Here is a 54,369-nt window from a genome sequence, read left to right as displayed (position 1 = left end):
CCCGGTCAAGACCGTCGGCGTCATGGGCGACGGCCGCACCTACGACTACGTCGTGGGCCTGCGCGCCGTCACCTCGACCGACGGCATGACCGCGGACTTCTACCAGTTCGACATGAAATTCCTGGGCGAGACGGCGACGCGCATCATCAACGAGGTGAAGGGCGTGAACCGGGTGGTGTATGATGTGACGAGCAAGCCGCCCGGGACGATCGAGTGGGAATGATTTTTGCCTATCCGATGGTATCCGAAACTACGCTGCAATACGCCATAACCCTCTGACAAATAAATAAAATCATAGCGATACCTATCGCGTGCTATCGGTGTGCAGAGATGGGCGTTGACGGGCCGGGCGACGGGTCTCGCCCATATTGATCAGCTGTGAAAACGAAAGTACCGTCAGGGATGAACAGGCCTCTGACGGTACTTTTTTCGCATTAACTCGTTGAAGTGACGCGGAATTTTTCGCCAAGGCCAGCCAAAAACCGCATGACGGTACTTTTTGGAGGTGGCGCGGAGATGCTAACGGATGCGGCGATCAAGGCTCTGAAGCCTCAGAGCAAAATGTACAAAGTTGCGGATCGGGACGGCATGTATGTGCGCGTCATGCCATCCGGTGCGATATCGTTTCGCCTAGACTATCGGCTGAACGGCCGTCGCGAGACCGTTTACCTCGGGAAGTACGGCCGCGATGGCATCTCACTGGCTCGCGCTCGCGAACTCTGCATTGATGCAAGAAGGGCCGTCACCGAGGGTCGCTCCCCCGCGATCGAAAAGCAGCGTGAGAAGAGACGTCTGAAGGAAGCAAAGAGCTTCGGGGAATTTGGAGAGAAGTGGCTCGTCAACGCGCCGATGGCTGACAGCACGCGTGCAATGCGGCGTTCGATTTTCGAACGGGAGCTGCTTCCGGTTTGGCGCAATCGTCTCCTGACTGAGATCACACCAGACGATCTGCGCGCGCATTGTGGCAAGATCGTCGATCGGGGCGCTCCAGCGACAGCGATCCACGTGCGGGATATCCTCAAGCAGATTTACGGCTTCGCCATCCTGCATGGCGAGAGGGTCGCGAACCCGGCCGACGACGTTGGGCCAGCATCAATCGCGACCTTCGCGCCCAAGGACCGCTCCCTATCTCCAAGCGAGATCCGGATCATGCTCAAGGAGCTGGAGAAGGTGGCTACGCTGCCCACGATTCGGCTCGGGATGAAGCTGTATCTCCTGACGATGGTGCGCAAGAGCGAGTTGCAGGACGCGGTGTGGGACGAGGTAGATTTCGAGAACGCCGTTTGGACAATTCCGAAGGAACGTATGAAGCGATCGAAGGCTCACAACGTCTATCTGTCTCGTCAGGCCCTTGACATCATGATCGCTCTTAAGACCTGCGCGGGCAACTCGCGATATCTGCTGCCATCGCGGTACGATGCCGATGCGCCGATGTCGCGCGCGACGTTCAATCGCGTGACGTATTCCGTTGTGGAGCAGGCGAAAAAAGAAGGGCTGCCGTTGGCGCCGTTCACGGTGCATGACCTTCGGCGGACAGGGTCGACACTGCTCAACGAGCTTGGCTTCAATAGCGACTGGATCGAAAAGTGCTTGGCGCACGAGGATGGCCGGTCGTCTCGTGGAGTTTACAATAAGGCCGAGTACGAAATTCAGCGCCGCCACATGATGCAGGAATGGTCCGACATCGTGGATGCGTGGGTTGAAGGCCGGAAGCACGTGCCTATTTTGCTCCCTCCGGCTATGCCTTTGATGGAGCTTGATCCCGCCCTTTGATTGGCCGCGTCCGTCGCTTCGTCACGTCGGGGTGCTGAGCGCGCCGGATCGGCGCCGCTCGCCGCTCAAGTAGCCACGCTTCAACCTCCGCAAGGTCCCAAACGACGCACCGTGGGGACAGTGCAAAACGCTGCGGGAACTCGCCCCTCTGTTCCATCTCGTAAATAGTGCTGTCAGCGAGCGGTACCATTTCGCGCAGCTGATGACGTCTGATTGTCCGGCGCAAAATTGGATTGGTATTTCCTGGGCTCATTCTATTGGCCTCCTTAAACTATGGATGACAATAGAAAGCGATAGATATTGAGCGTGAGAAGCCTCTGCGGACACGCGTGCGGGAATATCGCACCATAGCGTACAAATCGGATGATTCACATTTCTGAGGAGAATGACTGCGCCCGACATTTGACGCTGCGACCTTTTTCTGCGGCCTGGACGATAAACGCTGCGCCCAGGGTCGTCCGTCGGCCGAGCCACGGGTCAATTGCAGCTAGTCTCGAAGCGGCAGCGCCGGACGGAGGATAGAAGGTGGCGCCTCGCGTTTCGGAAGCAGTAAGGCCTTGGCGGGTAACGAGGCGGCGAAGCTCTGATGCGGTCCGGAAGTGCGCGTGGCGCCAGACGGAATTGCCCATCCAGCCCTGGATTCGTCGCTGTGCCGCCCACACGTTCCAGCGACCAAGTTCCCCTACAATGAGCCGTCCGCCTGGTCTCAAGACCCGCGCCATCTCAGCAACGGACTGCTCGGCGTCTGGGATAAAGCAGAGTACCGTTACTGCAACGACGCGATCAAAGGCGACATCCGGGAACGGCAATGCGCCGGCTTCCCCTTGTTCAAGAGCGAGGGTGATGCCCTCTTTAAGAGCGCGGGCCTGTGCGGCCTTGAGCATGGTGGGATCCGGATCGAGGCCAGTGACGATCCCGCCTCGTTTGGCTAGCTCTACGGCGAGGACGCCGTCGCCGCAGCCGATGTCGAGGACGCGCAGACCATCAACGTCGCCGAGCAACCTGGTCAACGTCTGCTGCTGAAGCCGATCGGTGATCTGTCCCAACGTGCTCGCGCGCCACCGCTCATATGCCTCGGCCAGCGGACTGCTACCTCTCGGGGCTTCAGAAGCCACAGCCGTTACGGGGTGCCGGAGCGCATTTCTGCGAGGCGAGCGATAACGGCATCGATCTCCTCGTCGGTCGTACCGCGGCCGAGGCTGAAGCGGATCGCGCCCATGCCGACCTGCTCGCTTACCCCCATCGCGGCCAACACCGGCGACAGCTCAATGCGTCCGGCATGACAGGCGGAGCCGGTCGAGGCCGCGACCCCTTTCAATTCTGAGAGCACATCTGCGCCGACGCGACCGACGAAGGCCACGTTCAGGGTATTTGGAAGGCACCCATTCTCTGGACCGTTGATCGCAACGCTGTTGCCAAAGATCGTCCTGAGCTGCTGCCAGAATCGATCCCGCAATGCGCGGACACGCTTTTGAGGTTCGAGATCGCTGGCGAGTTCCGCTGCTTTCCCGAGTGCTGCTGCCAGAAGAACGCTCTCGGTGCCGGCGCGGCGACCGTTCTCGTGCCCAGCCCCATGGATCAATGGCTCAATCGGCGTGCCCTGTCGGATATAAAGGGCGCCGATAGCCTTCGGCGCGTAAAGCTTGTGCCCCGCGATTGTGAGGAGATCCACGCCAAGGTCGTCGACGCGTGTAGCGATTTTTCCAACAGACTGGGCCGCATCGGTATGGAATCGAACGCCGTGATCGCGCGCGACGGCGCTTATAGCCTCGATCGGCTGAATCGCTCCCGTCTCATTGTTGGCGTGCATGACGGTAATCAGGATGGTGTGAGGCGTGATTGCCTGCCGCACAGCATCTGGGTCGACCAATCCGTTTCGGTCGACCGGGAGCACGGTCACGTTGGCGCCGAGTCGCTTGAGGAATTGCAGCGGCTTGAGAACCGCCGGATGCTCGGTCGCCTGAGTGATGATGTGATCGCCTTTGTCGCGGAGCGCAAAGAACGTTCCCTTGAGTGCCATGTTGTTGGCTTCGCTGCCGCCGCTCGTGAAGGCGATCTCGTTCGGATCAGCGCCAAGAAGTGCGGCGATCTGGCCGCGCGCCCGTTCGAGTATCGTCTTGGCCGGTACGCTCGCCCAATGGCCGCTCGAAGGATTGCCGAAGGGGCTGTCGAGCAGCGCGCGCATCGTGGCTGCGACCTTGGGGTCCAGCGGTGTGCTTGCGTTATAATCGAGGTAGATGTCGGTCATATTTATTCTCGAGTTCGGACGCTGGAAGGCGTCTGCCGATCAACGGCGTTCACGCATTGTTACCGCGACGATGAGGCCCGACAGGAAAGTCAGTGCGCCGATCGCGAGAATCGCAGCAGTGAAACCGAAGCGATCGGCGATGAGCCCGGCAGCGAGCGCTCCGATCGCGTAACCGAGATCACGCCAGAAGCGATAGACACTAAGGGAGCGCGCTCGCCACGTGGGATGTGAGGCGTCGGATACGGCAGCTATCAAGCTCGGGTAGACCATCGCGGTGCCGAGCCCGAGCAGTACGCTGGCGACGAACCACCATTCGAAGCGGCCAGTCAGGGCGGTCAGAACCAGACCGGCGGCCTGGACCCACATCCCGGCGACGATCAAGCCCTTTCGGCCCCAACGGTCGCTGAGAGGTCCGGTTAGGATCTGTCCGACTCCCCAGACGATCGGATACACCGCCTTGAGAATGCCAATCCGTTCGACGCCGAGGCCAAGCGTAGTGAAGAAGAGCGGGAAAATGCCCCAGCTCATGCCATCATTCAGGTTGTTGACGAGGCCCGCTTGCGATGCGGAGAAGAGGTTGCGATCCTTGAAGGAGGTCAACACAAAAATCTCCCGGAACGAGAGAGGCGAAGCTTCCTTCGTGACGCCGCTTGCTTCGAGCCTAACGTGGTGTCTGGTATCGCGAACCACGAGGATTGAGAGGATCGTGCCAACCACGGCATAGAGCACGCCAAGATAGATCGGCGCCGGCCGCAGACCGTAACGACTCGCCAAGTAGCCGGTCAGGAATGCGGTAAGTCCGACGGCGAGATAGCCGGCGAACTCATTGAGGCCGACGGCTAGGCCTCTGCTTTTGGGCCCAACCAGATCGACCTTCATGATGACCGTCATAGACCACGCAAAGCCTTGACTGAGGCCGAGCAGGACGTTGGCCGCAATCACCCATTCCCAGTTAGGGGCGGCGATAATCATGAAAGGGACGGGCAGACCGATCAGCCAGCCGACAATGAGGACACGCTTGCGGCCCCAACTGTCGGCAAGTTGGCCGGAGATCAGGTTTGCGAATGCTTTCACCACGCCGAAGCTGATGATGAAAGACGTGATGAGCGTCGTGGATTCAATGTGGAAGGTTTCGGAGCCGATCAGCGGCACGACTGTCCGCTCGATGCCCACCATGCCGCCCACGAAAGCATTGATAAGTACGAGAAGAGAGAACTGACGCCAGTTCTCCTTCAAGCCCAGCACTACGGTCTGTGAAGTCGTCGAAGCGGAGTTCATAGGTCAGGCCGCCGCGGCCGGCCGTCCAGAATTTGCGGCGCGTAGCCTCGCCGCCTCCGGAGGCGCTGGCGGAATGTCCGTGAGCATAAAGTCAATGAATTCCGCTTCGTCCTCGATGCCGAAGGCTCTGTTGTGCCGCTTTTCGAATCCGATGGTGGATACGGGGTTCGCGCTGAGGCTGCGTCCGCAGACGGAGCCTGCATAGGCACCCGGCAGAACCTGGACGTAGTCGGGAAGCGCCTTCAGCTTCTGGACGCTGCGGAACAGATCCTTTGCACCCACCTCGGCGCTGACCGCAAGTTCGGTGCGACCGAGATCGCCGACCATGAGGGTATGCCCGGTCACCACGAACCAAGGTTCGTCGGCGCGCGTGCGGTCCGTGACGAGCAGTGCGATGTGCTCGGGTGTATGCCCGGGAATTGACAATATCTTGATGGTGACGTTGCCCAATGCAAGCTCGTCGCCATCGCTCACGCTCTTGAACGGGATGGCCACGTCAGCCCGCTCGGACAGCACGTATTCTGCACCCGCAGCATCGGCGAGCGCGCGCCCTGTGGACACGTGATCTGCATGCACGTGTGTGTCGATCACATAGTCGATCTTCATCCCAGCGGCCTGTGCCGCCGCAAGATAGAAGTCGGGTTCAGCCACCGGATCGACGACGGCCCCGGTCGCCTTTCCCCCGCAACCCAGGAGGTACGAGATGCCAACCGGATCATCGTGTAGGAACTGTCTCAGGATCATCAGCTTGCACTCCACAAAGCGAGGTGATAGATTGATTCAATCATTCTGCTGAATGTTTATCTTAGGAGGACCGATTGTCAAGCGTTGGACCGAAGCAAGCGATCTTCGAAAGCCTCGCGGAGATCGCGCAGGCTATCGGACACGCAAATCGACTGGAGTTGTTGGAGCACATTGCGCAGGGCGCGCGGTCGGTCGAGGATCTTACCGCGCTTTCGGGCATGTCCTTCGCGAACACGTCACGCCACCTGCAGATCCTTCGGCGGGCTCGCATCGTGGAGAGCGAGCGTCAGGGCAAGCGGGTGCTTTACAGTCTTGCCAGCAGCGCTGAAGTCGTCGCCTTAATCAAGGCGCTTGGCCAGGTCGGAGAGCGAAATCTCGCCGAGATTGGCCGCGTGATGAACGACTATTTCCATGCCCGTGATTCCCTGGAGCCGGTTTCGCGGGCGGACTTGGCTGAGCGCGTGGAACAGGGGATTGCCATCGTGCTGGATGTCCGGCCGGAGGACGAGTTCGCGGCGGGCCACGTCCCGGGTGCACGCAATATCCCCCTCGCTGAACTGGAGAAGCGGTTAAGCGAGCTACCGAAAGGTGTTGAGGTCGTCGCTTACTGTCGCGGACCATACTGTGTGCTTGCCTATGAGGCCGTCGCCGCTTTGCGCGCCAAAGGCATTAACGCTCGCCGCCTCGAAGATGGATTTCCGGAATGGCGGGCAGCGGGACTCGCCGTTGAATCTCGCGTCGAGGCGTGAGCAGTCACGACATCCGAAGGGGATAGAACGTGAAGGCCATCCAGGATTTCTATCCCGAAGAGTTCGCGCATTGCTATGGTTGCGGCCCTGCGAACGCGCAAGGGCTTCATCTGAAGAGCTATGTCGACGGGATCGAGACTGTAGCGCGGTTTAAGCCGGCTGAAATCTACAGCGGCGGATATCCGGGGCACGTCTATGGCGGAATGATCGCCTCACTGCTCGACTGTCACGGGACGGCTTCGGCCGCCGCTTTCGCCCACCGTGAGCGGGGTCTCGAGATGGGCCAGGGGGAAGAGCCGATCCGCTTCGTAACGGCCTCGCTGAGGATCGAATATAAACGTCCCACCCCTCTCGGAGTGGAACTGGTCATTCGCGGGTCTCTGTCATCCCTTGACGGGCGTAAAGCGATCGTCGCGCTATCGTTGAGTGCGGACGACGAACTGTGTGCGAGCGCGGAAATGCTTGCGATCGAATATCGTCGGCAAACCCGGGCGCCCTAGGAGTAGAGCGAGCCGGCTTTCTGAGGGCGCGCCGCGGACGAGGACGGCGCAATTTCGACCGCGACCGCGTCTGAGCAGCGCCGTTTCCTAGATGGTCGGCATGAAGGCGTCGTAGCCGCGTTCTTGGGCCACCGCCAAATGCCAGTAATCTGACACCTGCCTTGCAGAGGTGAGAACGGCCTCACGCATGAATTCGAGGCGTGATTGTCCAAACTGTCGTGCTGCCACATCAATGATGGTCAGATCGCTCTCGGAAAATTGCAGCGAATTGATCGGTGTGATGACCGACATTTAGTTCTCCTTCGAAATTGACCTGATGCGAGCCAGGCTCGACCTCGTGGTCTAACCGAGCGCCTGCTTCAGGTCTGCGATGAGGTCTTCCGCGTCTTCGAGGCCGCAGGACAGACGGACCATGCCATCGACGATGCCACGCCGCGATCGTTCCTCGGGCGTCATGCCGTGGTGGGTCGTTGTGATGGGTTGCGTCACCAAGCTTTCGACGCCGCCTAGGCTTGCCGCGATCGTGAAATATCTCAGCTTGTCGACGGCGGCGGCCGTGGCCTGTGCGTCACCGTCATATACAAAGCTGAGAATGCCGCCGAAGCCGGCCATCTGTGCGGCGGCAACATTGTGGCCGGCGAAGTTTGGCAAGCCAGGATAGTTGACTTTCTTGACCTTGGGATGCCGCGCAAGGAATTCAGCGACCGCCTGTGCATTGGCGTTCTGCTGACGCACGCGCACGACAAGAGTGCGCAGGCTGCGCGCGAGCAGGAAAGCGACTTCCGGCGCCATCATCTGCCCGAGGTTCTTGCGCCATGGCCAAATCGGATTGATCAGCGACTTGGCCGCAATCACGACGCCGCCGGTGAGATCACTGTGGCCGCCAAGATACTTGGTGGTGCTGTGAACGACGATGTCGGCGCCGAGTTTGAGCGGCGACTGGTTGACCGGTGAGGCGAAGGTGTTGTCGACGACCACGAGGACGCCGCGTGCTTTGGCGACCCTCGCCGCCTCGGCGATGTCGATCACTTCCATGTTCGGGTTGGTGGGGGTCTCGAAAAAGACGATGCGGGTGCGATCGGTGATGGCGTCGTTGAGCCGGCCGATCTCGCTGCCGAGGAGGAATGTCGTGTTGATGTCGAGGTTGGGCAGATTGCTTTCGAGCAGCTCATAGGTGCCGCCGTAGACGTCACCGATGCAGACGATGTGATCGCCATTGCGGCAGTTGGCCAGGATCGTGGCTGCCTCCGCAGCCATCCCCGAGCTGAAGACCAGTGCTGCTTCTCCGCCCTCCAAAAGAGCTAGCTTGCGCTCGACGGATTTGATCGTCGGGTTGAGACCGTAGCGCGTATAGAGGTTTCCGTCTGCGCGCCCTTCGACGACATCGAGCAGAGCCTTCGTGGATGGGAAGCCGAAGGTGGAATGATTGTAGAGCGGCGTATGGATGCCACCGTTGGCGTCGAGCTGCTCGCCGCCATGGACGCACAATGTTGAAAGTCCGGTTTGAATATCAGCTTCGGTCGCCATTTAAGCGCTCCTCGTCATTGGTCAGTTGGTTGGGGGACGCTGGGCGAGCAAATCTCAACTCCGGCGCGCCGGCTGTGCGACCGATCCCCTAATCGGGAACGGGTTCATCAAAATCGACGATCATGGGCTCGCGACCGCATGAGCGTATGAAGGTCAAAAGGTCGTCGGGCCGAAGGCCGGTGCTTTCGGTATTGATCAGAGGATGGAAGTTGAGCTGATCCGCATTGAGGAGAGACGCGTCGATCACGGCCGTAACCACACCCTCAATATCGTTGATAAGGCCCAAAGGCGTGAGAGCGCCCGGTACGACGCCGAGATATAGTTCTACCTTCTCCCCTGATGCGAAGCCGAGCTGGCCCTTGGCCCCGACCCGCTTGTGCAGTGTCTTCAGATCGATAGTTCGATCCTCGTGGATCGATAGAAGGAAATGCCGGCTCTTCTTGTCTTTCAACAGAAGGTTCTTCGTGAAGGTTCCAGCCATTTGCCCGCGCAGAGCCTTTCCTTCTTCAACTGTCTTGTGCGCGGGGTAAGAGACGGTTGGGGCCGCTATTGCGAGATTGGCGAAACGGTCGAAGAGGCGCGCGCGCGATTCTGCGGCGCAGGGGTCCAGAAGCGTGTCAGTCATGCAGGGCTCTTCATTGTTGGGTGGAACGTCTGACCAGCCAAGCCGTGGATGAGGAGGATTTGAGCGACGATCGTCATCAGCGCCCCGGCGGACATCAGTAAGTGCAGGTAGTGATTGGCGTACAGCGGAGCTGAGAAATCAAAATGCCCTTTGGAGATTTCGTTCCAGGCATTGAAATGCTGGGTTCCAGCCACGACGACGCCGAGTGCTGCTATCGTTGTCGCCAGATATCGAAGGAGCCAGTGGGACGCTGAGGGAAGCAGCATCAGCGCTCCCAAGATGCCGATGACAGACCGGCTGACGCGGCAATAGCCACATGGGTCCACAATCCCGAGGAGGTCTGTTCCCCAGGTCACAAGGCTGACCGTGATCGATAAAATCCCCACTGCTTTCGCGACAGTGGACAGCGAATAGCGGATCATCGAGCACCCTTTCTTATGCTTGCGGGAGAGAGATCCGGCGCAGGCCGCGCGCCACCAGAGGTCCGGAAGCTGAACCAGAGGAGGACGAGCGCAGCTATTGCCAACCAAGGCAGCAGTAGACCGTTCAGGGTTTGCCAGCCGACCGCCTCGAGAAGGCCGCCAGCGCCGAAGGAGCAGGCAAGCCCGACGACGAAGATCGTCATGTCGTTTGTGGCTTGGGCCCGGCTTTTCTCGGCAGGGCTATAGGTGGTGGTCAGCAGCGTAGTGCCGCCGATGTAAAGGAAGTTCCAGCCCACTCCGAGCAGCACCAACGCGCTTGCAAAGGACCCGAAGCCGGTACCTGTCCATGTCATGAAGACATGGGCGCTGAGCAGAGCCACACCGGCGAGCATGATGCGCAGAACACCAAAGCGCGCGATCAATGTTCCGGTGAAGAAGGACGGCAGGAACATGCCGAGGACATGCAATTGGATGACGGTGGCCGCCGTCGTTAGTTCATGATGGTGATGAGTCATCGCGATCGGAGTCGCAGTCATCGCGAGGATCATGATCCCGTAGCCAGTGGCTGCCCCGAATAGAGCGACGAGATAGCCCGGCTGACTGACGATAGTCGCCCACGGACGGCCCTTACCGGTATCGACATGATCGATCGCGATGTTCGGCATGCGAAGCGCGAGCAGAGCGCCGAACGCAGCCAGCGACACGATCGCGAGGATCAGGAACGAGCCAACATATGCGGGCTGCAGCAGAGGGCCGCCCAAGCGTCCCAACATTGGGCCGAGCAAAGCGGCGACGACGCCGCCGGCAAGCACCAGGGAGATGGCACGCGGACGGAAGGCGTCATCCGCAACTTCGCCGGCCGCGAAGCGATAGAACTGGGCGAAGGCTTGGTAAGCGCCAACCAGCAGGGTGCCCAGGGCAAGCAGTCCCAATGAACCAAGCCATATGCCGCCGGCTCCGATAAGGCCGCCGAGCACGCCGAGCGTAGCGCCGAGCAGGAAGCCGGCGCGCCGGCCCACCCTCGCCATCCATGCCGATGCCGGGAAGGTCGTGATAGCGGTGCCGAGAAACATCGCGGCAATCGGCACGGTCGCCAGTTCGGGGCGGCTCGCGATTTGACTTCCCGCCAAACCGCCCACCGTCATCACCAGGACGGAAGCGGTCTGAAACAGCGCTTGGGCCGTGGCAAGGACGAAGACCTGCCTGTGGCTGTGTTTTCCCATTATCGACAGGACCCCCGCAAAGGCATAGGATTGACACTGGTAGATTCATCATTCAATGTATTCCTTGAATGATTCAACGTGAAGGGCGGCTTTGTCAATGGCCGGGGCAAAAAAACAGGTCTTTGCGCAGTTCGCTGAAGTGGCTCGCACCCTCGGCCATGCGAACCGGCTCGAACTGCTTGAGCATGTGTCTCAGGGGGAGCGATCGGTCGAACGCTTGGCGGAGCTGACCGGGATGTCGGTCAACAACACCTCTCAACATCTTCACCAGCTTCGCCGGGCGGGGTTCGTGCAGTCGCGAAGAGCGGGCAAACAGGTCCTCTACGGTCTCGGGGATGGCCCCGTGCTTTCGTTGCTGGGCGCCCTTCGCTGCTACGCCGAGAAAAACTGCGCCGAGGTCAAGGAAATCGTCTCGGACTATTTCGAGAAGCTCGACATGCTGGAGCCGGTGTCGCGGGAGGAGTTGATCCGCCGCCTTTCCGACTCGAGCGTGGTGCTGCTTGACGTTCGGCCCGAGGACGAGTTTTCGCTCGGCCATGTGCCCGGCGCTCTCAATGTGCCGCTCGAAGAGCTGGAGCGGCGCTTGGCCGAGCTTCCGAAAGATCGAGAGATCATCGCCTACTGCCGCGGTCCCTATTGCATCCTTTCATTCGAGGCGGTCGCCGCGCTTCGCGCGAAAGGCTATCAAGTGCGGAGACTGGAGGACGGCTATCCCGAATGGGTTGCTGCCGGCCTCGAGGTAGAGGCGGTCGCATAGGTGGTCGCCCCAGGATGCCCGACCCCGCGCTCAATCTCTGGAGATCAGAAGACGCGGTAGCCGCATTGAGACCGAGCGGCCTAGCGGCTCGGCTCGGCAGCAACTCCAAGTCAGAGAGATGCGTGGGACGCAGAAATTGCCCGCAGAGGCGGCGCGGCAGTGCGACCGTCGTCACTTCTCCTCGTGGGGATGACGCCTTGGCGAGCGCTGGTCCTCCCGCCGCCCACGCCGGGGAGGCCGCGAGCCGGAGCGCCGGCGACGGTGTGTGACGATTGACTTCCGGCAACTCCAATATGTGATCGCCGCTGCTCACGCTGGCAGTTTTCGTCGCGCGGCGCGGGTGCTCGATCTCCCCGAGTCCACAATCAGCCGGCGAATCCGCGATCTCGAAGACGAGTTGGGGGTGGCACTCTTCATCCGTTCGCACAACGGGGTCTATCTGACCCAGGCTGGAAACCAGTTCCTACCCGGCGCGCGCAAGGCGATTGAGCAGATCAAGCACACTGTCACGAACGTCGGCGCCTTTGGTCGCGGCGAAAACGGTTCGGTGCGCATTGGGATCTTCACGTCGCTAGCGTCAGGCTTCCTGTCAGAGCTTGTACGCGCCTATATTTCGGCCCACCCATCGGTTCGGTTGGAGGTCGTCGAAGGCGGCCCGGCGCATCACATCGCATCGCTCCAACGCTTCCAACTGGATGTCGCGTTTCTGACAGGCGAGCCGGTCGCCGACGACTGCGACCGGGCGCATCTCTGGAATGAGGGGGTCTATGTGGCACTGCCGGCAGACGATGAGCTTACGGCGGTACGGGAAATCACCTGGTCGATGCTGAAGGATCGGAAGCTCATCGTGATGGAGGCCGATCCTGGGCCCGAAATCTACGACTACCTGATGAAGCACTTGGCCGAGCTGGGGCATCATCCCGAAGTGGAGCAACATGCCGTCGGACGTGAGAACCTAATGAATCTCGTGGCGATGGGCCGCGGTCTGACGGTGACGAGCGAGGCGACGATCGGCGTCCAGTATCCGAGCGTCGTCTATAGGAAGCTCGCGACCGATTTCCTTCCGTTTTCCGCGATTTGGTCTGCGCGCAACGACAATCCGGCGCTGCGGAGATTGCTTAGCCTGGCCCGTGGACTCTCGCGTCGCTGGCCGCGCGACATCGACCGGGCAGCTCAGGCTTCAAGATCACTGTGATTCACGTCTTTCCTTTGCAAATCCGCGATCGGTGGCGATGAACCGCTCCAGCATGGGGACGATGAGCTTGGTAGGATCGTCGATCTGTTGCCCTTGCTCGCGGCCGAGCGCGCTCGCATAGGCAGCCAAGTCTCTGTGCAGGCTGGCCGGAAGTTCCAAAGTCACTTTTACCGGCTTGTCGCTCACGATTGGGCCGAGCTTGAGTTTCGCCATCACGAACCTCCGTATGGCTCTAGTACGAGATCTCTGGTGACGATCACGCGCACCGGAAAGCCCGGCCGGATCGTCAGGGTCGGGGCAACATTGAGCTGGCGGCGAATGATCTGCTGGCCGGCATCGTTGATCGTGTCTTGTCCGCCGTTTCGGATCGCCTGAAGCAGACGGTCTTCATCATTGACGGCCAATTCCGCGCCCACGCTGAGCAACGTCGAAAGCCCCGCAGCTTTGGCAAGATCCCACCAGTGGTAGTCAACGCCATCCTGCAGGCCGGCGTAGCCCTCCGCGTCGGCCCCAGGCAGGCGCTCGAGCACGATGGAGCGACCATTCGGAAAGATAAGCCGGTTCCAGACAAGTAGTACGCGGCTCTGCCCGAACTGCACGTTGTTGTCGTACTGGCCGATGACGCGCGTGCCCTGCGGTACGAGGAGGATGCGGCCGGTCGGGCTGTCATAGATGTTCTCGGTGACCTGCGCGGTGATCTGGCCTGGAAGATCGGACCGGATGCCGGTGATCAGGGCCGCCGAAATCACGGCTCCGGCCTGAAGGATGTTCGGTGAAGCTGGCGCGGCGACCCTATCGGCCGCAACGGTCCTGCGATCGGCTGCCGCGTTGAGAAAGGCGTTCTGGCGATCCTGCGCCGAAGGTGTCGCCGGAGGTGGCGCGAGTCCGAGGCCGGCCAGGTCCGGCGCTGGCGGCGGCGCGATGGCAGGGGCCGTCCCGGCCGCACCAGCGCGGGTCTCGGTTCCAGAGAATAGCCGACTGGTTCGCGCAGTCTCGATCTCCTGAAGGCGGCGCTGTTCCTCCGGGCTGATGCCGGGATTCGGGGTGGCGACACTTGGAGTCGGGACAGGCTGTCCACGCTCTTGGGCACCGACGATAGGGCGACCGAGGTCGCCCGGCAGCGGGGGACCAAGGCGCGGCACGCCGCTATAATCGCGCGGCAGGCCAGCCAGACCATCAGCAGTGGAGCGGTTCTCGGTCGAATAAAGCTCCTCGTTCGGCCGACCTCCATCGCGGGTCTGGAGGGCGTAGATCAGGGCGCCCCCGAGCCCGACGCTGGCGACCAGACCCACGCCCGCGAGAACTTTGCGCGACAGCCGGGTCACGCGCGGCGGTTCTGCGCGCAGCCGCATCGGCGCGGCGCTGGCCGGCTCGCCGGTCAGTGGCTGCGCCTCGTCGTCCGGCACTTCCTCATTCCGGGGCGGGTTCTCGCTCACGAGGTTGGCCTCCCGTCGGTACGGGTAATGCGGACGCGCCGCTGGCGGTCGCCGGCGCCGAAGCGCAGCTCAGCGGCCGCGAAGAGGCGGTCGACGATCATGTGGTGCCCGCGCACGCGGTAGTTCACCAGCTCGGAGGTGTTGCCCTCGGGGCCTACGACGAAGAGCGGCGGCATCTCGCCCTGGCCGATGCCGCGCGGGAATTCGATGAAGACCTGGCGGCCGTCGTCGAAGGCGCGAAGCGGCCGCCATGGCGCTCGGTCGCCTTCGATTGCATAGCGGAAGTTGACGTTGGCGAGGTCGACGCCGCTCGCCACTGGCTGAGCGGCTTGCGCCTCGGCGTTCTGCCGGCGCAGCGCGATGAGCTGGTCCTGCGGATACTGCCAGGAGACGGAGGCCATATAGGTCCGCTCGGTCGAGCGAAGCTCCATGTGATAGGTGCGCAGGTTGGTGTTGATGACGAGGTTCGTCATCAGGTCCGGGCGGGTCGGCTTCACGAGGATATGAATCTGCCGCGCCGCCCCCGATCCGCTCTCGGTGTCCCCAATGATCCAGCGCACCGTGTCGCCGGCCGCGACGGGGCCGGAGCCGACGAGCTGCTCGCCGGGCTGCAACGCGACGTCTGTGATCTGGCCGACAGCGGTATAGACCTGATAGAGCGCGCCTTGCGTGAAAGGATAGACTTGCATCGAGTTGATGAAGCCGTCGCGCACCGGCTGGATGCGCGCGGCGGCATTGGCTTGGTTCACCCGCGCGGTCGGGTCTGCCGGCTCGGGTGTGCGCCGCGAAGGCTCCACGCGTTGCAACTGGCCGGGCAGCGGCAGCGGCCGTGGCAACTCCACCACGGTGACGGGCGCCGGCGGATCGACGGTCTGCACGGCGGGAGCCGCGTTGTCATAGGAGATCTCGGGCGGCGGGTTGGTGGTGGCGCAGCCGGCGAGCGCAGTCGTCGCCAGCAGGACCATCGGGATTGCGGCTCTCCGCAGAGCCGGGAATGCGAGTGTGTGCGAAGCCGGGTTTCCGGCTTTACGGAAAGACGGCTTCATTGCCCAAGCTCCCGTGACCAGTTGATGGCGTTGACGTAGATGCCGAGCGGATTCGCTCTCAGCCGATCGGCGTTTCGGGGGACCTGCACGACGATGGTCAGGATCGCGGTCCAGCGCGTGGTCTCGGCGAGTTGGCCGTTCTCGTAGCGGCGCTCGACCCAGGCGACGCGGAAACTGTCCGGAGAAGCGCGGATGACGCTGGAGACGTCGACGGCGACCTGCTGGCGACCGACCCGCGTGAACGGATCATTCGCTCGCGCATAGTCGTTCAGCGCCATCGCGCCGCGATCGGTCGTGAAGTCGTAGGCGCGAAGCCAGTTCTGGCGCACGATGATCGCATCGGCTGGAATGCTCCGGACCTGTTCAATGAAGCGCGCCAGGTGGAAGGCGATCTGCGGATCGGTCGGACGGTAATCCGCCTCGGCCGGCGCGACAGCCTGCGCCTGACCGAGCCGGTCGACCTGCACCACCCAGGGGACAATGGTTCCGCGTGCCGACTGCACGACGAGCGCGGTGGCGAAGCCGGCTGATAGGATCAGCGAGCCGAAGGCCATCAGCCTCCAATTCTTGGCCTGAATGCGGGAGGTGCCGATGCGTTCATCCCAGACCTGGGCCGCGCGTTGATACGGCGTCTCCGGCTCGGGTGCTTTGCCGTAGTGGGTGGAAGGTCGTTTGAACATCAGCGATCGCCTTCGGAAAGATTGACGGAAGAGCCGCCGCCGTGGGCGTCGCCGGAGCGGACGGCGTGGGCCGTAGCCTGGACGGCGTGGGTCATGCGTTGGGACCGGCGCATCCTTTGTGCCCAGGCCGGAGGGCCGCCAGCGCTCGCAGGCGCCGCGCCGTCGCCGGCGGCATCACCGCCGATTGAGCCCAAGGTGGACGTTCCGCCCGTGGCTTCGAACGCTGCCTTGCCGCCGGCATTGAAGCTGGACTTCATGCTTTCGGCGGCGCGGGATGCGGCGCGGCGCAAAGGTGAGACGGCGGCGCTGCCGCCTGCACGAGCAACGCCACCGAGACCAGATGCAACGCCGGCCGCGCCGGACTGTCCTGCTGCGCCGAGACTGTAGGCAGTCGATGCGCCGCCCGCGATCGCGGCGCCCCCGCGCGCGGCTGCGGCTGCACCTGCGGTGAGGGCCGCGCCACCGGAGGCGGCGGCACCGACGGCGCCTGCGCCGAGGGCGACCATGCCGCCCGCGGCGAGACCCGTCCCGACCGCTGCGCCGGCGCTGAGCTGCGGGCCACCGGACACGAGGCCGGTGGCGATGCCAGGACCGAAAATGCCGAGGCCGAGGAGAGACAAGGCGGCGAGAACGATCGCCATTGCCTCGTCGATCGAGGGATTCTGACCGCCGAAGCCGGACGTGAACTCGGAAAAGAGCGTTGAACCGATGCCGATGATGACGGCGAGCACTAGCACCTTGATGCCGGACGAAATAACGTTGCCGAGCACGCGCTCCGCCATGAAGGCGGACTTGCCGAAGAGGCCGAAGGGGATCAGCACGAAGCCGGCGAGCGTCGTCAGCTTGAACTCGATGAGCGTGACGAAGAGCTGGATGGCGAGGATGAAGAAGGCGAGCAGCACCAGCGCCCAAGCAAGGAACATACAAGCGATCTGGATGAAGTTCTCGAAGAACGACCAGTAGCCCATCAGGCTGGAGATCGAGTCGAGCAGTGGCCGGCCGGCATCGAGGCCGGTCTGGGCGACCTTCCCGGGACGCATAAGGTCGGCGGTCGAGAAGCCGGTGCCGCTCGCCTTCAGGCCGAGGCCGGCGAAGCTCTCGAAGACGATCCTGGCGAGGTTGTTCCAGTTGCCGATGATGTAGGCGAAGACGCCGACGAACAGCGTCTTCTTCACCAGCCGCGCCATAATGTCGTCGTCGGCGCCCCAGCTCCAGAACAGCGCCGCGAGCGTCACGTCGATGACGATGAGCGAGGTAGCGATGAAGGCGACTTCGCCGCTGAGCAGCCCGAACCCGCTGTCGATGTAGCGGGTGAAGACCTCGAGGAAATGGTCGATGACGCCGGTGCCGCCCATGATGCTATCGCGCCTCGTCGAGCTGCGGCGTGCTTGGCGCGGGGGGCATTGGGGTCGGTGCGTTCGTCCGTTGTGACTGTGGGGTGAGGACATCGCGAGGCGCGGGCGGCATGTCCGGCAACCGCTCGGCGGGACGGGCGCCGGGTGCGAGGAAGCGGTGGCGGTTCTCCGCCCAGGCACGGCGGCATTCCGGATCGCGCGGTCCCTCTTCGCCGAGCGCCTGGCAGCGGATAAGCGCGTCGCGCAGGGGATCGGCCGGAGCTTCGATCGCACGGCCGGACGGCCACCGCTCGGGCGCTTCCTCTTTCCGGGTCATCTCGATCGCTGTCGCCGTGATCGCGACGGCGACGAACCCCACGGCGCCGACCCGGGCGAATACCTTGCCGTCCATCGCGAGGCCCTCAGTTGCCGTTCGGGAACATGCGAGCGTTGCCCGGCTGGTAGCCGCTGCCGGGTGTCAGGAATCGCCTGCGCTGCTCGCGGCCTTGTTCGGCCGCAGCAGCGCGCTCGGCCTCGGAGAGGCTCTGTGCGCGCCCGTTGGCGGCGACGACGGCGGTGAGATCGGCGAGCTGTTGGGCTTGCAGGGCGAGGAGCTGATTGCCGGCCTGCGTCGCCTGCAAGGCGCCGGTCGCGCCCTGGCTCTGGCCGATCAGCGCCGACATCTCGCTGCGGTTGGTGTCGATGTTGCCGACGACGCCAGCCTGGACGCGCATGGCGTCCTGCAAGCCGCCGACGGTGTTCTGCCAGCGCTCCCGCGCCTGCGCGACGAGTGTCTGATCGGAAGCCGACATCGAAGCGTTGCCGTAGGTGGTCTGAAACGCACGGTCGATCTGCTGCACGTTGAGGGCGATGCCCTGCGCCTGTTGCAGGAGCTGCTGTGTGCGCTGGACAGACTGCTGGAGCTGCTGGAGCGACGAGTAAGGCAGGCTCGCGAGGTTGCGCGCCTGGTTGATCAGCATTTGCGCTTCGTTCTGAAGCTGGGTGATCTGCTGATTGACCTGCTGCAGCGTGCGCGCAGCCGTCAGCACGTTCTGCGCGTAGTTGGTTGGATCATAGACGATCCACTGCGCCGAGGCGGGAGTGCTGAGGACCGGTGATAGTGCGAGCGGCGCCGCAAGAATTGCGGCCGCCATGCGCAGGGCGCGCGTGCGGGCGTGAATAGGACGGGTCATGGACGTGCCTCCGGGTCGTTTTGGTGGGTGACGTTGGTGAGGTCCGCGATGAGATCGACAGCCCAATCGAGACGGTTCGCGGCGAGCCATTCGGCGAGGAACCCGTCCGTGCCGCTGCGGGCGTGAACGTCGGCGATCATCGCCTGATGCTGTTTGGATGAGGCCGCGCACAGCGCTAGGGCCACATCAGAAAGGCCCAGCTCAAACAGGCGATTGCCGCGCCGGGACTGGCAGTAATAGTCGCGCTTCGGCATCGCCCGCGCGAGGATCTCGATTTGACGATCGTTGAGACCGAAGCGGCGGTAAATCGCAGTGCTCTGCGGCTCGATCGCGCGCTCGTTCGGTAGGAGGATGCGCGTCTGGCAGCTCTCGATGATCGCCGGCGCGATCGCAGACCCGTCGATGTCGGAGAGCGATTGGGTGGCGAAAATGACGCTCGCATTCTTCTTGCGCAGGGTCTTCAGCCACTCGCGGAGCTGCCCGGCGAACCCTTCGTCGTCGAGAGCGAGCCAGCCTTCATCGACGATCAGAAGCGTCGGCTGGCCGTCGAGGCGGTCCTCGATGCGATGGAACAGATAGGCGAGCACGGCGGCGGCTGCGCCTGTGCCGATCAGGCCCTCGGTCTCGAAGGCCTGGACGTTCGCCTCGCCGAGATGTTCGGCCTCGGCGTCCAAGAGCCGGCCATAGGGGCCGCCAACGCAATAGGGTCGCAGCGCCTGCTTCAGGTCGTTGGACTGGAGCAGGACGGACAAGCCCGTCAGCGTGCGCTCCGCCACCGGCGCCGTCGCCAGCGAGGATAGCGCCGACCAGAGGTGCTCCTTGACCTCGGGGGTGACCGGCACGCTCTCGCGACCCAGGATCGCAATCAGCCAGTCGGAGGCCCAGGCGCGCTCGGCGACGTCGTCGATGCGGGCGAGCGGTTGGAGCGACACACTGTCGTCGGCGCCGTCGGTCAGGCCACCTCCCAGGTCATGCCAGTCGCCCCGCATGGCGAGCGCCGCGGCGCGGATCGATCCGCCGAAGTCGAAGGCGAAGACCTGGGATTGCGGATAGCGCCGGAACTGAAGCGCCATGAGTGCGAGGAGCACCGACTTGCCGGCGCCGGTCGGCCCGACAATCAGCGTATGGCCGACGTCTCCGACATGGATGGAAAGCCGGAACGGGGTCGAACCCTCCGTTCTGCCGTAAAGCAGTGGGGGTGCATCGAAGTGCTCGTCCCGTTCCGGTCCTGCCCACACCGCCGACAGCGGGATCATGTGAGCGAGATTAAGTGTGCTGATGGGTGGCTGGCGGACATTGGCGTAGACGTGGCCGGGCAGCGAGCCCAGCCAGGCGTCGACAGCGTTCAGGGTCTCGGCCATCGCCGTGAAGTCCCGGCCCTGAATGACTTTCTCGACGAGCCTGAGCTTCTCGGCCGCGATGCGGGGATCCTCGTCCCAAACCGTAATCGTCGCGGTCACATAAGCCTGGCCGGCATAGTCGGCGCCCAGCTCCTGTAGCGCCATGTCGGCATCGGCCGCCTTGTTGGCGGCATCGGTGTCAACGAGCGCCGAGGCCTCGTTGGTCATGATTTCCTTGAGGATGGCGGCGATGGACTTGCGTTTGGCGAACCATTGCCGACGGATCTTGGTCAGCAGCTTGGTCGCGTCAGTCTTGTCCAGCAGAATGGCCCGCGTCGACCAGCGATAGGGAAAGGCGAGCCGGTTCAGCTCGTCGAGGATGCCGGGCGTTGTCGCGGACGGGAAACCGACAATGGTGAGGATGCGCAGGTTCGTGTCGCCCAGGCGCGGTTCGAGCCCGCCGGTGAGCGGCTGATCGGCGAGCAGCGCGTCGAGATACATCGGCGTCTCGGGCACGCGGACGCGATGCCGCTTCGTCGAGATGGTCGAATGCAGGTAGGTGAGCGTCTCGGCGTCATCGAGCCAAGCGCACTCCGGCATAAAGGCGTCGATGAGGTTGAGAATGCGGTCGGTGCGATCGACGAAGCCACGCAGAATCTCGTGGGCGTCGACACCGGCGTGATCGCGGCCCTCGTAGAGCCAGGTCTCGGCGCGCGCCGCGTCCTCGGCTGGCGGGAGATAAAGGAAGGTGAGGAAGTAGCTGGACTCAAAATGCGCGCCGGCTTCTTCGAAGTCGGCCTTGCGTTCGGCATCGACCAGCGCGGAAGCACGATCGGCGAACGTGCTGGCCGGATAGGTGGCTGCGCCGTGACGCTGCGCCTCCACGAAGATGGCCCAGCCGGAGCCGAGACGCCGGAAGGCATTGTTGAGGCGGCCGGCGACAGCGACTAGCTCGGCCGGCACGGCGCTGTCGAGGTCTGGGCCCCGAAAGCGTGCGGTGCGCTGCAAGCTGCCATCCTTGTTGAGGACGACGCCTTCGCCGGCGAGCGCGGCCCAGGGCAGGAAATCGGCAAGGCGGGTGTTGCGGTTGCGATACTCAGCAAGGTTCATCATCGCACCGCTCCTCAGACGGACAGGAAAGCCGGGATGCGCAGATGCTTGCGCACGACGTCGACGAACTGGGGGTCGCGCTTGGCTGCCCAGACAGCGGCGAAGTGGCCCACGGCCCACAGCCCCAGGCCGACCAGCCACAGGCGAAGGCCGAGGCCGAGCGCGGCCGCCAGCGTGCCGTTGAGAATGGCGAGCGAGCGCGGCGCGCCGCCGAGCAGGATGTGCTCGGTCAGCGCCCGGTGAACCGGAACGGAGAAGCCCGGCACCTCGCCGCCATGATCCCCGCCATCGGCCATCACACGAGCGCCCCGCCGCCGAAGGAGAAGAATGACAGGAAGAAGCTCGATGCCGCGAAGGCGATGGACAGGCCGAACACGATCTGGATCAGGCGCCGTGCGCCGCCTGACGTGTCCCCGAATGCGAGCGTCAGGCCGGTGATGATGATGATCATCACCGCGATAATCTTGGCGACCGGTCCTTCGATCGATTCCAAGATCGACTGGAGCGGGGCTTCCCATGGCATGGACGAACCCGACGCATGGGCGGCCGGCGCCAGCGCGAGCGTGAAGAAAGTGATGGACACGGCCGTGGTGAAATGACGGCGGACGTGCAAGGCATGCGTAATCATGACGGGTCTCCTGCGGGGGGCTGGCTTGCGGGGGTGACGCGGTAATCGGCATCGGGGCCGAGGCCCTCGACGCGGGCGAGTTCGGCGAGGCGCCGTGACGAACCGCGACCGGAGAGCACGGCGACCAGATCGATCGTCTCTGCGATCAGCGCGCGCGGGACGGTGACGACGGCTTCCTGGATGAGCTGTTCGAGCCGGCGGAGGGCGCCGATGGCGGTGCCAGCATGGATGGTCCCGATGCCGCCGGGATGCCCGGTGCCCCAGGCTTTCAACAGGTCGAGGGCCTCGGAGCCGCGAACCTCCCCGATGGGAATGCGGTCGGGGCGCAGACGCAGCGAGGAACGGACAAGGTCAGAGAGCGAGGCGACGCCGTCCTTCGTCCGCATGGCTACGAGGTTTGGCGCGGCGCATTGCAGCTCGCGCGTGTCCTCGATCAGGACGACGCGGTCGGAGGTCTTGGATACTTCGGCCAGCAAGGCGTTGGTGAGTGTGGTCTTGCCGGTGGACGTCCCGCCTGCGACCAGGATGTTGCGCCGATCTGCGACGGCCTGACGCAACGTCTCGGCCTGACCTGCCGCCATGATCCCGGCGGCGACATAGTCGTCTAGGGTGAAGACCGCGACGGCCGGCTTGCGGATCGCGAAGGCCGGCGCGGACACGACGGGCGGCAACAGCCCCTCGAACCGCTCCCCCGTCTCGGGCAGCTCGGCCGAGACGCGCGGGGAGCCGGGATGCACCTCGGCGCCGACATGGTGGGCGACCAGGCGGATGATCCGCTCGCCGTCAGACGGCGACAGCAGCTCGCCCGTCTCGGAAAGACCTTCGGAAAGCCGGTCGACCCAGAGCCGCCCATCGGGGTTGAGCATCACCTCGACGATCGCGGGATCTTCCAGAAACCGGGCGATCGCCGGCCCGAGAGCCGTGCGCAGCATGCGTGCGCCGCGAAGAATCGCCTCCGGTTTCTGGTGAGTTGCCGCCACGTCGTCCCCGTTCTCTTGCGGGTCCGCGATGTGCGGCCCTGGATCGGGGACGATTAAAAGAACCGGATAATCGGTCGGCGCAACAGTAGGCGTGTCGTAGTAGTGCTGTGGCGTGTAAATACTGACAATCGGCGGCACCGCCCTATACTTGCGATGCGATGATCAATCATTATTCCGCGTCGCGCGCGGGCGGGATGTCCTCTGAAATCTCCTGCCTGAGCTTCGGTCCCTGTGCGAGTCTTCGACCAAGCGCGGTCACGAAGGCCTCGTAGCGCTCCGCCGCCTTGGCGCGCGCCGCGACCTGCGCCGGTTCCGGCAACGGCGGATTGGACGTCAGCCAGAAGCGGATGAACACGGCAAGCGTTTCGACCGATATGCCGACATCGCGCTCCATGCGCGCCATGCGCCGGTCGAGCTGATCGAGCCGCTTCGTGGTCGCCGCTTCCTGCCGTTCCGCGGCGTCTGGCGAGAGGAAAGAGGCGATGCTGGCCTCGGCAACCAGCGACAGCGAGAGGTCGCGTCGCGCTGCATGGGCGGCCAGCGCTTTCATCACGTCCGGATCGAGATAGACGGAAAGGCGCTGCTTCTTCGGCGGCTTGCTCATCGGCGCCTCCTACAGTTCGATGCCGTCGCCCGGATCGAGCGAGGCTTGGCGCGCGACCTGGCGCATCGTCTGCGTCATGCGGCTGAGGCGGGCGGCATCCTCGTCGACGTCATCACGGGGATCGATCTCGAACTCGTTTTCGATGACCGCTTTGCGCTCGACAGTCTTGGTGCGGCTCAGTTCGGGCTGATGACGGCGCTCGGAATCGGTCGGATCATCATCGGCCGCGTCGTCAGCAGCGACGGGCGTGCTCAGCATCGGGCGTTCGGGCAAGGCGAGCGCGCTCCAATCGTCTGCCCTTGCGCTCGCAGGCTTGGTCAGGCCGGGCGGCGTGAGGATGCGTTCCTGAAATCTGCGATCCTCGTAATAGCGGGCCTTCTTGGCGCGGATCGGCGGGATGCCCGCGACCATGACGATCTCGTCGGAGGGCGGGAGCTGCATGATCTCGCCCGGCGTCAGCAATTGCCGGGCGGTCTCCGAGCGCGAAACCATCATATGGCCGAGCCAGGGCGAGAGCCGGTGGCCGGCATAGTTCTTCATCGCCTTCATCTCGGTGGCGGTGCCGAGCGCATCCGAAACGCGCTTGGCTGTGCGCTCGTCATTGGTCGCAAAGCTCACGCGCACATGGCAGTTGTCGAGGATCGAGTTGTTCGGGCCATAAGCCTTCTCGATCTGGTTCAGCGACTGAGCGATGAGGAACGCCTTCAGGCCATAACCCGCCATGAACGCCAGGGCGCTCTCGAAGAAGTCGAGGCGGCCGAGCGCGGGAAACTCGTCGAGCATGAGCAGCAGCCGATGGCGGTTGCCCTTCGTCTGCAAATCCTCGGTCAACCGGCGCCCGACCTGATTGAGGATCAATCGGATCAGCGGTTTGGTTCGGTTGATGTCAGACGGCGGCACCACGAGGTAGAGGGTGGTCGGATGCTTACCGCCGACCATGTCGGCGATGCGCCAGTCGCAGCGGCGGGTGACTTCGGCGACGACGGGATCACGATAGAGCCCCAAGAAGGACATCGCAGTCGACAGCACGCCGGACCGCTCGTTGTCGGATTTGTTGAGCAGCTCGCGCGCCGCGCTGGCGATCACCGGATGCGGGCCGGCCTCGCCGAGATGGGCGGTCTTCATCATCGCCGCGAGGGTCGACTCGATGGGGCGCTTCGGATCGGAGAGGAAGGCGGCGACCCCCGCCAAGGTTTTGTCGGCCTCGGCATAGAGGACATGCAGGATCGCGCCGACCAGAAGCGCGTGCGACGTCTTCTCCCAGTGGTTCCGCTTTTCGAGCGAGCCTTCCGGGTCGACCAGAATGTCGGCGATGTTCTGCACGTCGCGCACTTCCCATTCGCCGCGGCGCACCTCGAGCAGCGGGTTATAGGCCGCCGACTTCGCGTTCGTCGGGTCGAACAGCAGCACGCGGCCGTGCCGCGCGCGATAGCCGGCGGTCAGCGTCCAGTTCTCGCCCTTGATGTCGTGAACGATCGCCGAGCCCGGCCAGGTTAGGAGCGAGGGCACGACCAGGCCCACGCCCTTGCCGGAACGTGTCGGCGCGAAGCACAGGACATGCTCGGGACCGTCATGGCGAAGATACTCGCGCTCATGCTTGCCGAGCACGACGCCGTCCGGACCGAGGAGACCGGCGGCCTTCACCTCTTCCGGCCGCGCCCAGCGGGCCGAGCCGTAGGTCTCGACGTTCTTCGCTTCGCGTGCCCGCCATACGGACATTCCAATGGCAACCGCGATGGAGATGAACCCGCCCGACGCGGCGATATAGGCGCCCTCGACGAAGATCGGCGGGGCATAGGCGTCGTAGAAATACCACCACCAGAAGAAGGCCGGCGGGTAGTAGATGGGCCAGCCGGCAAGCTCGAACCAGGGCTGCCCGAGCTGTGGCTGGAAGCCGAGCCGATAGGCCGTCCATTGTGTCGCGCCCCAGGTCGTCATCAGGACGATCAGGAAGACGGTGAGGATCTGACCCCAGAGGATCTTCGTCGCCGACATGGCGGGCACTCCTTTTTTGGTTGGCTACATGCCGAGGCCGCGATTGCGGCCGAAGCTCCAGTCGACGCCGCCCGGGCCGCGCGAGACGCCGGAGACGTGCTGACTGAGCTGGCGTTCGAGGGACGGAGACCAAGGCACGAGCTGGAAGCCGAGGCCGTCGTCGATCATGGCGAAGCGGCCGGAGGCGAGCGCGAAGCGCTGCCGGTAAGTGCCCGCCACATATTCGCCCGTTCCGGCCTTCGTGAACTGACGCCCGGTTTCGGCGGCAAGCTTCGCGCCCAGAGCTTCCACCTCACGCTGGCGCAACTGGTCGATCAGCCCCGGCGCAAAGCTGACACCGCGCGATTGCCGCTCGGCGAGGCCCTGGCCGACGAGATGGTCGGCACGCCGGTCCATCGCCTGGCGCACCTCCGCGCCGAAGCCGCCAGCGCCGAGCGCGACGGGATCGCGAGCGATCGCCTGCCGGTCGAGCCAGGTGGCGCCGGCCGCACTGACCTGCCGTTCGATGTCGAGATCGGATCGGACGGCGAGCGCCACGCGGCGCCGACCCTGCGCGTCATCGAACTTGCGCAGCTCGACGATCGAGCCTGGTGCGCTGTCGCCAGCGGCATCGAGGTCGGGCAGCTTGATGTGGTGGGTCCGCCCGTCCGTGCCGTCGACGACGGCATAGGCCGTACCTTTCAGCTCATCGTCGAGACCACGATCCACCAGCCGGCCGACAACAGGATCATCGAGGCTTTCGCCGGCGAGTACATAGCTCGCCGCGCCGCGCTCGATGCCGCGTTCGGTCAGGCCGCGATGGATGCGCTTGATGATGTCGCCACGCTCGCCGAGCGCGCGCAGCGTCGCCTCGGCATTCTCGGACACGACCCATTGGCCCGGTCCGACCTGATCGGCGAGGCCGAGCGTTTCCAGCTTGCGCAGCCGGCCGACCTTCAGCGCGTGAAATTCGTCGGGTTGGCGGTCCGGGTGCGGGGCGAGGTCGACGACGCCGGTGCGATAGCTGTCGCGGGCGAGCTGGCGATCGAGGTTGGTCCAGCGCTCCGCCTCGATCTGCCGTTCGAGATTGCGGCGGATTTCGTGATCGGTGCGCGGTCCCAGCTCCTGGGTGACGAGATCCTGCGCGCGGGCGCGCAAACCTTCCTTGATGTAGTCGCGGGAGATGACGAGGTCCTGACCATCGTCGGTGCGCCCCCGCAGGATAATGTGGATGTGGGGATTGTCGGTGTTCCAGTGATCGACGCCAACCCAGTCGAGCTTGGTGCCGAGGTCCTTTTCCATCTGACCCATCAGCTCGCGCGCGAAGGTCGTGAGGTCGCTCATCTCGGTGGCGTCCTCGGGCGAGACGATGAATCGGAAGTGATGCCGATCGTCCTGGGTGCGCTCGGCGAAAGCCTTTGGATCGGCGTCCTCGGTCTCGGGACCGAACAGGCGCGCCTTCTCTCCATCCCGGGTGACGCCCTCGCGACGGAGGTAGCTGAGGTGCGCCGCGAGCGGCGCGGCCCGCGCGCTATGACGGACGACCCGTGTCTTGACGACGGTGTTGCGCGATCGGCCAGTCAGAAGACGATTGGCCTGCACGGTCGCGCGCTGTCCGCGTCCGAACCGCGAGCGATTGCCCTTGCTGATTTGGCCGGAGCGCGAGACCCTGCCGCCAGCACGCTGGGCGGCCGCGAGCGCCTGGGCGATGAAGGGCCGCGCAGCTTGAGCTCGGGTCGAGCGGATGCGACCAGGCCGGATGCGGAAATCGTCCTCGCCGCTCATGGCCGGGGCCCCACACATCGCGCAATCGCGCGGAAAACCTTGGGAAAATGGCGAATGCGCAGGCTGCGCCAATCAGGCGCACCTCGCGCAGATTCGCCATAAGTCTTTGAAAACACACGACCGCACCAAGCCGCACATCGCCGGCTTTTATCTCGCCATCGTGCGGTTGTGCTGACTGCTCCTTCTCTGCGGACCGCCACTCGCCCGCCAGACCACGCCACAATGCGAACGGGTGCGAACGCGGTCATCGCGGGCCACCGGGGACATTGCGGGGAACGAAAAGACCATCGGTGCGCGAAGCCACCGGGCCTTGATCGCGCGCCGGTGCAGACGCCGTACTGTCACCGGGCGCGCTTTCGGACTGCACGGGCGCGGCAGGTCCACTGCCGGTTGACTGCACGACGAAGAGCGGTGCTCGCGTCCAGGCGAGCGGATCGGCGGCCGCGACCACGACGGGGCCGGTGAGGTCACCGCCGCCGACAACGGGGGCAAGCGCGGCGACATAAGCGCGCGTTTCAGCCGGCAATGGGCGACCGGCGAGATACTCTTCGTAACGGCCGGGACCGGCATTGTAGGCCGCCAGGAAGCCGCGCGACCCGTAGCGATCGTGCATCTCGCGCAGATACGCCGCGCCCGCCAGGATGTTGTCGCGCGGATCATAGGGATTGGCGCCGAGCCGATGGCGGACGCGCAGCTCCTCCCACGTGGCGGGCATAACCTGCATCAGGCCCATTGCGCCGGCCGACGAGATGGCGCGCACATCGCCGGCGCTTTCGACGCGCATGACGGCGCGTACCCATGCTTCAGGGACGCCAAACCTCTGCGCCGCCTCGGCGATGAAAGCGCCATAGGGATCGCTGCCTGATGGCCGCTCGACCTGCGCCTGCTGCGCGGCGGCCGGCCTCGCAGCCGGCGCAACAAGGATCAGACCGGAAAGGAGAAGGAGGGCTGCACGTCGGAGGGCAATCCTCCCTCCGACGGCAGAATGATGGCGCGCGGCGGGCATCGTTCAGTCCCGCTCGCCGCGCTTCGGCGGGCGATTCCAGTGCAGGCCCCAGGCAGACTTGTCGTCGCCAGACTGGAACAGGTTGGCGCGGATCGGATGTTCGAAGGTTGGATCGTCGAGCTGCAGCGAGACGTATTCGCCGGCCTTCTCGCCGGTTCGCTTCCAGCCCGCGCCGATCTCCGCTCCGGTCTCGTTGCTCGTCGTGTCGAGCACATGGACGCGGAAGTCGGGCGCGTTCTCTGCATCGGACGGCTCGGCTGCGACGATGATGATGTCCTGGTGCAGTGACAGCGTCGTCAGGTGGCCGATGAAGCCATCGTCCTCGCGCATGAATTGACCGATCACGGGCATGGGTCGTCTCCTTCGAATCGCGGTGGACAGGGTCATGGGCGCGCCGTCACCGCGTCGGCGCGCGCCAGACGAAGCGGCCGTCGCCGTCCTCGTCGGTGTAGAGAGGGGTGGCCCGGCCGATCACGGCGGTGGCCGGAAGCGGTCCGAAATAGCGGCCATCGAGGCTGTCGCGGACCTGCCAGTTCATCAGGAACAGCTCGCCAGCCGCGACCAGCCTGCAGCCCTGCCACACCGGGAGCGGGCGGCCGCGACGATCACGGTCCAGGGCGTCGCCCATCGGCACGCCGTCAACGGTGATGGCGAGCCCGGTCCGGCAGATCCGTTGGCCCGGGAGCGCGGCGACACGCTTCAAAAGCGGAACGCCGCGCGGCAGGTAGCCACCATCGGACAGGAAGGTGGCAAGCGGCTCGGGCGCATGAACGGCGACCAGATCGGTCACTTCGACCGGCCCGCGTTCGTTGATCGTGTAGAAGCCCACCGGCGTGCTGGCCGACGCGTTCCAGATCAGCCTAGGAGCGTACGACGCGACAGAGGCGACGCCGAGAAGCGACACGGCCGCCGTCGTGACGATGGCGTAGGGGAGCCGGCTCATGCGCCGATCTCCCGGCGCAATAGGAATGCGCGGTGCTGTTGCTGGCCGTAGGCGCGAGGCGTTTCGCCGACGGTCATTCTGTTGTGGACGTGGCGCCAATGGTCCGGCGAGACCTCGATCGGGTCGATGCCGCGCGCCTCGATGGCGTCGATGAGCTGGAGCATGCGCTCCACCTTCGGCCAGCCATCGACCTGCAGCAGGACCTCTGCGCCAGGCGTCACCGTCGGGACGGTCTGACACGGCGCGTCGCGCTCGACCGTGCGCAGGATGTCGAGGCGCGAGAGCACGGTGCCGTGTTCGTTCGCCGCCCAACGCACCAGCGCAAGAGCGCTGCCGGGAGGGAAGAAGAGGATGCGGCGGCGACGGTCGAGGATCTGCTCACGCCGCTCGCGACCAAAGCGAATCCAGTGCTCCGTCTGCTTCTCAATCCAGACGAGTTCGACCTGCGTGAAAGCTTCGGTCGATGGCTCGGCGGCAGCGCGGCCGACGTGCATTGGCGCGGCGACAAGGCCGGTCATTATCCTTCTCCTGACGGGGGTGGGAATTCGCGCTCGAACAGCGCACGCAGCATGTCGGCGACGGTCTGGCCGCGTTGAAAGGCGGCGATCTTGATGCGGCCGCGCATGTCGGTGGTGACGTCGATCGTCAGTCTGGCGGCGAAATCGGCGGTGGCCTCCGGCCGCGGCGATGCACGGTCGGGCGTCTTGATCCAGCTCTCCGGATCGGCCGGGCGGGCGGCGAAGCTGCGTTTTGGGGACCGCTCGCTCATGCGCCGAACCTTGCGACTTCGGCCGCGAGCGCGGCGATCTCGCGCGCGCCAAGGCAATCCTCGTCCTGCTCGGCAGCGAGGCGGCCGGTCTGCACGACATCGGCGAAGACGATGCGCTGACCGATGGTAGTCGCCAGCAATGGCGGGTCGTGATCCGCCAGCGTCTCGGCGGTCTCGCGCGCCAGGACCGTGCGGGCCGCGCAGCGGTTCAGCACGAAGCGCGCCGCGAGCTGTGGGCGATAGATGCGCGCCTCGCCGAGCAGCGCGAGCATTTCGGCGGAGGCCCAGCCATCGAGCGGCGACGGCTGCACCGGGATCAGCACGAGATCGGCCGCGAGCAGCGCCGAGCGCATCAATCCGGCGACACGAGGCGGGCCGTCGATGACGACATGGTCGGCGTCGCGGGCCAGCTCCGGCGCTTCACGGTGCAGCGTGTCGCGGGCCAGGCCGACGACGCCGAACAACCGCTTCAGCCCCTCCCGGCTGCGTTGCTGCGACCAGTCGAGCGCCGAGCCCTGCGGATCGGCGTCGATCAGCGTGACGCGCTGTCCACGGCGAGCCCATTCGCCCGCCAAGTGAAGGGCGAGCGTCGTCTTCCCGACGCCGCCCTTCTGGTTGAGTAGCGCGACGATCATGACGGTCTCCCGGCGATCGGGGACTCGTCCACAGCGGCCGAAAAACGCGGTCGCGTTAGAAAGATTCCATAGGAATCTAGGTTAGATAAGTTACGGGGCTCGCAAACTGCTGATTCAGCGCGAAGAATCGACGATTCCGGTCCCCGATAGCACGAGAGTCCGGTCCCCGATGGCACGATAGTGCCGGTCCCTGATAGCACGAGGCGATTCACAGCTTATCCCCAGGGCGAGAGTTGGTCCGGCGGCGGCGGCGCGGGATGCCGAGCGCATCAGGATCGGTTGGTGCGAAGGACAGGATTTCGAGACCACCGACACACTGCTCGATGGTGAGGCGGTAGCCCGGCAGCGGTTGGCGGCGGACGATCTCGCGCAGGTCGTAGGCGAAGTGCTTGAGCGGCGAGAGGCTGCCGGACTTCGCATGGAGATGCGGGAAGTCGAAGCTCCAGCCGAACTCCTGGCGGCCGCCGTGCTTGCGCACCAGGCGGTACAGCCAGCGTTCCAGCCCGCCGGTCAGGCCGAAATAGTTGCGATCAATGGTCAGCACGAGCGCGTCATCGAGCACGGCGCCATAGAACCAATCGGGCACGATCAACTCGAGGCCGAGCGGGCGGCCCCGGTGATCGGCGCGCTCTTTCCATTCGTTGATCCAGGAGAAGCGGTGCATCCGACGCTCGGTCGGCTGGCGGATCGAGGTCGCCACCGTGGTCGATTGCAGGCGATCGAGCGCGGCCTTGAGGCGGTCATAGTCGCGCAGGGAGACGCCGCGGCCGATGAAGTTCAGGATTTCATAAGGGGTGGTCGCCATCAGGCGCGACGGCCGCAGACCAAGATCGCGGGCCTCGACGATCTGCGAGGCGGCCCAGATCAGGACGTCGGCGTCCCAGATCGTCGCCATGCCGTGTTCAGCGACGGCTTCGACGCGGATCTTCACAGAGCCCGCCTTGAAGTCGATCGGGGCCAGCCGCTTCGACTTGGCGAGCGAGAAGAATGGATAGGCCATGAGGTCCTGTGCATCGCGGGGGGCAAGATCGCCGGGCAGCGCCCGAAAGAGATCGAGCTGCGCGCGCTCCCCGTGTTGTTGATGGTGGGAGGTCACGGCCGACGTCCTCAACCGTCGTGCGAGACGGCATTGGGGGTGCCGTTGCCCTGCGGCTTGGCGGCGGAAACACCGCCTGCGCCGGGATCGGAGGTCGAAATCTTTGCGCCGCGCGCGGCCCAGCGCTGGAGGTCGTCGAGGGCGTAAACCACTCGGCCGCCGAGTTTGCGGAAGGCCGGGCCAGTTCCATAGGTTCGGTGCTTTTCCAGCGTGCGACCGGACAGTCCAAGGAAGCGCGCAGCTTCGGGCGTGCGCAGAAAGCGTGGCGGGATGCCCGCCTGATTTGCGGCCATAGTCGGAACCTCCGTGCGGTGATCGGACGCCGCCGAGTGCAATCGGCGGCTTCAGGGCACGGTGGCTCTTCGTGGGGCTGCTAACGATGTCGAAGGTGTTCAAGCAAAACCGACACCCTCAATCGGCGGGCTTCGGCTAGGATCGGCGGGAGCAGCGTAGAAGTTCACGGTAGCCGCCGCGCACGAGCTTCATGCCGTCACGTACAAGACGGATGGTGGTCTCTCTTACGGAAGTCCCAACCCACGACCGGGCGTCGATGTCGTGCTCGGGGAACAAGGCCTCGCCAATGATTCGATAGGTCGCACCGGCGATGTGGCCATCTACGGCTCGCAACATGCGCTGCAAGCGCGCCCGGCGATTTGGAGTGATCCGCTCGTCGGGCGGGACGTCGAGACCGCTTGCCGCCATCCAAAATCGACCAAGGGCGGCGAGCCTGTCGGGAGTGTCTCTATTGAAGAGAAGTATTGCTACGAACGGCGGATGTGGCGTCGGTTCCGCGAATAGGACATCAAAAGGCTGGCCGGCGAGGCTGACGCGAGCGCTTCCGTCCACTAGGGGGGTCACGCCGGTCAGCCCAGTTTCGAGCGGCAGGTCCGCCGCGGGTGGCAGCGGGGGCGACGATATGAGAACTATTTTTGAGGGGTCCGCATTCGGCGTCCAAGGAACTACCGACGACAACGCGCGGAGATCGGGATCTAGCGCGAAAGGACAACCCCCAGCGCTGGGCAAAGCTCTCCTTGGCTGGATCGGAAGAATCAGTCTTCGACTGAAGCCGTTTGTATTCGCGGCGATAATCTTCGTTGCGCCGGAGAAATTCCCAGGCCAGATCAGAAGCCTGTAGATCATCTACGTATTCGTATGCGGTCGATGACCTCCAGCTTTCATCCTCCTGCATTTCAGCATCTCCCTCGGCGCGCCCGCACCGGGGCGAGCAATAAGGAGATTACGATTCCAAGTTGTCCTGATCTTGGGAAGATCGCTCGTTGCAGGAGGTGATGCGGGTTCCGCATCACTACAGGTCAATGATAGCTCGCCCCGATCAAGCTGCGGAAACCGTTTTCGGTCATCCATTTTGCTCTTGCGAGATGGCTAGCATAAACGCGTTGCGCTCGGCCGGGATCTTTGCGAGCGTCAAGACCGAAGATGATTGACACGGCTTCTTGCCAGCATGCGCCGCCAGCTTCTGAGTCGAGAAGGCGCAGATATGTCTTGAGGTGCTCTCGATCGTAGTTTGTGAGCACCATGCTTTGCGGTGGTTCGTCTTGAAATCTCAACCGTGTCACCAGATCCCCGAGGGCTGACCATATCCATTCCGGAGCAATTTGTTAACCACTCCAGCCAGCGCAATAGCGCTCATCGGGAGAGGATAATTCAGTCGCCAGAATCAGGTCGAACGTGTCGCGCCTTTTCCTTGGACGACCATCACTCCTTCGCCACGGTCGGAATTCAGGAATACGATACCGCTAGCTTCGAAAGCACGCCTCACCTGATCGCGGGTTGACTCGTAAACCTCGAGTCCGCTTTCGGATTCAAGGCGTTTGAGTGCGGTCAGTGATACCCGGGCCTTGTCTGCGAGCGTCTCCTGTGTCCAACCCAGCAACGCGCGAGCGGCCCGCGATTGTCGGGCGGTGATCATGCATGATCACCTCCCACACGAACCTAAGCGCACGCCAAAACTACGACTATAATAGTCGCTCTCGACGTTTGGGGCCAGCGCAAACAGACGGCTCATCCGCCGATAGACGCCTCCGAGGGAGACATGATTCGCTCAGATCGAGATCAATCTCGCGGACTCGACGTTGGTTGAGCGCGAAGCCTGCGGCTAGTGCGAGGATCGCGGTCGGCCGAGAAGAACCGCATGCGGATTCAGCAAGGCGAAGGCCCCGGCCTTCCGGCCGGGGCCTTGCGCGGGGCCTTAGTCGCCGCGCCGCCCAGTGGGGCGGGACCAGATCAGCGAGAAGGTGTCGCTGTCCTCGTCGTCGAAGAGGTTGGCGTAGATCGGGGCGTTGAAGCTCGGATCGTCGAGCTTGAGGCCCAGATAGTCGCGGCCCTCGTTGGAGCGCTTGGACCAGGCGGCGCCGATCTCGGCGCGGCCAACCAGAACCCGGTGGCTGGGGGCGTTCTCGCCGGTGGCGCGCTGGTCGGGGACGATGCGCACGTTCTTGGCCTGGACGCTGAGGGTGACGATTTCGCCGGTGAACTCGTTCGAGCCGGTCTTCTTAAAGGTGCCGATGGTCGCCATTGTAAGTCTCCGTATTCCGTATCCGAGCCCGCACCATTGCGGCCTCGATGGCGATCGGTTGGCCGGAGGCGATCGACGGCGCACCCCGAAGGGGCCTGACAGCAAAGGAGGGCTTTCTTGTCTCGCGAGGAATGGCGGCGCAGCCGGCAGGGGAAGAAAGTTCGACGCCGCTGTTGCGGCATAGGCGATCGAGGCCTCAGCCGTCCTTCGGCCAGATCAGGCCATTGAAGAGGCCGCTTGGAGCGGTCGAGACACGGACACAAAACGGAGATGATGGCGGCCACCCTGCAGCGAGAAGCCAGCGTCGATACGGGACCATCTGGCGATTGCATCCTCGTACAGGCTATTCGTGCTACATCCTCGCCATCGCCGCTATCGGAGGGATCGCTACGTCTGCACGCAGGACGCCCGCGCCGATGCAGCCGTTCCCTGAGCGCTTCAACGAGGATCGTGCCCGGGGTCTAGGGTCGGGCCTCACTCCACGCTTCCAGCCGCACCCGCCTCGGACGACGGAGGCGTTGGTGCCAACGCGAATATAGTGCGCCGCATCGGCGCTGAATGAGATCAGGCCCGCGCGAGGCCCTGACCGGATGGGGCCGGAGCCGTCGCCATCCCAGCGACCCGCACCAGGGCGGTGATGCCGACCGCGATGGCGCCGATGACGGAGAAGGTGATCTGCCATGCCTCGGATGGCATGAGATGCTTGACGATACCGTGCGTGGCGTGGAATCCGGCGATCGCCGCCGGGGCAACAAAGGCGATGGCCACGATCAGCTTGAGCCATACGGGCCGCACGAACATGATCACGAGCTGGCCGACCGCTAGGGTGGCAGTCGCGGCGACCAGGCCGATGAGAATTGCGCCAGGCACACCGGCGCCAGTGCCGTAGGCCCAAGCGCCAACGGTTGCGCCGACGAAGGCCGGCAGCGCGAAGACGGCTAGGGTGAATAGCAGCCAGCATAGCGCGCCGATGGCGGCGAGCGAGGCGAGGATTGCGAGAATGATCATGGTGGTGGCCTCCGTGACGATAGTCTGACGGTCGCGCCTGCCACCACCACCACGGCGCGCTCGGATAATAGCGGAAAATGGCCTTAGCCGGGAGCGGAAATCGCAAGCGATTTCCGCCCGGCGCGGCCCGGTGAGCCTGATCAGGGGGCGAAGGGGTCAATTTCGTGAACGATCTCCGAGGCTTCGCCGTCGTACTCGCTGGCGGGTGTCACCGAGAGCGTGCCGTCGCCGGCCTGGAAGATGACGATGGCGGCCATCAGGGTGGTGGCGAGGCTGAACGCGAAGGCGTGAGCGTCGTTGAGGGACATTTGCTGGGCTCCTGCTGGAGCAGGGGACCATCCCCCGCCGACAGGCGCCCGAAGTGTTCGGCCGTGGACTGCAATCACCGCGCAGGCGCAGCTGCAGCGGCGGCATGCTTGCATAGCCGACCCTTTACGGGTTGATGGCGACAAGTCCGCGGCTGGACCAAGGATCAGCGCTGAAAGACGGGGGTGGTTCTCGCGTCAGGCGACCACGTAACCGGCCTCAATGCTTGAACCGCTGCCCTTCTGTCCCGCACTGCTCATTGACGATCTAGGCTATACTTCGGCTGTGCGCGTGGAGTCCGGAGGGGCCGGCAATGGCGGAGTTCACTGGCAGAGACTTGCATCTCGTGACGAAGGCCCTTGCGATTGCGGCGCTGGCCATCGAGCGTCAGTCGGGTCCGTCCAGTCGGCCTCGGACCAAGCGGATATGAAAACACCGACACGGAACTTGCTCACTATGCACGCTCTGCCCGGATCGCCGTGACGGGCGAGCCTGACCGAAAGACGTCTTTGCGGAAACGCGCCAATACGTATCTGCGGAATGGCGCGAATACGGAGAAGCGTGAAGGCGGCGCTCACGCGCCGCCGAACCTCCAGACCGGAATGCCGAGCTTCTTCGCCTTATCGGCGAGGTTGTCGTTGATGCCCGTGCCGGGGAAGTGCATCACGCCCTTCGGCACGATCTGCAGCATTTCGTCGTTGCGCTTGAACGGCGCTGCCCGGCCATGCTTCGTCCAGTCGGGGGCGAAGCCGATCTGCGGCACGTTGCGGTTCTTCGCCCAGAGCGAAGCGATCTTCTCGGCGCCCTTCGGTGACTTGCCGTGAACGAGGACCATGTCGGGGTGCTTCTCATGCACCTGGTCGAGCTTGGCCCAGATGAGCCGGTGATCGTTGAAGTCGAGCCCGCCGGTGACGACGATCTTCGGGCCGGGAGGAAGGAGAACTTCCTGATCGGCGCGCTTCTTCGCCATCAGGAAGTCGCGGCTGTCGATCATCGCTGAGGTGAGATTGCGATGGTTGACCTTCGATCCGCTGCGCGGGAGCCAGGGCTTGCCGACATGGCGTTCGTAGTGTTCAGCGGCCTGGTCGCGCATTAGTTCGAAGGCGCTCTGCCGTTCGATAAGGGTCATGCCCTCGGCGATCCGGCGCTCGAGTTCGACCGACTTGACCTCGCTGCCGTCCTGTTCCCGCTGCGAGCGCTTTTGCGCCTGCTCGTTGTCGTCGAGTTCGCGTGCGATCCGTTCGGTAGCGCGGTGGAAGACGTTGACGGTCGACCAGAGGAGATCGTCGAGGTCGGGTTCGAGGCGTGTGTCCTCCAGCGTGACGATCAGGGCGTCGAAGATGTCGGCGACGGCGCCTGCGACCGCATTGCCGTCAGGAAGAAGCCGCTGGTCCGGTTCGTCGGCGAAGGGCCGGTAGCCGTGGAGCTGCAGTTCGTTGAGGACGTGGTCGGTGGGTGAGGATTCGTGGTTCGGTTCGAAGTCGTCGTGCGCGTTCATGGGATGCTCCGTCGGTAGGACCGCGACCGTCGCGGCCTTCATGGCGACGAAGCCCACCGGCGGGACGGCTCTGCACCCGGAGCGCAGCTCAGGGCCGGAGCGTTAGCGGAGGATGGCGAAGGCCGGCTATTTTGCCTCGCGATGGAAAGGCGCGGCACGCGCCGCCGGAAAATAGTCGGCCGCCGCCATTGCCGGGCTGGCCCGACTGTGGGCCGATCGCCCTCTCGAAGGCCGAGGCGCGGTCCTCTCAGACGGTCTGGTGCATCCGGACGGGCATGGCGGCACCGCCGCCACCTTTCTCCGTGCCGGCTATGCCGCAAGCGCCATGAAGCGCGCCACGTCATGCGGTCCGATCTGCATCCGGGTCTGGCTTCTGAGCGCGTCGATGCCGAGGGTGCGGAGATCCTCGTTGAAGTCGCCGAGCTGTGGCGAGATGACGATCGCCTCGATCCCGGCCGCGTTCGCCCGTTCGACCAAGCTATCCCGCGCACCGTCACCGGCCGGATCGTCGTCGCGCAGGATGTAGAGCCGCCTTAGCGTGTTCGGGAACAGGATGGCGGCGAGATGGGCTGCAGAGAGTGCCGCCACCATCGGCATGTCGGGCAAGACCTGCCTGACCGACATGACGGTCTCGATGCCTTCGCCGGCCGCCATCACTTCGCTGCCTGTGCCGAAGCGGACCGCGTTGCTGAGGAGATCGCCCATCGCTCGCCTCGGCGTGTCGAGTGGCGCCTTGTCGCGGCACCGCGGGTCGAGCCAGGTCCGATGCGCCCCGGTGATCTTGCCGCCAAGGTCGGTGACGGCGGCGATCATCGCCGGCCAGGTCTCGGTCGGCGAATGCTCGTCTGGCCGATAATAGCACCGCGGGTGGAAGCGCAGGTTTCCGGTTCCGCGTAAATCCGTAATGCCGCGTTCGCGTAAATACGACTGGACGAGCGTGCCCGTGATCGGCTGTGACATGCCGAACAGGCGGCGGGCCGCCTCGGGCGAACCATGCGGCGCCGGGGCCTGACGCGGGCGTGCCGGCATGGGTTCCGGTGGCGGCATGCTGAGGAAGGTTCGTGCCTCGTCGGCGACGTCCTTGAAGTCGATCAGGCCGCAGCTCTCGCGGATCACGTCGAGAAGATCGCCATGCTCGCCGGTCGCGGCATCTGTCCATTTGCCGGCCGGGCGCTTGGGCGAGTCCTTCAGCCGGACATACATCGAGCGGCCCGGCGTGTTGCGCACGTCGCCGACCAGCCAGTAGCGGCCCTCGCGCCGGCCGCTGGACAGGTAGTGACGACATACCGCCTCGGCCTGCCGGCCGAGACGTTGTGCGAGATCGGAAGCATCGTGACGGGGCATCACGCGGCCTCCCGTTCGGAGATGCGCGACACCGGATAGGCGTCGAGCAGCTTGGTCAGCACGCTCACGCCGCCAGCGTCGGCCGGCACGAAGAAGCGCAGCTTCCAGGAGATGATCTCGCTGAACAGGCCATAGGCGCGAAGCCGCTCGCGCATCGCCTCGGTGAAGCCGGTCAGCTCCAGGCGATAGGCGCTCATGACGCGGGCGCGGCGAAGCTGGAGTCCTTCGCCGAGGTCGAGGACAGTGCTGCCCTCCATGAGCGCGGCGAAGGCGTGTTCCGGCGTCAGCGTGCTCACGCCCTGCGAGGCGGCGTTGGCGGCCCAGGCCGGCGAGACACGGCGGCCGATGATGCGCTCGCCCGCATCGGTCTGGAGCCGGTAGACCCTGGTCGACTCATCCGGCAGGCGCTTCCAGATCGGCAGCAGCAGGCCGGCGACGATGTGGATCTTGCTGTCGGAGAAGTCCGGGATGTCGGCCAGCTCGGCCTCCCATGCGGCGGCGAAGCGGTCGCGAGCGGCTTCCTCCCAATGGCTCTCGTCCATCGTGCGCAGCGGCGCGTAATGCTGCTCCATCGGCCGGATCATGCAGACGCGGCGCTCGATCTCGCCGTCGTCCAGCATCATCGACGGAGCCGCCATCTGAACCGCGGCGCGTCCGGAGCGACCGTTGACCAGCAGCCGAGCGCGGGGATCGGCGAGATGGTCGAGCGCACCTTCCAGAGTGACCGGGTGATTGCGCTCGCGGCGCGTGATAGTCAGGAGCCGCGTCTCCGCACCGGTGCCGGGATGGACGTGGATGACCTGGCTGTCAGTCACCACGAAGCTCTCGGCCTGCAGCGTCTCCAGCCCGACGTCGTAGTGGCCGCTGCGGATCGCACCTTCGATCTTCGCCGTCAGGAGCTGCTCGAAGGCGGTGAACAGGATGCCCTGCAGCTCGATGGTTAGCGCCAGCAGCCGGTTGAGGAAGGTGGTGATGGGGGGCAGCTCGTCCTTGATGCCGTTGTCATCCATCAGCTTGAGGCCAGTTGCGGTCTCGAAGCGATCGAGCGAGCAGCCCTCTACCTTGCCGCGCACGAGCAAGAGGTAGAGCTGGCGCAGCGCGTCCCGGCCATAGTGGGATTCGAGATTGTCCTCGGGCCGGAACAGGCCCTGACCGCCGGTCTGGCGCTGACCGCGCGTGATGGCGCCGAGCGTGTCGAGCCGGCGTGCGATGGTCGAGAGAAAGCGCTTCTCCGCCTTCACGTCGGTGGCGATCGGCCGGAACAGCGGCGGCTGCGCCTGGTTGGTGCGGTTGGTGCGGCCGAGCCCCTGGATTGCCGCATCGGCCTTCCAGCCGGGCTCCAGCAGATAATGGATGCGCAGGCGCTGGTTCCGGACGGCGAGGTCCGCGTGATAGCTGCGGCCCGTGCCGCCGGCATCCGAGAAGACGAGGATGCGCTTCTGGTCGTCCATGAAGGCGGCCGCCTCGGCGAGGTTGGCCGACGCCGCTCGGTTCTCGACGGCGAGGCGTTCGCCCTTGCGCACCACGCGGCGCGACCGGCCGGTGACTTCCGCGACGACATCCGTGCCGAAGCGCTGGACGATTTGGTCGAGGGCGCCGGGCACGGGCTCAAGCGACGCGAGCCGTTCGATCAGCTCATCGCGGCGGGCGACGGCTTCCCGGCTCTCGACGGGTTGGCCGTCCCGGTAGACCGGCCGCGACGACAGATTGCCCTCGCTGTCGGAGAACGGCTCGTAGAGCTGCACCGGGAAGGAATGGGCGAGATAGTCGAGGACGTATTCGCGCGGCGTAATGTCGACGCGGACGTCGTTCCATTCCTCAGTCGGGATCTCGGCCAGGCGTCGTTCCATCAGGGCCTCGCCGGTTGAGACGATCTGTATGACGGCGGTGTGCCCGTCCGCCAGGTCCCGCTCGATCGAGCGGATCAGCGTCGGCGTCTTCATGCTGGTCAGGAGATGGCCGAAGAAGCGCTGCTTGGCGCTTTCGAAGGCCGAGCGCGCGGCGGACTTCGCCTGCCGGTTCAGCGTGCCGCTGTCGCCGGTGATGTTGGCCGCTTGCATCGCCGCGTCGAGATGATTGTGGATGATGGCGAAGGCACCGGCATAGGCATCGTAGATGCGGGTCTGCTCGGGCGTGAGCTGATGTTCGACCAGCTCGTATTCGACGCCGTCATAGGAGAGCGAGCGCGCCGTGTAGAGGCCGAGCGACCGCAGGTCGCGGGCGAGCACCTCCATGGCCGCGACGCCGCCATTCTCCACAGCTTCGACGAACTCGGCCCGATTGGCGAAGGGGAAATCGTCCCCGCCCCAGAGGCCGAGCCGCTGGGCATAGGCGAGATTGTGGACAGTGGTGGCGCCGGTCGCCGAGACGTAGACGACGCGGGCGTTCGGGAGCGCGTGCTGGAGCCGCAGCCCCGCACGGCCTTGCTGCGACGGGGCCACGTCGCCCCGTTCTCCTTTGCCGCCGCCGGCGTTCTGCATCGCGTGGGACTCGTCGAAAATGATCACTCCGTCGAAATCGGAGCCCAACCATTCGACGATCTGCTTGACGCGCGAAAGCTTCTCGCCGCGGTCGTCGGACCGTAGCGTAGCGTAGGTTAGAAATAGGACGCCTTCGGGCAGACGGATCGAGGAGCCCTGCGGGAAGCGCGAGAGCGGGGTGACCAACAGGCGCTCCATACCGAGGGCCGACCAATCGCGCTGGGCGTCTTCGAGCAGCTTGTCGGACTTGGAGATCCAGACGGCCTTGCGCCGTCCCTGGAGCCAGTTATCGAGGATGATGCCGGCCGACTGGCGGCCCTTGCCGGCGCCGGTGCCGTCGCCGAGCATGAAGCCACGGCGGAAGCGGACCGCGTTCGGGGCATCGTCCGGCGCGGCGGTGACGAGATCGCCGGTCTCGTCCACGGCCCAGGCTCCGGCGAGAAATTCGGCGTGCGCCTCGCCGGCATAGATCACCGTCTCGAGCTGCGCGTCGGACAGGATACCGTCGGCGACGATCGGCGCGGGCAGCATCGGCCGGTAGCTTGGCTTCGGCGGCGCGACCGAGGCCATGGCGGCGGATTGCACCAGCTTGGTCGGGTGCGGATGCGCGCCCTCGATGCGGATCGACTGGAGCGCATAGGCTTCATAGATCGAGTCCGACAGGCTGCCGCTCTCCGGCGGCGTCCAGTCGACGGTCTCATAGGCGAGCGGCACGCCTTCGAGATGGGTGATGCGGCGGGCGGGCTGAGCCGTCGCCGCACGGGCGAGATAGCCACGCACGGTGCGAGGCGTAGCGGCCGGCATCGAGACAGGGCGTATGATCGAGACCGGCAGCCGCGCGGGAAGCTGCGTGTCGATCCAGCCCAGCAAGGTCGCGACATCGGGGGCGATCCCGGCGGAGTCAGGAAATTGCTCGGGATCGTCGGCCGGCGCCTTGTCGATGACGGTCAGGCGGGTCTCAATGGTCGTGCCGTGCTTGGCATAGACCGGGCCCGCGATCGCGGCGGCGAACACGACGCGGCTGCGCTCCTGCAGGCGGACGAAGGCGTCCCGCCAGGCCGGAAGCTCCGGCGAGAAATTCGCGCCGGCGATCGCGACCAGGCGCCCGCCGTCGGCCAGCCGGGCGAGCGCCGAGGCGATATGCCGATAGGCGGCGTCGGCGACGCGCCCGGTGACGTGCGCCATCACCGAGAATGGCGGGTTCATGATGACGACGCTCGGCACGGCCGCCGGATCGAGATGGTCGTCGATCTGAGCGGCGTCGAAGCGCGTGACGGGCACGGCCGGAAACAGGGAAGCGAGAAGATCGGCGCGGGTTTCGGCCAGCTCGTTGAGGATGAGCGATGCGCCCGCGGTCTCGGCGAGCACGCCGAGCAGCCCGGTGCCGGCGGACGGCTCCAGCACGCGATCGGCCGGGGTCAATGCTGCCGCCGTCAGCGCGGCAAGGCCGAGCGGGACCGGTGTCGAGAATTGCTGGAAGGCCTGCGCCTCCTCCGATCGGCGCGTATGCGTCGGCAGCAGCCCGACGATCTTCGCGAGCGCGGAGAGCCGAGAAGCCGGCGACCCGGCTTTACGGAAAAGCGCCTTTCCATATTTGCGCAGGAACAGGACGGTCGCGACCTCGCAGGCATCATAAGCCGTCTTCCAATCCCAAGCGCCAGCGGCGTCGGACGCGCCGAAAGCGTCCTCTATGGCGCTGCGCAGCATGGCGGCATCGATTGGGCGGCCCTGTTCGAGGTGGGAGAGGATGCGCTCGGCGGCGGCTAGGATGGCGGCGGCCGGCGACGCGGAGGAGCCAAGCGGAAGCGAAGCCGCCTCGACGGCGGGGATCGGAGCATGAAGCATGGGGGGGACCTCGGAGAGCGGGACAAGGGCGAGCCGGCCCGGCGCTCTCTCAGGACCGGACGGGCTCAAACCCGTCCCGGCCACCCTCTCACTCTGGCGCGGGCGGAACCCGGCCCGTCGCACCGTCTTTCGGCGGCACGCATGGGACGCTAAGCTCTCGTAGGAATAGAAGCCGCGGCGCCTCGCATCCGGGCGCTGCGCCGGATGATGAGCATGGGAGGCGAGATGAAGGGCAGCGCGATCGGCATTCTTGGCGCGGCATGTCTGGCGGTGGGCTTCGGCGCGGGGTTCGTGCTCCGGCCGGTGATCGCGCCGGTCGCCGCATCTCCGGCGGTCGCCGCCGGCGTCGCCCAGCCGAGCGAGGAGGAAGCCACCGCAGCCGTGCGCCGTCACCGCCTGTTCACGGGTACGTCGCTGGCGAACGCGACGCTGAAGCTCGGCGATTGCTCGCCGGGCGGCGTTGGCCCCGGCGTGACCTGCATGACGCAGATCGTGCTCGATTCAACCAAGCCGAACGCCGCCCCGCAGAACCGGCCGATCGGCTTTGCCCGCGTCAACGGGCAATGGGAGGTGGCGGTCTGGTAGGGACACGCGACGGGATCGAGAGGGCCCGCGCCTTGTTCGCCAATGGCGAAGGGTTTTTGCCGTCCACGGCACAGGCTGAGAACGGCGATCCCCGCCACATCTGCTACATGACCGCGATCGCGGCCGAGCTTGGGCTGAAGGCGTATGTTTCGAGCCAGGGCTGGAGCGACGATCGCTGTCGTCGGGACATTCGCCACGATCTCGAAAGCGGCTTGGCGCACGCCTGCGCATCGGGGCTGGTCGTTCGGAACGACGCACTGGCCGATGCGGTGGCGGTGCTGAACGCCTATTATCCGCGTCATGCTTTTGATCGCTTCGACGGCGATCCGGCCTTCGCGTCGAAGGCCCGCGCGGCGGTCGCGGGTCTCTTTGATGACGTGCGCCCCTATGTCGAAGCCTCTGGCGGGCGGTAGATCTCGAAGGGATTGCCGTCGGCGAGATGGCCGAACGGGGTGAAGACGAAGTCGCCGTCATCACGGCCGACGGCGCAGATGACGTAGCGCTGCTCGCCGGTCGCGGCGTCGGCGCATTCCATCAACGCCAGGTCGCCGCTGCTCGCGGCACGCAGCAGCGTCTGGAAGTTGGCGCGGACATGGTCTGGGATGCTCATCGCGCGCCTCCCTCGGCAAGGCGATCGGCGAGCCAGCGACCGGTGCTCATCCACGCAATCGTCTCGCCCGAAGCGAGATCGAGAAGATGGGCGCCGCCCGAGAAGCCGTCGATCACTGGATTGGAGGCGATCCCGGCCCACTGGAAACCCCAGGGGCCGGTCAGCCCGAACGCCTCGGCGCAACGCGTCACGAAGGTGATCGCGAGCTGCGGATCGGCGGTGCCGGGGTCGCGCAGCCAGAGCCATGACGCGCCGTGCTCAGGTGTCACTGAGAGGTGAAACGGTTCGGCCGGCGGATCCTCGCGGCCGTTCTCGGCCATCAGCGCGGCGTAGATGTCGAAGGCCCGTGCGGCATTGGCGGAGGTGCCGACGTCGAGCAGGCAGGAATAGCGGGTGAAGAAATCGGTCATGGCGGGCTCCAGAAACGAAAAGAGCCCGGCGCTTGGGCCGGGCTCGGAGTGGGTTCAGGGTGGCGGAGGCTAGTAGCCGAACTGCCAGGACGGCCAGGCTCGGCCGTCGTCGGCGGCGTGCACCGCGTCGGGGAGATATGCCGGATCGCCTTCGACGACGACGGGATCGTGCACCGGGGTTTCGTCGATGATCGTCACGCGGCTGACGATCCCGTCTTCGACTTCGACATGCACGGGAGCGAGAAACTGGAAGACGACGCGACGGGGCGACGCGGTGGATCGCAGCATGGCGATGCTCCTTCGGTCGGGGAAAGGACCGGAGCGGCCGAAGCCGCTCCGGGTGCTCATCATTCGGCTGCGACAAGGTGCGTCTCGTCGTGGGCCTCGGCCGTGACGTCCTCGTCGTCGCCGGCGAGGAATGCGGGCAGCGCCGCGCCATCATCGTCACCGTCGTCTTCGCTGTCGGATTCGATCTTCGGCGCGGACGCGTCGGTATCGTCGACGGGGCGCAGCGGCTCGGGCAGCCATCCGGTTTCGGCCAGCAGCCGCTCGGCCTCCTTGGCCATGTCGGCCTTCTTCAGATGGTCGATGAGCTGGGCGGCCTGCTCGCCGACGCCTTCGCGGACCGCCTGCAGGATGCGGGGCTTGGTGACGCGATTGAGGTAGTTGCCGAAGGTCGGGCGCCAGCCGGCCTCCACCAAGTCGAGCCCCGTCGCCTTCGTCAGGCGGTCGGCCTGGGCGAGGCGCATATCGAGCATGTGCTGCGACACGCCGCCGGCGCTGTGTGGGTTCGGCCGCTCATAGAGCGCGTTGACGCCATAGCTGACGCAATGCGCCAGCAGCGCCATCCGGCTGGCGTCATCGAGGCCCGCGAGCCAGTCCCACAGAGCGTCGTCGTCCTTGGGGATGTCGCCGGCCCACGCGGCATGCCGGTCCTGGACCGCGCGGGCGGACGGGCTGTCCTTCAGGGCCTCGTCCTGAGCCGGGAAGAAGACGTGCTTCACCCCGGCTTCCATGGCGCCCGTGTACATGAGCGTCATGAAGGTGTCCGAGACCAGCTTGTGAAGGAGCGCGGTCATGGCGATGTGCGGATTCTCCGCGACGGCATTGCGCAGCGCGAGCGTGCGGTAGGCCGTCAGCTCGATGACCAGCCGCTCGGGCAGCGGCTTGATCTTATCGTCCTCGTCCTCCTCCGCTTCGACCGCCTGGCCGCCGATCGTGATGACGGCGCGCTGCACGGCCGGCCCACCGGGCTCGCGCGGCCGACTTTCGGCCTCGTCGCCATCGACCTCGGCGCCGGGCTCGGGAGCTTCGTCCTCGGGTCGGACATAGCCGCGATCGATGGCTACGCTGCCGTCATGCGCGATGCTGATGAACACGCCCGCGCGCGCGATGTCCTCGGCCTCGAAGCGGATCGGACGGGTCTCGAACGCGGACAGCGCCGTCTCGATCTCGCCGAGCCGAAGGTCGACCTCGTCGGGCAGTTCATCGGCGCCTTCATACTCGGCCTCGAGCTTCTGGTATTCGGCGTTGAGCGCCTCGATCGTCGCCTGTTCTTCCGCCGTCAGGTCGAGCGGTTCGCCCTGCAGCTCGCGCAGGCCGCGCGTGGCGTCGTAGTGGAAGCTGACCGCGACCTCGATCCACTTCCAGCCTTCGGCGGTGATCGTCTCGGCTGTCGCCTTGAGCTTCTCGGCAACCAGCCGGTCGAGCAGCGCCGCGTCCTGCAGCCAGCCGCCGTCGTCGGACTGGAACAGGTCGCGCATGACGATGCCGCCGGCGGCCTCATAAGCCTCGACGCCGACGAATACGGCGCGCTTGTCCGAGGCGCGCACGGTCGTCTCGGTCAGCATGCGGCGGATCTGGTACGGCTCCTTCGACCAGGCGTCCTTGATCGCTTCCCAGACTTGCTCCTGGCGGGCATGATCGTCGGTCACCGTGAAGGCCATGAGCTGGTCGAGCGTCATGCCGTCCTCGGCATAGACGTCGAGCAAGGCGGGCGACGCGGACGCCAGACGCAGGCGCTGCTTGACCACCTGCACGGGCACGAAGAGCGCCGCGGCGATCTCCTCCTCGGACTTGCCCTTCACCCGCATGTCCTGAAAGGCGCGGAACTGGTCGAGAGGATGGAGCGGCGCGCGGTCGATGTTCTCGACCAACGAGACTTCCTCGGAGAGGATCTCGTCGTCGCGCTTGCGCACGACGCACGGCACCGGGGCGATCTTGGCGAGGCGCTTCTGCTTGACGAGCAGCTCCAGCGCGCGGAAGCGCCGGCCGCCCGCGGGCACTTCGAACAATCCGGTCTCCTGGCCCTCGGCGTCGACCACGGGCACGACGCTCAGGCTCTGGATGAGGCCGCGACGCGCGATCGAGGCCGCCAGGTCCTCGATCGAGACGCCGGCCTTCACGCGCCGGACGTTGGACTGGCTCAGGACCAGCTTGTTGAAGGGGATGTCGCGCGAGGACGACAGGACGATCTTCTGAACTGCAGTAGCCATTGGGGATTACTCCGCAACGGGCGGCCGAGAGCCTCTCTCTCGACCTCCAACCCGTCACGGAAATCCCGTCCTCCCTCTCACTCTCTACTGGCCGGCGCCCCTGGGTGTGGCGACCGGAGCGAACGGGGTGCGAGCGAAGCACGAGACGCAAAAGCGCAAGCCCGCTGACACGGATTTACGCGGGTTCGGATCGCCCGGAGATCGCGCTTCGGTGGGCCGCGTGAAGCACGCGTTCGACCTCGCGGATGCTGCCGGTTCGACGGCCCGCTTCGGCCCAGACCGAGATCGGAAACAGCCCCTCGAACAGGAGATCGCGCTCGATGCCGAGGCCCAGCGGCAGGCGCACCGCGGTTATCTCGGCGAGGCTGAACGAGCCTAGCTCGGGCTCGCCGAGATCGGCCAGGCCGAACAAGGTGTCGCCATCCTCGTCGAGCTCGGTCGCCAGCCAGACGCCTTCGCCGAGCGGGTTGAAGAATTTCGCCACGGGGATGTGGTTGGCGTCACGGTCGCGGCCGTTGGCGAGGAGCTGCTCGCGCAGTTCCGTGGTCAGGAGGATCATGCGGCCCTCCTGTCGATCGCGGGCTCGGCCTGCAGCTCGACCGGCACGAAGCCGAGCAGCCAGTCGGCGGCCTTGCTTGCCTGGCTAGCGGCGCGGACGATGGCGCGATTGTCCTCGCGCAGCACCTCCAGCCAGGAGCCGATATAGTCCGCGTGCCGCACGGTCGGCACGATGCCGAGCGAGGCGCAGCAGAAGGCGGCGTTCATCTCGGCAATATATCCTGACAGTCCAGCCCTTTTTTGAAATTTTACCCTGTTGGGGATGGTGGTGATCATGCCGCCATCTCCTCGGTCCGAGGCTGCTGGGCATGCATCCAGTCAGCCGCCTGCTGGGCTTTGTTCAAATACTCGATGACATGCGGNATATCCTGACAGTCCAGCCCTTTTTTGAAATTTTACCCTGTTGGGGATGGTGGTGATCATGCCGCCATCTCCTCGGTCCGAGGCTGCTGGGCATGCATCCAGTCAGCCGCCTGCTGGGCTTTGCTGGCGGCGGTGAAGATGGCGCGAGGGTCGTCCTTGAGGAGGCGCAACCAGGATGCCACGTAGGCGGCGTGATCGGGCCTGGGATGATGGGCGACGCCCAAATCCGCCAGGATGAAGGAAGCGGTCAATTCGGCGGTGGCTTCTTCGATCGGCAGCCAATCGCGCTTGAACCGTTCCTGGAAGTTCCGGTCGAGCCGGTGCTTTGCGCCAGTGGCGTGAGCTGCTTCATGTATTAACGTGCCGGCATGGGCGGCTGGGCTCGTGAATGCCGCGTAGTCCGGCATGAAGATCGTGTCGATGTCGATGCGGTAGTGCGCATTGTAATTGCCGGTGATGATCGGGATCTTCAGCGCATCGATGAACTCGCCGACGTGAGTAAGGCGATCGATCTCTGGAAGCTCCTCGATGACCTGAGGTTCGTAGCCATCGACTTGGGCGACATTGAACACCGTGAATGCACGTGCAAAGACGCGGCGACGAACGTCATCGTCACCATCATCTGCATCGTCGTTGGCGGCCGGCTTTGCCTGCTTCCAGAGAACAACCGTCGTTCCTCGTTCGCCCTTGCGTACCTGCGCGCCGATAGCCAGCCATTGCCGATAGGTTCCCCAGAGGCCGTCGGCATAGCCATGAGCTTGCGCAGCGATCCAGAGTGCGAGCACGTTGACGCCGCGGTATCGATTGCCTGACGAGACGTTCTGAGGACGGGTGATGGCAGTGCCGTCGTGATGCCAGGGCATGCGCCATTCGCCGGCGCCAGCTTCGATCGCGGCGACGATCTCGGCGGTGATGCGGGTATAGACATCGGCGCGGTCCGCCGAACTCGATGTATAGGACATGGGAGAATCTCCGCGGCCGGCGGAGCAAGCCTCTCTCACTCCCTCAACCGGCCGCCCGATTCCGGCCCTCCTCGTCCTCTCCCGCCGCCCGACAGGGCGGCCGTCTTTGGTTTTGTGCTGTCTCATCATGATGGGTGTTCCCGTTCGGCCGGGGTCCGTCCCCGGCGGCGGAGCAGCCACCTGCGATGCCTGAAAGCGCGACCGCGCACTCGCAGAGCCGAAGCGATAGCGGAGGACGGCGATCAGCCGTTGCGCGGCCGTGCGGGGCATCGCGCGCTCCGACCTGGCCGGGGCGGACGCCGGCGAGAACCAGCCGGCGCGGCCGCAACCTCAGGTCCGGAGCTCTGACGTCAGTTGCTGCGATCGATATCGTCGAGGACAGCCTCGATGCGTGCGAGATCCTGTTGCAGGGCGGAGCGCTGTAGCGAAGACAACCGCTTCTCTTTGAGGACAGCTCTCGCCTCGTCTGCGGAACGTGCCCATGCTGGCCGGTGCCTGGCGGTGATGCAGGCGTTTGGACACCGTGTCGGTTGGCAAAGCACGGTCAGCGGCATCTTGTTGTTGTCGGCGTTGGTTGCCTGCTTCAGGCACAGGGCGGTCCCGGGATCGAAGAAGCAATCGGCGAGCACGCCGACGTGCAATGTGCGCGCGAGACTGGCGAGCATCGTGCGAAGCCGCGCGCGATCTGCAATTATGACTGGAAGGGGGCTAAGTTCTACCGCTGCAGCATCAAGCGCCTTCGATATGCGTGGTGCCGCTGGTCCGGAAAGCGTCGAACCAACTTGCCGCTCATCGAAGTAAACCAGCAGGTCATCGAGTTGCCCAAGAGCACGCTGGTTCTCGACCTCGGCGCGGAAGCCAGACTTGCTGGAGCCGGCATAGCCCTCGAAGGCCGCGACGGAGGCATGCTTATACTGGATCATGCCGGCGATCGTACCGAAGGGACGGTTGGCGATATGCCATGCAATCGTTCGGCGAAATTGCCGTGTTGTGATTCGCCAAGGCTTGCCTTCGGAACTGTTGGGAATAACCGGCTCGTTGATCGTGCCGAACAGTTCATTGAGGTGATCGCGATAAAGATTGAGCTGGCGTACTATCTCGGCAGAGAGGTGATCCTTGCACACGGATTTAGCGGCCAGGACCGGCCAGAGTGTCGTGAGGCCGCGGGCCGATGCGGCCTGGAACGAGAGGCGTTCCAGCACACCGATGGCCTTGGCGACAGGCTCGATCGTGACCCAATCGGCTGCTTCGCCATGGCTCGATTTGCCTTTGTAGGCAACTGACCGGACGCGATGGCGCATGATCAGGCCATCTTCACTGCGGGATATAGCAAGGCATCCACGCTGCATTGCCTGAACTTCGCAGTCGCGCATGCCGGTCAGATACGCACACAGAATATATGCTGCTGATTGCAGCATCCGTTCTTCCTGGGCGAGCGTCTTGGCGTCGAATCGAGGTCGCCACGGAAGGCCCGTCTCGGGCAGAAGAGAGATGCACGTATCCATGCCGCCAGTCTCAACGCCGAGTTGGCGTATGGCTGCATCGATCAGATCGGGCGCTCCACTCGCAAGCTGAATATGCATCCTCGACTCTGCGCGGGCATCGATCCCGATATGAAGATGAAGCAGGTGCGAGTTGACAGGAGGCGATACGTCCCCTGTATCTGGAAGCCGCATAGTGGCGCCATTGTGAGCGGTCCCCCAGATCGGCACACCGCGCTCTTCACGTCGTCGCCGCTCAAAGTAGTCCATGAGACGCCGGCGCTGTCGGGCACGGCGCTGTTTGCGGTCAAGGGCCTGATCTGATTGAACAAGCTTGGCGCAATGGGTCTCCAATCGATCAAGCTCGTCGCGAGCGGCGAGGATATCGGGCGCAAACTCGGTGACGTAGCGGATCGACCAGGCCAACAGTGGGGCGATGACTTCTTCCGGCATTCGTGGGGTGCGGTTCTCGCGGACGTGACGATAACCAGCGACGCGGGCTGGAGCGCGTCCGCTCCACGGCTGGAACCGCAGCCCTCCGGAGGGAAGATGATCGCGAAAAGCATAGAGGTCGACCGGCACCTCGAGAAGGTGACCGACGATGACAGGCCGTCGGCTGCAACCGGTCTGGAGATGGCGCGCGTAGCGGTCGAGCAATTGCTGATCGATCCGCGAGAGATCGACGGCGCTGAGTTCGCCGCGGACGAACTCGAAGAAGCGACGCGCTCGGTTGAATATCTGCCGAACACAGACAGGCGGGAGCTTCTTGCGATGACCAGGGAGATCGACGTTGAGCCGGGCATAGAGCAGTTCCCGGATTGCTTCGCGGGTACCGATATCTTCGACCGAGCCGAAATGTACGGTGACATGGCAACGGCGGGCGTTCTCGCGAAATACCGCCGGCCCGAGATCCCAGCTTGCATCGCCATAGCGGGACAGGCAGCTCCGATCGAAGCCCTGCTTCAGCGCCGCGGAAGCAAGAACCGGACGGTCATGCAGATCCTGTGGGAGCGGAGCGAGGGCAACTTTGCTCATGGCCGCACCTCGGGCGGAAGATAGAGAGATTGTTGGGTGGCCTCGCTGCGCGCTTGGGCGATCAAACGTTCAGAGAAGACGGGCAGAACCTGTTGTGTGATGCGCGCATGCGCGCGACCGAACTTGATGCTCCAGTCGGCCGCAGAGAGCCCGGCGCGCTCGCCCTCGATAAAGTCGAGAAACGCGAGGATCGCTGGCAGCTTGCGAGCCGTGATGACCGCGTTGCGGCATTCCAGGCAACCCCAGAATGGCTGCGGACAGGGTGAGCCTGCTTCGGCGAAGGGGCTGTTCTGAAAGCCCGCGCACGCCGCGAGCCAGACGTCCTGATCTCCATCCAGGAGCGCGGGAATGTTATTGTTCTGCACAGGGGCGTCAACACCCTCGCGCCAAAGGGACTCGCTGTCGGGTGACAGAACGATCGGTCCTGCGGACGCGACAACATCCGTGAACGCCTCGGCGACGGTGGCTTCATGCAAAGGGCGCAGTGACGGAATATCCGCATAGTGACGAGCGGCGATCTCCGGCGTGTGGCCGACGGCAAAGCGCGCCATGTGCCCTTCGGTCTTGAGATACCAGAGTGCCTTATGTGTTTTGCGCAGCCGGGAGAGAACAAGGTGTAGCGGACGGCGATCGTCGTCGACGATGCCGTGTCCAGCGACCCAGTTGTCCACCAACTGATGCGGGTGATCGATGCCGGACCGGAGCTGTCCTCGCCCTTTATAATGATAGACCCAGAGAGACTCGACCGGAAGAAAGCGCCTTGTAAAGCTCGTCACCTCGATCAGCTTGCGGATCAATCCGCCAGGCGTGCCGAGGCCGCCATCACGAACTCGCAGACGCTTCTGCTCGGCACCACGCGCGCGACGCTTTATGTAGCTGATCTCGATCGTCCCGGACTCTGGGCTCTGCAAACAATCGATGGTCAGCGTCTTGCAGCATTCGATCTCGAGCCCTGTCTCTAATGATAGGAACGTCAGCAGTGGCGGCAGATCGGTTGCGAGCAAATGATGGCGGTTATGGACATCTTCGGAAAAGCTCGAAACCGGCAGGCCCCGTCGCAGGCGCATGAAGTACAGGCGTTTGAAGGCGAGGTCCGAGTGGTCGATCTTGCCTTCAGCGGCAATCCTGGCTTCAACATCGGCGACTGCGCTGCGGAGGTTGGAATCAATGGCTTCGTCGAGCGGACGGCCGATACGTCGGAATATTTTGCCGATATCGGCCCGAGCCGCGTCACGTAGCTGACGAGCGACGAACGGACTATATGCGTCGCGGGGTTGCGACCGTCCTGCGGATTGCGCGCTGGTGTAGCTCAGGCGATGGCGGAGCTTATCGTCGAGAAGGCCGGGTTGATCGGCATCGATAGAGCGCAGCGCCAGAATCGCCTTCGCGAGGACCGTGTGCCGATGGATCGGCGTCATGCCGCCGGCCTCAAGGGAGGCTTCGAATCCGTCAATATCCTGCGCGCGAAGATCAGCCGGCTTCGTGGCATGAGAATGGGCTCGCAGGTATGCGAAAAACTTATGATATGCTGTAATGTGCTGCATGATGGTGCAGCGCGCTCCCAACGCCCCGCCGAGTTCAGCCTGTCGGCGAACAGCGCCGGCAAAGGCTATCGCAAGTGCTCGCGGGCTCAGGCTGGTGAGATCGACCTCGACGATCCCGCCATGACGCGCCTCAATGTTGAAGCGCAGTCCGATCACCTGGTCACCGGCATGAGCTGGAACAACACCATCTGCGGGCACAAAACGAACTGAAGTTCCCTTGCGCGGCCGGCCTCTCATAACGAGCGCTCCGAGGGAAGCAGCGCCAGTAACTCCTCGACGGCGGCATCAACGGTATCGGCGCGCGAAGCGATGTGATCGAGATAGATGTAGGTCGTTGCGAGGCTGGCGTGGCCAAGCAGCCGTTGCACTTGCTGGAGTGGATCGCCGAGGATCTGCCGATATCCTTCGATCGGGCCAGCGGGCAACGCTGCATCTCGAATCCGCTGCTGGATCAGCATCGCGAGCATATGCACGGCAAAGGTATGGCGGAGCTGGTGCGGCGTGATGTTGACGGAAAAGCTGAGAGACCTGCACCGCTCGGATGCCCGGGCGAAGATCACCTCCCAGGAGTTCGGTTGAACCGGCAATCCGACTTCCGTGAGCCACAGCACGGCGGGCTCGCCCGCTGTACCGTCATCATCGCAGACGATGGTCCTGCTGCGCTCTTCGGGGCTCAGCAGATCAAGAACGACGTCACTCCCGTCGAGCAGTCGCAACCGGGAAGCTGACCGCTCCCTGTGAACGAAGATCGGGCGTTCGTACGAGCGCCAGCCGGAGCGTTGTCGGAACTTAGTGACGGCGTGAGCTCGTTCAACCGCGATGTAGGCCCGCGCCTGTTCAAGCAGTCGACCGGAAAGAAGAATCTGGCGACCACGATCGCCCTTCGTCAGCGCGTCCGGCAGATCGAGCCATACCTGTCGAGCTGTTCGCCGATCGACGGCAGCAAGGTCGGATGCAAACAGAAAGGAGGCTTCCTCCAGCCGAAGGCCCGTCGTCACAACGAGGTCGGAAAACAACGCATTGCGAATGCCGTTGCGATCACGCGCTCCCGGCCGCGCTCCGCCATCAGGCATAAGCCCTCTGAGGCCGACGTCCCAAAATACCCGGTAGTCATCGAGCGTGACAAAGCTGACATCTGCTCGACGAGCAGCCGGCTCATAGGCGTCATTGCGGGCTGTAATCTGCGCACGCCGGCCGCCGTATCCTTGCCTCCAAACCGAGCGGTGCGTGAACGGCGCTTCAGGGAGCAAGCCTTCGCGAACGCCCCAACGATAGAGCCGATCGAGACAGGCAACAGCTCGATTCCAGGACGCCGCGGAGATACGTTGGCCGGCCTCCGTCCGGCGACGAACGCGATGATAGGCAAGGACGTCGCGACGATCACCTTGCCATACGGACTTGCCGCAGGCTTCCGAAAGAAAGCGGACCCAGACCAGGACGTCATAGCCATACGCACGAAGGGAGTGCCGTGAGCGGACGCCATTGAGGGGAAGGTCGCGGAAGAAACGATCCAGATCAGGATCGTAGAGTGCCCCGTCCCGCAGGATCATAGGGACGTGTGCATCAAGGCCGTCAGCCGATCGGCGCTCTTGAATGGTGATGTGATCTTCCCCCGATAAAGTGGACGGGTTAAGCGGCTTTTAGCTCCATCTCGATCGGGGGGATATATCCGAGTGCGGAATGGAGCCTTGTCCGGTTATAGAATCCTT

Annotated in this window: 59 protein-coding genes and 1 pseudogene (1 of these 60 only partly in view); 9 read left to right on the top strand and 51 right to left on the bottom strand. The window is 64.6% G+C overall.

What is annotated here, in order from left to right:
- Both guaA and ASG57_RS03925 read left to right on the top strand, forming a co-directional pair.
- A protein-coding gene (guaA, locus tag ASG57_RS03930) for a glutamine-hydrolyzing GMP synthase (protein ID WP_024338191.1) crosses the window boundary here: on the top strand, positions 1-223 show its end. It extends 1,376 nt beyond the left edge of the window; the window shows 223 of its 1,599 coding nt (coding positions 1,377-1,599); its start codon lies beyond the left edge, outside the window; the stop codon is at positions 221-223.
- 293 nt (positions 224-516) lie between these two features.
- A complete protein-coding gene (locus tag ASG57_RS03925) occupies positions 517-1,773 on the top strand; it encodes a tyrosine-type recombinase/integrase (protein WP_057195777.1) in 1,257 nt (418 codons plus the stop codon).
- Here the strand turns inward: ASG57_RS03925 and ASG57_RS36455 are convergent.
- The 5 genes from ASG57_RS36455 to ASG57_RS03905 all read right to left on the bottom strand — a co-directional run bounded on the left by ASG57_RS36455 (position 1,739) and on the right by ASG57_RS03905 (position 6,043).
- Entirely contained in the window at positions 1,739-2,026 is a 288-nt protein-coding gene (locus ASG57_RS36455) for a helix-turn-helix transcriptional regulator (protein ID WP_082528892.1), read from the bottom strand. The two genes, ASG57_RS03925 and ASG57_RS36455, sit on opposite strands and share 35 nt — an antisense overlap.
- Before the next feature lie 115 nt (positions 2,027-2,141).
- Positions 2,142-2,819, bottom strand: a complete 678-nt coding sequence (locus ASG57_RS03920; protein ID WP_230646608.1) for a class I SAM-dependent methyltransferase — start codon at positions 2,817-2,819, stop codon at positions 2,142-2,144.
- A gap of 74 nt (positions 2,820-2,893) precedes the next feature.
- Positions 2,894-4,021, bottom strand: a complete 1,128-nt coding sequence (locus ASG57_RS03915) for a cysteine desulfurase family protein (protein WP_057195761.1) — start codon at positions 4,019-4,021, stop codon at positions 2,894-2,896.
- A 39-nt stretch (positions 4,022-4,060) separates the two neighbouring features.
- Positions 4,061-5,299, bottom strand: coding sequence for an MFS transporter (locus tag ASG57_RS03910; RefSeq protein ID WP_057195760.1), 1,239 nt, complete (start codon positions 5,297-5,299; stop codon positions 4,061-4,063).
- Positions 5,300-5,302: 3 nt separating this feature from the next.
- Positions 5,303-6,043, bottom strand: a complete 741-nt coding sequence (locus ASG57_RS03905; RefSeq protein ID WP_057195759.1) for an MBL fold metallo-hydrolase — start codon at positions 6,041-6,043, stop codon at positions 5,303-5,305.
- Between the two features lie 74 nt (positions 6,044-6,117).
- Here ASG57_RS03905 and ASG57_RS03900 point away from each other — a divergent pair, with 74 nt between their 5' ends.
- Positions 6,118-6,792, top strand: coding sequence for an ArsR/SmtB family transcription factor (locus ASG57_RS03900; protein ID WP_057195758.1), 675 nt, complete (start codon positions 6,118-6,120; stop codon positions 6,790-6,792).
- 29 nt (positions 6,793-6,821) lie between these two features.
- Positions 6,822-7,292, top strand: coding sequence for a PaaI family thioesterase (locus ASG57_RS03895; RefSeq protein WP_057195757.1), 471 nt, complete (start codon positions 6,822-6,824; stop codon positions 7,290-7,292).
- Positions 7,293-7,379: 87 nt separating this feature from the next.
- Here ASG57_RS03895 and ASG57_RS03890 read toward each other — a convergent pair whose 3' ends face one another.
- From ASG57_RS03890 to ASG57_RS03870, 5 genes are all read right to left on the bottom strand, one after another.
- On the bottom strand, positions 7,380-7,583 hold the full coding sequence (locus tag ASG57_RS03890; RefSeq protein ID WP_057195756.1) for a type II toxin-antitoxin system TacA family antitoxin: 204 nt from the start codon (positions 7,581-7,583) through the stop codon (positions 7,380-7,382).
- Between the two features lie 51 nt (positions 7,584-7,634).
- On the bottom strand, positions 7,635-8,819 hold the full coding sequence (locus ASG57_RS03885; RefSeq protein WP_057195755.1) for a trans-sulfuration enzyme family protein: 1,185 nt from the start codon (positions 8,817-8,819) through the stop codon (positions 7,635-7,637).
- 88 nt (positions 8,820-8,907) lie between these two features.
- Entirely contained in the window at positions 8,908-9,444 is a 537-nt protein-coding gene (locus ASG57_RS03880; protein ID WP_057195754.1) for a prolyl-tRNA synthetase associated domain-containing protein, read from the bottom strand.
- Complete coding sequence (locus tag ASG57_RS03875; RefSeq protein WP_057195753.1) at positions 9,441-9,866, bottom strand: hypothetical protein; 426 nt, start codon at positions 9,864-9,866, stop codon at positions 9,441-9,443. The genes ASG57_RS03880 and ASG57_RS03875 overlap by 4 nt, the downstream gene beginning before the upstream one ends.
- Entirely contained in the window at positions 9,863-11,089 is a 1,227-nt protein-coding gene (locus tag ASG57_RS03870; protein ID WP_057195752.1) for an MFS transporter, read from the bottom strand. Before ASG57_RS03870 ends, ASG57_RS03875 begins: the two co-directional genes overlap by 4 nt.
- A gap of 97 nt (positions 11,090-11,186) precedes the next feature.
- Between ASG57_RS03870 and ASG57_RS03865 the strand changes: the two genes are divergently transcribed.
- The gene (locus ASG57_RS03865) at positions 11,187-11,846 is read left to right on the top strand and encodes an ArsR/SmtB family transcription factor (RefSeq protein WP_156402573.1); all 660 of its coding nucleotides are present in this window, start codon (positions 11,187-11,189) and stop codon (positions 11,844-11,846) included.
- Positions 11,847-12,111: 265 nt separating this feature from the next.
- The gene (locus ASG57_RS03860; protein ID WP_057195750.1) at positions 12,112-13,041 is read left to right on the top strand and encodes a LysR family transcriptional regulator; all 930 of its coding nucleotides are present in this window, start codon (positions 12,112-12,114) and stop codon (positions 13,039-13,041) included.
- Here the strand turns inward: ASG57_RS03860 and ASG57_RS03855 are convergent.
- The 31 genes from ASG57_RS03855 to ASG57_RS03715 all read right to left on the bottom strand — a co-directional run bounded on the left by ASG57_RS03855 (position 13,033) and on the right by ASG57_RS03715 (position 42,617).
- On the bottom strand, positions 13,033-13,254 hold the full coding sequence (locus tag ASG57_RS03855; RefSeq protein WP_057195749.1) for a DUF2274 domain-containing protein: 222 nt from the start codon (positions 13,252-13,254) through the stop codon (positions 13,033-13,035). The two genes, ASG57_RS03860 and ASG57_RS03855, sit on opposite strands and share 9 nt — an antisense overlap.
- Entirely contained in the window at positions 13,254-14,477 is a 1,224-nt protein-coding gene (locus ASG57_RS03850; protein WP_057195748.1) for a TraB/TrbI/VirB10 family type IV secretion system protein, read from the bottom strand. Before ASG57_RS03850 ends, ASG57_RS03855 begins: the two co-directional genes overlap by 1 nt.
- Complete coding sequence (gene trbG, locus ASG57_RS03845; protein WP_057195747.1) at positions 14,474-15,523, bottom strand: P-type conjugative transfer protein TrbG; 1,050 nt, start codon at positions 15,521-15,523, stop codon at positions 14,474-14,476. The genes ASG57_RS03850 and trbG overlap by 4 nt, the downstream gene beginning before the upstream one ends.
- Positions 15,520-16,203, bottom strand: coding sequence for a conjugal transfer protein TrbF (gene trbF, locus ASG57_RS03840; protein ID WP_057195746.1), 684 nt, complete (start codon positions 16,201-16,203; stop codon positions 15,520-15,522). The genes trbG and trbF overlap by 4 nt, the downstream gene beginning before the upstream one ends.
- Positions 16,203-17,558 carry a P-type conjugative transfer protein TrbL gene (trbL, locus tag ASG57_RS03835; protein WP_057195745.1) on the bottom strand — a complete coding sequence of 452 codons (1,356 nt, stop codon included), beginning with the start codon at positions 17,556-17,558 and terminating at the stop codon, positions 16,203-16,205. Before trbL ends, trbF begins: the two co-directional genes overlap by 1 nt.
- A gap of 4 nt (positions 17,559-17,562) precedes the next feature.
- Complete coding sequence (trbK-alt, locus tag ASG57_RS03830) at positions 17,563-17,949, bottom strand: putative entry exclusion protein TrbK-alt (RefSeq protein ID WP_057195744.1); 387 nt, start codon at positions 17,947-17,949, stop codon at positions 17,563-17,565.
- 10 nt (positions 17,950-17,959) lie between these two features.
- Entirely contained in the window at positions 17,960-18,730 is a 771-nt protein-coding gene (trbJ, locus tag ASG57_RS03825) for a P-type conjugative transfer protein TrbJ (protein WP_057195743.1), read from the bottom strand.
- The gene (gene trbE, locus ASG57_RS03820; RefSeq protein WP_057195742.1) at positions 18,727-21,183 is read right to left on the bottom strand and encodes a conjugal transfer protein TrbE; all 2,457 of its coding nucleotides are present in this window, start codon (positions 21,181-21,183) and stop codon (positions 18,727-18,729) included. The genes trbJ and trbE overlap by 4 nt, the downstream gene beginning before the upstream one ends.
- A gap of 11 nt (positions 21,184-21,194) precedes the next feature.
- Positions 21,195-21,476, bottom strand: coding sequence for a VirB3 family type IV secretion system protein (locus ASG57_RS03815; protein ID WP_057195741.1), 282 nt, complete (start codon positions 21,474-21,476; stop codon positions 21,195-21,197).
- On the bottom strand, positions 21,476-21,808 hold the full coding sequence (locus ASG57_RS03810; RefSeq protein ID WP_057195740.1) for a TrbC/VirB2 family type IV secretion system protein: 333 nt from the start codon (positions 21,806-21,808) through the stop codon (positions 21,476-21,478). Before ASG57_RS03810 ends, ASG57_RS03815 begins: the two co-directional genes overlap by 1 nt.
- Complete coding sequence (trbB, locus tag ASG57_RS03805) at positions 21,805-22,740, bottom strand: P-type conjugative transfer ATPase TrbB (protein ID WP_502690734.1); 936 nt, start codon at positions 22,738-22,740, stop codon at positions 21,805-21,807. Before trbB ends, ASG57_RS03810 begins: the two co-directional genes overlap by 4 nt.
- 217 nt (positions 22,741-22,957) lie before the next feature.
- Entirely contained in the window at positions 22,958-23,392 is a 435-nt protein-coding gene (locus ASG57_RS03800; protein WP_057195738.1) for a hypothetical protein, read from the bottom strand.
- Between the two features lie 9 nt (positions 23,393-23,401).
- Positions 23,402-25,387 carry a conjugal transfer protein TraG gene (locus tag ASG57_RS03795; RefSeq protein WP_057195737.1) on the bottom strand — a complete coding sequence of 662 codons (1,986 nt, stop codon included), beginning with the start codon at positions 25,385-25,387 and terminating at the stop codon, positions 23,402-23,404.
- A 24-nt stretch (positions 25,388-25,411) separates the two neighbouring features.
- Positions 25,412-27,151, bottom strand: coding sequence for a relaxase/mobilization nuclease domain-containing protein (locus ASG57_RS03790; protein WP_057195736.1), 1,740 nt, complete (start codon positions 27,149-27,151; stop codon positions 25,412-25,414).
- A gap of 244 nt (positions 27,152-27,395) precedes the next feature.
- Positions 27,396-28,157, bottom strand: coding sequence for a lytic transglycosylase domain-containing protein (locus ASG57_RS03785; protein WP_057195735.1), 762 nt, complete (start codon positions 28,155-28,157; stop codon positions 27,396-27,398).
- Positions 28,158-28,160: 3 nt separating this feature from the next.
- Entirely contained in the window at positions 28,161-28,508 is a 348-nt protein-coding gene (locus ASG57_RS03780) for a DUF736 domain-containing protein (RefSeq protein ID WP_057195734.1), read from the bottom strand.
- A gap of 46 nt (positions 28,509-28,554) precedes the next feature.
- Complete coding sequence (locus tag ASG57_RS03775; protein WP_057195733.1) at positions 28,555-29,100, bottom strand: S26 family signal peptidase; 546 nt, start codon at positions 29,098-29,100, stop codon at positions 28,555-28,557.
- On the bottom strand, positions 29,097-29,618 hold the full coding sequence (locus tag ASG57_RS03770; RefSeq protein WP_057195732.1) for a DUF2840 domain-containing protein: 522 nt from the start codon (positions 29,616-29,618) through the stop codon (positions 29,097-29,099). Before ASG57_RS03770 ends, ASG57_RS03775 begins: the two co-directional genes overlap by 4 nt.
- A complete protein-coding gene (locus tag ASG57_RS03765) occupies positions 29,618-29,869 on the bottom strand; it encodes a hypothetical protein (RefSeq protein WP_057195731.1) in 252 nt (83 codons plus the stop codon). Before ASG57_RS03765 ends, ASG57_RS03770 begins: the two co-directional genes overlap by 1 nt.
- Positions 29,866-30,504, bottom strand: coding sequence for a ParA family partition ATPase (gene parA, locus ASG57_RS03760; RefSeq protein WP_057195730.1), 639 nt, complete (start codon positions 30,502-30,504; stop codon positions 29,866-29,868). Before parA ends, ASG57_RS03765 begins: the two co-directional genes overlap by 4 nt.
- 208 nt (positions 30,505-30,712) lie before the next feature.
- Positions 30,713-31,600, bottom strand: coding sequence for a replication initiator protein A (locus tag ASG57_RS03755; protein ID WP_057195729.1), 888 nt, complete (start codon positions 31,598-31,600; stop codon positions 30,713-30,715).
- A gap of 11 nt (positions 31,601-31,611) precedes the next feature.
- Positions 31,612-31,893, bottom strand: coding sequence for a helix-turn-helix transcriptional regulator (locus ASG57_RS03750; RefSeq protein WP_057195728.1), 282 nt, complete (start codon positions 31,891-31,893; stop codon positions 31,612-31,614).
- 136 nt (positions 31,894-32,029) lie between these two features.
- Positions 32,030-32,446 (bottom strand): DUF2285 domain-containing protein, encoded by a 417-nt coding sequence (locus ASG57_RS39030; protein ID WP_283806169.1) that lies wholly within the window; start codon positions 32,444-32,446, stop codon positions 32,030-32,032.
- Positions 32,403-32,789 (bottom strand): transcriptional regulator domain-containing protein, encoded by a 387-nt coding sequence (locus ASG57_RS39025; protein ID WP_230646605.1) that lies wholly within the window; start codon positions 32,787-32,789, stop codon positions 32,403-32,405. The genes ASG57_RS39030 and ASG57_RS39025 overlap by 44 nt, the downstream gene beginning before the upstream one ends.
- 489 nt (positions 32,790-33,278) lie before the next feature.
- Positions 33,279-33,530, bottom strand: a complete 252-nt coding sequence (locus ASG57_RS36450) for a helix-turn-helix domain-containing protein (RefSeq protein ID WP_082528889.1) — start codon at positions 33,528-33,530, stop codon at positions 33,279-33,281.
- A 279-nt stretch (positions 33,531-33,809) separates the two neighbouring features.
- On the bottom strand, positions 33,810-34,136 hold the full coding sequence (locus ASG57_RS03735; RefSeq protein WP_057195726.1) for a DUF736 domain-containing protein: 327 nt from the start codon (positions 34,134-34,136) through the stop codon (positions 33,810-33,812).
- A 564-nt stretch (positions 34,137-34,700) separates the two neighbouring features.
- Positions 34,701-35,144, bottom strand: coding sequence for a hypothetical protein (locus ASG57_RS03730; RefSeq protein WP_057195725.1), 444 nt, complete (start codon positions 35,142-35,144; stop codon positions 34,701-34,703).
- A 140-nt stretch (positions 35,145-35,284) separates the two neighbouring features.
- The gene (locus ASG57_RS38560; protein WP_200948529.1) at positions 35,285-35,452 is read right to left on the bottom strand and encodes a hypothetical protein; all 168 of its coding nucleotides are present in this window, start codon (positions 35,450-35,452) and stop codon (positions 35,285-35,287) included.
- 572 nt (positions 35,453-36,024) lie between these two features.
- Positions 36,025-36,948, bottom strand: a complete 924-nt coding sequence (locus tag ASG57_RS03725; RefSeq protein WP_057195775.1) for a DUF2493 domain-containing protein — start codon at positions 36,946-36,948, stop codon at positions 36,025-36,027.
- 309 nt (positions 36,949-37,257) lie between these two features.
- Positions 37,258-38,292: a DUF7146 domain-containing protein gene (locus ASG57_RS03720; protein WP_057195724.1), complete on the bottom strand. Its 1,035-nt coding sequence runs from the start codon at positions 38,290-38,292 to the stop codon at positions 37,258-37,260.
- Entirely contained in the window at positions 38,292-42,617 is a 4,326-nt protein-coding gene (locus tag ASG57_RS03715) for a strawberry notch family protein (protein WP_057195723.1), read from the bottom strand. The genes ASG57_RS03720 and ASG57_RS03715 overlap by 1 nt, the downstream gene beginning before the upstream one ends.
- Positions 42,618-42,830: 213 nt before the next feature.
- Between ASG57_RS03715 and ASG57_RS03710 the strand changes: the two genes are divergently transcribed.
- Together ASG57_RS03710 and ASG57_RS03705 are read left to right on the top strand one after the other, a co-directional pair.
- Entirely contained in the window at positions 42,831-43,202 is a 372-nt protein-coding gene (locus ASG57_RS03710; protein ID WP_230646604.1) for a hypothetical protein, read from the top strand.
- 32 nt (positions 43,203-43,234) lie between these two features.
- A complete protein-coding gene (locus ASG57_RS03705; protein WP_057195722.1) occupies positions 43,235-43,615 on the top strand; it encodes a hypothetical protein in 381 nt (126 codons plus the stop codon).
- On the opposite strand, the gene ASG57_RS03700 is transcribed toward ASG57_RS03705, so the two are convergent.
- From ASG57_RS03700 to ASG57_RS03660, 9 genes and pseudogenes are all read right to left on the bottom strand, one after another.
- On the bottom strand, positions 43,588-43,812 hold the full coding sequence (locus ASG57_RS03700) for a DUF6117 family protein (protein WP_057195721.1): 225 nt from the start codon (positions 43,810-43,812) through the stop codon (positions 43,588-43,590). The genes ASG57_RS03705 and ASG57_RS03700 overlap by 28 nt on opposite strands.
- Positions 43,809-44,222: a hypothetical protein gene (locus ASG57_RS03695; RefSeq protein WP_057195720.1), complete on the bottom strand. Its 414-nt coding sequence runs from the start codon at positions 44,220-44,222 to the stop codon at positions 43,809-43,811. The genes ASG57_RS03700 and ASG57_RS03695 overlap by 4 nt, the downstream gene beginning before the upstream one ends.
- Before the next feature lie 69 nt (positions 44,223-44,291).
- A complete protein-coding gene (locus tag ASG57_RS03690) occupies positions 44,292-44,510 on the bottom strand; it encodes a hypothetical protein (protein WP_057195773.1) in 219 nt (72 codons plus the stop codon).
- A gap of 59 nt (positions 44,511-44,569) precedes the next feature.
- The gene (locus ASG57_RS03685) at positions 44,570-46,717 is read right to left on the bottom strand and encodes a ParB/RepB/Spo0J family partition protein (protein ID WP_057195719.1); all 2,148 of its coding nucleotides are present in this window, start codon (positions 46,715-46,717) and stop codon (positions 44,570-44,572) included.
- Positions 46,718-46,892: 175 nt separating this feature from the next.
- Positions 46,893-47,276, bottom strand: a complete 384-nt coding sequence (locus ASG57_RS03680; RefSeq protein WP_057195718.1) for a DUF2958 domain-containing protein — start codon at positions 47,274-47,276, stop codon at positions 46,893-46,895.
- Positions 47,273-47,491: pseudogene (locus ASG57_RS03675) on the bottom strand (zincin-like metallopeptidase domain-containing protein); the annotation flags it as partial. The pseudogene ASG57_RS03675 and the gene ASG57_RS03680, both read right to left, overlap by 4 nt.
- 203 nt (positions 47,492-47,694) lie before the next feature.
- Positions 47,695-48,600: an ArdC family protein gene (locus ASG57_RS03670; RefSeq protein WP_057195716.1), complete on the bottom strand. Its 906-nt coding sequence runs from the start codon at positions 48,598-48,600 to the stop codon at positions 47,695-47,697.
- Positions 48,601-48,950: 350 nt separating this feature from the next.
- Positions 48,951-51,116 carry a hypothetical protein gene (locus tag ASG57_RS03665; RefSeq protein ID WP_057195715.1) on the bottom strand — a complete coding sequence of 722 codons (2,166 nt, stop codon included), beginning with the start codon at positions 51,114-51,116 and terminating at the stop codon, positions 48,951-48,953.
- Positions 51,113-52,534 (bottom strand): hypothetical protein, encoded by a 1,422-nt coding sequence (locus ASG57_RS03660; RefSeq protein WP_230646921.1) that lies wholly within the window; start codon positions 52,532-52,534, stop codon positions 51,113-51,115. The genes ASG57_RS03665 and ASG57_RS03660 overlap by 4 nt, the downstream gene beginning before the upstream one ends.
- Between ASG57_RS03660 and ASG57_RS39015 the strand changes: the two genes are divergently transcribed.
- Positions 52,520-52,870, top strand: coding sequence for a hypothetical protein (locus tag ASG57_RS39015; RefSeq protein WP_230646920.1), 351 nt, complete (start codon positions 52,520-52,522; stop codon positions 52,868-52,870). The two genes, ASG57_RS03660 and ASG57_RS39015, sit on opposite strands and share 15 nt — an antisense overlap.
- 23 nt (positions 52,871-52,893) lie before the next feature.
- Here the strand turns inward: ASG57_RS39015 and ASG57_RS03655 are convergent, their stop codons facing one another.
- On the bottom strand, positions 52,894-54,210 hold the full coding sequence (locus tag ASG57_RS03655; protein ID WP_057195713.1) for a tyrosine-type recombinase/integrase: 1,317 nt from the start codon (positions 54,208-54,210) through the stop codon (positions 52,894-52,896).
- Positions 54,211-54,369 lie beyond the last annotated feature (159 nt).

It is taken from the genome of Bradyrhizobium sp. Leaf396 (genome assembly GCF_001424605.1).
In the GTDB taxonomy this organism is placed as follows: Bacteria; Pseudomonadota; Alphaproteobacteria; order Rhizobiales; family Xanthobacteraceae; genus Bradyrhizobium; species Bradyrhizobium japonicum_C.
The sequence above is the reverse complement of the archived record's forward strand: the minus strand, read 5'-3'. Positions and strand labels throughout refer to the sequence as shown.

What these genes read in the sequence shown, in the direction of transcription:
- ASG57_RS03925 (WP_057195777.1), top strand. Translation starts at nt 517, where the DNA reads ATGCTAACGGATGCGGCGATCAAGGCTCTGAAGCCTCAGAGCAAAATG.
- ASG57_RS36455 (WP_082528892.1), bottom strand. Translation starts at nt 2,026, where the DNA reads ATGAGCCCAGGAAATACCAATCCAATTTTGCGCCGGACAATCAGACGT.
- ASG57_RS03915 (WP_057195761.1), bottom strand. Translation starts at nt 4,021, where the DNA reads ATGACCGACATCTACCTCGATTATAACGCAAGCACACCGCTGGACCCC.
- ASG57_RS03910 (WP_057195760.1), bottom strand. Translation starts at nt 5,299, where the DNA reads ATGAACTCCGCTTCGACGACTTCACAGACCGTAGTGCTGGGCTTGAAG.
- ASG57_RS03905 (WP_057195759.1), bottom strand. Translation starts at nt 6,043, where the DNA reads ATGATCCTGAGACAGTTCCTACACGATGATCCGGTTGGCATCTCGTAC.
- ASG57_RS03890 (WP_057195756.1), bottom strand. Translation starts at nt 7,583, where the DNA reads ATGTCGGTCATCACACCGATCAATTCGCTGCAATTTTCCGAGAGCGAT.
- ASG57_RS03885 (WP_057195755.1), bottom strand. Translation starts at nt 8,819, where the DNA reads ATGGCGACCGAAGCTGATATTCAAACCGGACTTTCAACATTGTGCGTC.
- ASG57_RS03880 (WP_057195754.1), bottom strand. Translation starts at nt 9,444, where the DNA reads ATGACTGACACGCTTCTGGACCCCTGCGCCGCAGAATCGCGCGCGCGC.
- ASG57_RS03875 (WP_057195753.1), bottom strand. Translation starts at nt 9,866, where the DNA reads ATGATCCGCTATTCGCTGTCCACTGTCGCGAAAGCAGTGGGGATTTTA.
- ASG57_RS03870 (WP_057195752.1), bottom strand. Translation starts at nt 11,089, where the DNA reads ATGGGAAAACACAGCCACAGGCAGGTCTTCGTCCTTGCCACGGCCCAA.
- ASG57_RS03865 (WP_156402573.1), top strand. Translation starts at nt 11,187, where the DNA reads ATGGCCGGGGCAAAAAAACAGGTCTTTGCGCAGTTCGCTGAAGTGGCT.
- ASG57_RS03855 (WP_057195749.1), bottom strand. Translation starts at nt 13,254, where the DNA reads ATGGCGAAACTCAAGCTCGGCCCAATCGTGAGCGACAAGCCGGTAAAA.
- trbG (WP_057195747.1), bottom strand. Translation starts at nt 15,523, where the DNA reads ATGAAGCCGTCTTTCCGTAAAGCCGGAAACCCGGCTTCGCACACACTC.
- trbF (WP_057195746.1), bottom strand. Translation starts at nt 16,203, where the DNA reads ATGTTCAAACGACCTTCCACCCACTACGGCAAAGCACCCGAGCCGGAG.
- trbL (WP_057195745.1), bottom strand. Translation starts at nt 17,558, where the DNA reads ATGGGCGGCACCGGCGTCATCGACCATTTCCTCGAGGTCTTCACCCGC.
- trbK-alt (WP_057195744.1), bottom strand. Translation starts at nt 17,949, where the DNA reads ATGGACGGCAAGGTATTCGCCCGGGTCGGCGCCGTGGGGTTCGTCGCC.
- trbJ (WP_057195743.1), bottom strand. Translation starts at nt 18,730, where the DNA reads ATGACCCGTCCTATTCACGCCCGCACGCGCGCCCTGCGCATGGCGGCC.
- trbE (WP_057195742.1), bottom strand. Translation starts at nt 21,183, where the DNA reads ATGATGAACCTTGCTGAGTATCGCAACCGCAACACCCGCCTTGCCGAT.
- ASG57_RS03815 (WP_057195741.1), bottom strand. Translation starts at nt 21,476, where the DNA reads ATGGCCGATGGCGGGGATCATGGCGGCGAGGTGCCGGGCTTCTCCGTT.
- ASG57_RS03810 (WP_057195740.1), bottom strand. Translation starts at nt 21,808, where the DNA reads ATGATTACGCATGCCTTGCACGTCCGCCGTCATTTCACCACGGCCGTG.
- trbB (WP_502690734.1), bottom strand. Translation starts at nt 22,740, where the DNA reads ATGCTGCGCACGGCTCTCGGGCCGGCGATCGCCCGGTTTCTGGAAGAT.
- ASG57_RS03800 (WP_057195738.1), bottom strand. Translation starts at nt 23,392, where the DNA reads ATGAGCAAGCCGCCGAAGAAGCAGCGCCTTTCCGTCTATCTCGATCCG.
- ASG57_RS03795 (WP_057195737.1), bottom strand. Translation starts at nt 25,387, where the DNA reads ATGTCGGCGACGAAGATCCTCTGGGGTCAGATCCTCACCGTCTTCCTG.
- ASG57_RS03790 (WP_057195736.1), bottom strand. Translation starts at nt 27,151, where the DNA reads ATGAGCGGCGAGGACGATTTCCGCATCCGGCCTGGTCGCATCCGCTCG.
- ASG57_RS03785 (WP_057195735.1), bottom strand. Translation starts at nt 28,157, where the DNA reads ATGCCCGCCGCGCGCCATCATTCTGCCGTCGGAGGGAGGATTGCCCTC.
- ASG57_RS03780 (WP_057195734.1), bottom strand. Translation starts at nt 28,508, where the DNA reads ATGCCCGTGATCGGTCAATTCATGCGCGAGGACGATGGCTTCATCGGC.
- ASG57_RS03775 (WP_057195733.1), bottom strand. Translation starts at nt 29,100, where the DNA reads ATGAGCCGGCTCCCCTACGCCATCGTCACGACGGCGGCCGTGTCGCTT.
- ASG57_RS03770 (WP_057195732.1), bottom strand. Translation starts at nt 29,618, where the DNA reads ATGACCGGCCTTGTCGCCGCGCCAATGCACGTCGGCCGCGCTGCCGCC.
- ASG57_RS03765 (WP_057195731.1), bottom strand. Translation starts at nt 29,869, where the DNA reads ATGAGCGAGCGGTCCCCAAAACGCAGCTTCGCCGCCCGCCCGGCCGAT.
- parA (WP_057195730.1), bottom strand. Translation starts at nt 30,504, where the DNA reads ATGATCGTCGCGCTACTCAACCAGAAGGGCGGCGTCGGGAAGACGACG.
- ASG57_RS03750 (WP_057195728.1), bottom strand. Translation starts at nt 31,893, where the DNA reads ATGGCCGCAAATCAGGCGGGCATCCCGCCACGCTTTCTGCGCACGCCC.
- ASG57_RS39025 (WP_230646605.1), bottom strand. Translation starts at nt 32,789, where the DNA reads ATGCAGGAGGATGAAAGCTGGAGGTCATCGACCGCATACGAATACGTA.
- ASG57_RS36450 (WP_082528889.1), bottom strand. Translation starts at nt 33,530, where the DNA reads ATGATCACCGCCCGACAATCGCGGGCCGCTCGCGCGTTGCTGGGTTGG.
- ASG57_RS03735 (WP_057195726.1), bottom strand. Translation starts at nt 34,136, where the DNA reads ATGGCGACCATCGGCACCTTTAAGAAGACCGGCTCGAACGAGTTCACC.
- ASG57_RS03730 (WP_057195725.1), bottom strand. Translation starts at nt 35,144, where the DNA reads ATGATCATTCTCGCAATCCTCGCCTCGCTCGCCGCCATCGGCGCGCTA.
- ASG57_RS38560 (WP_200948529.1), bottom strand. Translation starts at nt 35,452, where the DNA reads ATGTCCCTCAACGACGCTCACGCCTTCGCGTTCAGCCTCGCCACCACC.
- ASG57_RS03725 (WP_057195775.1), bottom strand. Translation starts at nt 36,948, where the DNA reads ATGAACGCGCACGACGACTTCGAACCGAACCACGAATCCTCACCCACC.
- ASG57_RS03720 (WP_057195724.1), bottom strand. Translation starts at nt 38,292, where the DNA reads ATGCCCCGTCACGATGCTTCCGATCTCGCACAACGTCTCGGCCGGCAG.
- ASG57_RS03715 (WP_057195723.1), bottom strand. Translation starts at nt 42,617, where the DNA reads ATGCTTCATGCTCCGATCCCCGCCGTCGAGGCGGCTTCGCTTCCGCTT.
- ASG57_RS03710 (WP_230646604.1), top strand. Translation starts at nt 42,831, where the DNA reads ATGGGAGGCGAGATGAAGGGCAGCGCGATCGGCATTCTTGGCGCGGCA.
- ASG57_RS03700 (WP_057195721.1), bottom strand. Translation starts at nt 43,812, where the DNA reads ATGAGCATCCCAGACCATGTCCGCGCCAACTTCCAGACGCTGCTGCGT.
- ASG57_RS03695 (WP_057195720.1), bottom strand. Translation starts at nt 44,222, where the DNA reads ATGACCGATTTCTTCACCCGCTATTCCTGCCTGCTCGACGTCGGCACC.
- ASG57_RS03690 (WP_057195773.1), bottom strand. Translation starts at nt 44,510, where the DNA reads ATGCTGCGATCCACCGCGTCGCCCCGTCGCGTCGTCTTCCAGTTTCTC.
- ASG57_RS03685 (WP_057195719.1), bottom strand. Translation starts at nt 46,717, where the DNA reads ATGGCTACTGCAGTTCAGAAGATCGTCCTGTCGTCCTCGCGCGACATC.
- ASG57_RS03680 (WP_057195718.1), bottom strand. Translation starts at nt 47,276, where the DNA reads ATGATCCTCCTGACCACGGAACTGCGCGAGCAGCTCCTCGCCAACGGC.
- ASG57_RS03670 (WP_057195716.1), bottom strand. Translation starts at nt 48,600, where the DNA reads ATGTCCTATACATCGAGTTCGGCGGACCGCGCCGATGTCTATACCCGC.
- ASG57_RS03665 (WP_057195715.1), bottom strand. Translation starts at nt 51,116, where the DNA reads ATGAGCAAAGTTGCCCTCGCTCCGCTCCCACAGGATCTGCATGACCGT.
- ASG57_RS39015 (WP_230646920.1), top strand. Translation starts at nt 52,520, where the DNA reads ATGGATCGGCGTCATGCCGCCGGCCTCAAGGGAGGCTTCGAATCCGTC.
- ASG57_RS03660 (WP_230646921.1), bottom strand. Translation starts at nt 52,534, where the DNA reads ATGACGCCGATCCATCGGCACACGGTCCTCGCGAAGGCGATTCTGGCG.
- ASG57_RS03655 (WP_057195713.1), bottom strand. Translation starts at nt 54,210, where the DNA reads ATGATCCTGCGGGACGGGGCACTCTACGATCCTGATCTGGATCGTTTC.